The sequence below is a fragment of the Trichocoleus sp. Lan genome (assembly GCF_039961855.1).
Taxonomy (GTDB): domain Bacteria; phylum Cyanobacteriota; class Cyanobacteriia; order Cyanobacteriales; family FACHB-T130; genus FACHB-T130.
Genome location: NZ_JAMPKA010000027.1, coordinates 1 through 57,516 on the forward strand (window position 1 = coordinate 1; position 57,516 = coordinate 57,516).

Below are 57,516 nucleotides of genomic sequence, written 5' to 3' on the forward strand. Positions count from 1 at the left end.
TTTTCAGGACGTTATCGCAATCGCAGGCAGAGATTTGGTTTGCGCTTAAACCTAATTGCTGGCTTGCTGAACTACGAACTGGCACATGCCTCCTGATTCATGCAGGAGGTCTATTGAGTAAATCACCCATAACCTCAAAGGATTTTTCATTAGGGGAGCATCATGACTAGGGAGAATAGGCGATCTCCTATTCTCAAACTCTGCCAAGCATCCGTCAACCACTATCTAAATTGATAGGTTATGGCTTTTTTGGATAGGCGATCGCAGAGTGAGACAATTGAATGAGTGGAAGATGAGTGGAAAATTTCAGTTCATGCCTGCAAAACCCTCTGAGCCATATCAACCTTTTCTTCTCCGTATTCTGCATGGCTTTACTGGTCTTTTCGTAATTGCTGCGATTTTGACCGCTTTCTGGACATACGATGTCTACGATGGGCGATGGGGAAGAATTCCCTTGCCAGAGTTAAAGGAAATAGAAGGAATTCATGGCACGTTTGGGCTATATGCCTTACTTGTATTTCCTCTATTTGCTCTATATGCTTTCCATCGTGGACACAAAAGACTTATCCAGCAGGATTTTGTGGCAAAACTTGGACAGTTGGGTAAACCTGTATGGTGGTACACGCTGCATCGAGTTATTAACACCCTTGCTATCTTGGCACTGACTTTTGCCGTTTTCTCTGGCAAGATGATGGATGAAAATTGGTTGCCAAGGGGAGAGCTTAATCATGGTTGGTATTATGCTCACCTCATTTCATGGGTAGTGATGGTTGTCTGTATCGCCTTGCATCTCTTAATGAGTGCCAAGGTAGGAGGAATTCCCCTTCTCTTGTCAATATTAAGTTACCAGTTCCGCCCTAAAGATAGTCCCACTTTGTGGCGAGAAAATATTCTTCAATGGTGGTCTGGTTGGCAACCGACTTTTGCTAAAGAGTGGTTGAAACTGTCCTTTCCTCTCAAAGTTTTAGAGATTCTCGTGTTGATGAGCCTAACTGCTGCTTGGATTGTTCCACTCTTTAAGTAGCTGCATAATCTCTTACAACAATCCCCGATAATGAATAAACACCAAAATAGCTGCCCAAGAACCCAACGCGACTTTTACTGCAACTAGGATATTGAGCAGGGGGATAACCCCGCCGCTGAAAAGTGCGCCCAACTCTCCGTGCGGTAATTCGTATCCGGCTAGAGTGATAACCGACAGGACAATGAAAATCAGAACCGAAACCTTCTCCCATGTCGCAGCGTGCCAGCGCTTGTAGATTTCCTGCATCCACTCGGTTGATGAGGTAATCGCAACAAGACCGATCGCCGTTCCACCCGCCACTCCAGCCGCAAAACCACCGCCGGGACTCAGATGCCCCCGAATCGCCAGTTCGATACCCACCAACGCAGCAATGGTCGCTCCCAGACGCGCCATAACAATCGAGGGTTGATCGGTGAACTGATAGATCGCGCAGAATGGTCGTTCGTTCGCCAGCAGATAATGGGCACCCATTACCGCGATCGTAAATACCACCACTTCAAAGATTGTGTCATACAGCCGATTCCTGAGAATGACAGCCGTAACTGCATTAGGTACTCCACTCTCTTGTACAAGCGTTTGGACGATCGAGAACGATAAGTCCGGTTCCGGATTGGGCATGACGAGGAATTTGACAAACAGCGCTATCGCCGCTGCAATATAGACCCATTTCATTTGTATTCACCCCCTGAGTCTGCTGCATTTACATAGGTTAGGCTTGTTGCTGGTGACGAAAGTTCGGTTCGCATGATGTCATAGAGCCGTCGCACCCTAGTTGCCATGTGATAAGGTTGCTGTTCGTCCTCACTCGCTACAGGCTCTTGATTCTCGTAGTTTCGTCTGCCACAGGTGGCATGGACTTCTTTCTCCATCAGTGCTCGGTGCAAAGCCTGCCTATTCGTGTACGGGACAACCTCAAGACGCATATAGTGTTTGCCGAAAATTGTTCGTAAGTCATCCATCAGTTGCCCTAAATGGGACTCGTCATCTGTCTTGATCGCCCCGTCTTCGAGTACACCAAGACGCATCACCAGTGATGAACGCACTGCGATCGCATAAAGTGTAATCGCGAGCAGAGTGCCCATCAAGGCTTGGGTCAAAGCAACATCCGCCGCTCCCAAAACCGCAAATACCAATGTTGCTACCGCTCCCTGTATTCCCTGGATTACGAGGGCATGGTAGGGATTGGCCTGAAGTATCAGCATGAGTGCGGACAACGGCATCAGGGCGGTTATGACATAGATATAGCTATCATTCATCGCTTCCTCCCGTGCTGGAAGAGTATGCCAATACATAGCCCAGCACTGTATTCCAAATTGCTAAGGTGATAATGCCAAGGATGAGCAACGGCCATTCGCTAGGTACCTTCGGAAGGAGCAGTCCGACAATGATGAGCATCGAGCCGAGGGTATCTGCAACAGAAAGAGTATGCAGCTTGAATAGTACCGAGCGATCGCCGATCAGGGGGAAGGTTCCCCAAAACCAGAAGAAAATTCCTATACCTATGCAGATATAACTAAGTGCGGTGATCATACTTCATTCAAACGTTTAAGGATTTGTGCCAACAACATTAATCCGGCATTACCCACACTCAGGATGATGACTCCTACAACACCGAGCATCCAATCATCCCGTAAGACCGATACAACCAGGAGTATGATTGATGCTTTAGTGGCGACACTGGCAAATGCCAACATTTTTTGCCAGATATTCTCATCCTGCCAAGCCTCGTACATAGGTATGAGCAGAGCCAGAATCATTGCAATCAGTGCCAAGTTCAGTGCCAAGTTCATGCCTTTCTCCTCCGTCGCACCCAGTGGACTTCGTACCAGCCATTTTCGTGGTACTTCAAGACAATGCTTGTGGGCGTAAAGGTGATCAGAAATATATCCAGGAAGATGAGTCCAGGTGTCCGTCCGGCTTTGACTTGTTCCATCGTCACCTCTTCGTAATTGTGGGGACGGAGGATCATTTCAAAGGCTTCCTTATATGCCTGTGGAATTGCCACCAGAGTTTCCCACAACGCCCGCAGCCAGTCCTTTAATGCGCCTGGGGCTTTGGGACGCCCCGGTAATAAGAGTGCGATGCTGATACCGATGATGATATTTGCCACACTCAGATTAGCGGTGAGCAAAAACCAGATGGCCAGTCGCAATATCAGATTCAGATATCCAATCATGCCATTACCATCCAGAAAAGCAGGATCAACATTAGACTCATCCCTCCGATCAGATGCTCAAATTCCTCGATCACACGGGGCAGTTTGAGTACTGCTCGTTTAAAAATCAACAGATACGCCACCCAACCAAGGCCAATAGTTGCTAGTGGTTTCACGATATTCGCAAGGGTATAAGCCTCGTAATAGACAACGTTTGCCGCAAACAAACCACCGAGCAGCAGGCTCACTGCTAGCCAGAAACCGGGCTTTACTGCCTCCTCGCCGTCCGGTTTATGCGGCAAGAATATGAATTTGGCAAACGAGATTGCTGTTCCCAAAGCCGCAATGTTCATGGCGATCGCTTGCCAGGACAGTAAATTTTTCGTCGTCAACACCTTCGCCCCAAAGCCGGATAACAAGGGAAAGCCTGAAATCGAGAAGCTGGCGATAACTAGAGCAATCCAGACTGTTGTATTGATTGGCTTATGTTGCAGTTCCTTGAAGTTTCGGCTCGGTAAAGCACCTGCAATCAGGAAGAGTGCCGATTTGACCAGCCCGTGAGTCAGTGCATAAAAGCCACCTACGGCTGGGGCAGCGAGGATAAAGCCTAACTGCGAAACCGTATGAAACGCCAGCATCCGCTTGGCATCCTTTTCAAAGACGGCATAGAACACGCCGAGCAGTGCTGTCCCAACTCCGAAAATCCGGATGAGTGGATCGAGTTCATCCACCATTAGCGCACAACGCACTAGCGGATAGACTCCAGCTTTGACCACAACTCCCGACAGCAACGCCGATACTGGTGTCTCCGATTCGGAGTGGGTCAACGGTAGCCACAATCCCGATACAAAGATTCCCCCTTTAATCAAGAGTCCCAGAAAGATAAGGGCTAGCGCCTCCGGTGGTGCCCCGCGCAAACTTGCAAAACTAAACGAATGATTGGTCTGATAGGCAAGCACCGCGCCCACCAGATAAAACAGCATTGCCGTGTTGCTGATAAACAGATAGCGCAAGCCAACCCAAATCGAGCGATCGGTGCGAGTATAGGTAATCAAGAGAAACGCGGCAATCCCGCTCACCTCTAACGCCACGTATAAACTGATAAAGTCTGCACAGGCGAACGCGGCATTGAGGCTGCCATGCAAAATGATGGCTTGTGCATAAAAGAAAGTCGTCTTATCGCTGTGCCAACAGTAGAGGATGACTGCGGCTGTTACCAGCGCATTGGTCAAGATAAAGTAGCCGCTTAACTGATCGACTATTAATGTGACGCTGAAATGATCGAGTAACTCTAGTTTCAGGGGCGACTGTTCGACAAATAGCTGCAACGCATACGCAGCTGACGCAAATGCCGTGAACAGTGCGAGGGTTTTGTCAAGTTTGGGGAACAGATAGATGGTGAACCCCAAGAAAAATGGTAGTGCGATCCATGCCAGGGTAATGGTATTCATGGGGTATTGCTCTTCTCGATCTCGTTGGTTTCCAGGGTGGGATTATCCCGTGCCAACTTCATGACACCGACCAGCATTAAGCACTGAATCGAAAAGCCAATCACAATCCCTGTCAATATGACCGCCTGGGGGACGGGATCGGCGTAAGCCCCATTTGCGGCGTCTGAAATAATGGGTGTGAATAAACCATCTCGTGATGCAATCAGCACGTAATAGGCGATAACGCCTGTACTCATGACATCCATAGAGATGATCTTCATAACTAGGTTCTTTTTAAGGATGATGCCGAGAAATCCGCACAAGATTGTTGCGAAGACAAATGCTTCTAACACGGGAATTGCCTATGAGTAAATGCCTGTTAAATGGTGCTAAAAGATATATAGCACTTTTTAATAGTGCCGGAAAGTATTGACACTATTGAAAAGTGCCAGGGTAAACTATAGACTCATGCCACACTAACTTGTTGGTTTGAGCTTGCGATCGGGTAGGATAAAACACGCAGCAATAGCGGTATGACAGAATCGATTGGCAAATCAATGCTTAACCTCAGCCCTGGCTCGTCCACCGATACAGGTGGCGGCTTGCCAACGAGTCAAGGCCTGCTGCCAGAAGGTTTCTACACTTGGGAGCGGGACGCTAAAGCCGTGAATCTTGTGGATTTATCAGCACCGTTTCAATTAGTTGGGCGGCAAGGGCAATTCCAGCGAATTACGCAGGTTTTAGCGCGTGATGGCGACCTGCTAATTACTGGAGTGCCGGGAAGCGGACGGCGGACTCTGGTACGGCGCGCAGCTCAGGAAGTTGGAATTAAAATCGTGGAGGTTGACTGCATCCGGGTTACTGATGGTCAGCGCTTCGTGCAATTGCTGTGCGAGAGTATAGATCAGACGTTTCAAAGTGCAACGGCTCAAGCTTTCATCAGAGAGTGGATTGAACGCAAGGCATCTGAATTATTTGTCCTGAAAGATGAAGCAAGTGGCAGGCAGCGACTGAAACCCGTTCGCGCAGAGAATAAAGAGCAGCTTTGGCAAGCATTTGAAGCATTACTTTATCTCCTGCAACAGTTAGCGGAGTCTTCGGGGAAACGGGTGGTGCTGATTTTGGAAAGCTTCCCCCACATTCGCTCTTGGGATCGCAATGGAATGTGGGAAACGTTTTTGAGGAACGAGATTCAGCGTCAGACTCAGGTGAGTTATGTATTAATCGCCACGATCGCAGAAACTAGTCTTCATCCTGATGAACCAGGCAACAGCTTGGAAACCATGCAGTTGGCTCCCTTATCGGACGATGTTGTCGCTGCCTGGGTTCAGGCAGTTTTGCATGGCGAAGGGCTGACTTTCGATCCGCGATCGCAAGCGCTGGAACTCTTTGTCAATGCGGTGCAGGGACACTTAGGCGATGCTTCGGCACTGGTGCGACGCCTCAAGTCGGTACGAGTTTCTGACGGGCTAATTCGCGATTGGCACGTCCAGCAGGCAATCCAAGAACTACTAGCCGACCTATCGATGGTCTTCGAGTCATTACTGATGCTGCTTCCAGCTAACCAGACGCATCTGTTGGAGTCTCTGGCGTTAGATCCCACTGACAAGCCGCAAAGTCGAGATTACATTCACAAGCATTGCCTGTCTAGAGGGGGGAGTCTTCAAGGTGCGATCGCGGGATTGCAGCACAAAGGCTTGATTTATGGCTCCGAACAAGGCTATCGATTAGCTCTACCTCTGTTTGCATTGTGGCTTCGCCAACGCCTCAGTTGATACCAAATTTAGTAGACCGAAAAATGAGAGCGATCGCTTAAGGGGGTAGTCAAGATGTCAGGTGACTGAATGCTATATTCAGCCTATCAACGCCTATCTGTGAAGGTAGCATTTATAACTCAAGAACTAATCGACCTAAGAACTAGCATCTTAGAAGGACCCTATGCAGATGCTTTGGCAATTGTGCATGAGCTGGAGGGGATGAGTCATGAGTAAACAAGCGATCCTTTGTAATATCGAAGCGTGTCTGGTCACAATGCTGACTCACTTGATTCAAAACCAAGTTGACCAGTGTTTAACTAATTCCTGGGCAGCTTTAATTTCAGATTCTCTCCAGCAAATTCAAACATTAAATCTCAAAGAGAATAAAACGTCTTACTACATCGAGCAAGATGAATGGAAGCCTTTTCTAGAAGAGGCAATTGAGGCAGCACTTCGTCCGGCAAATATAGAAGCTATGGATTATTTTTATCATCCTTGCCAACTTGCAGCGTCGGTGGATAGAACAGATTTAATAATGACGGCTCAGAGATTGCTCGATTTAACGTATGAACATTCGGCAAAAACTTTACCAGCAATCATTGATGAGAATTTAGTTCAGCTACCAGGTGGGGAAGAGTGGAAAGAGGGTAGGCGATAAAATAACACTCTTTGAAGGGAAGCGATCGCTGTTTCGGGTTGGTGGATACAATAACAGCGATCGCTCACAAGCATTACTTGTCCAGAGGGGGCAGTCTCCAAGGCGCGATCGCCCGATTGCAGCACAAAGGCTTGATTTACGGCTCCGAGCAGGGCTATCTTGTTCATCATGCTTCTGGTTCGACCACAAGGATTACTGGGGCGATCGCGCCTCACAAAAGTCTAGTCCTGAAAAGTATTCGATAATACTCAGGTAAAAAGAGCTTTCTATTAGGACTGCCCTCAGAGGACTAAAGATGAGAGGTTTTACCTTGCCTGTGAAGTTGTTAATTGTGGCGATCGCCCTCTCAAGCTTCATTCTAATCAGTTGTGTCCCAGCACCCCTGAAACCCTTACGGATTGGTACCAATGTTTGGCCTGGGTATGAACCTCTATTTCTGGCTCGCGAACTGGGATACTACGGTAAAACCCCGATTCAATTAGTGGAGTATCCCAACTTCGACCCAAACAGAGCTTACCGGAACGGTGAAGTAGAAATGAGCGCCACACCGATGACTGGGTTTTTGCCATTAGCGCCGACTCATCCAGATGTCCGTGCTTGGCTAATTATGGATATCTCTAATGGTGCAGACGCCATTGTAGCTAAACCAGCGCTGGCGAATCTGCAAAGTTTAAAAGGGCGCAGGGTTGGCTTTGACAGGTCAATGCTGGCACCATTTGTCCTGAGTCGTGGCTTAGAACAAGTCGGTCTGTCACTCAAAGATGTCAAGATTGTCCCTGTGGAGCTATCGGAGCAGGAGGAGGCGTTCAAACAAGGTCGCGTTGATGCCATTGTCACCTTTGAGCCATACCGCTCCAATATACTCAACGCCGGAGCCAAGTTACTCTTTGACAGCAGCCAGATTCCTGGTGAAGTAGTCGATGTGCTAATTGGCAGTGAGTCGTTGTTGACGACGCATGCTACTCAATTGCAGGTGTTAATCCAGGGTTGGTTCCGCGCTCTCGATTATATTGAGAAAAATCCCGAAGATGCCGCTCGTCGAATGGCACGGCGACAAGGAATCACACCCGAACAATTCTTATCATCCCTCAAGGGGCTTCAGCTCGTCACCCTTGAGGAAAACCAGAAACTCTTGGGAAAAACCAATTCTGTGTTGCTCAAGGGAACCCAACGGTTATCCCAATTCTTGGTTGAAAATAACATACTGAAACAAGACGTAGACCTTAACCCTCTGCTCGATGACAGACTGGTTAGAGATGTCAAGCCCTAAAGCGTAGACCGATTGCAACACTCAACATACCTTTATGAAAAAACTACAGATGCCTACAGTTAATATCAGATTCATCTGTGTTTATCTGGGTTAATCTGTGGTTCATGCCTCCAGGCAAAACTATTTTTGCAAAAAGTCTACCTATGCATCGCTTCCCCTTTCCTCTGCGGTTTTCGATTCCAGGGATTCTGTTAGTGTTCGGCAGTGTGTTAGGTTTGGTTTCGTTTCAACGGGAAGTCTCTCAGTCCTTCTCCCGTACCGAAACGATTATCAGACAGCAGGCTGAATTTTCTGCAAGTCAAACAGCAACATTACTAGAGTACTTGTACAGAACGGCTCAAGGTAAGGGTGCCCATTTAGCGATCGCTCAGATTGCTCCCGCTCCTAATCTGCGGTTAGCTTTGCTTTGTGATGAAAATGAGCGAGTACTCTTGTCAACTCGTTTTGACTTGCAAAATCGCTTAATCAGCAACACTCTAGCAGCCTCCAGCTTATCAGCGATCAAAGAAGTCCAGCAAACTCAGTCAAAGCAGGTAATTTTCTGGGACGATAGACAAACCCTCAGGGCAATTTATCCAGTGCTTTTGGGAGCTTCGCCTGGAGAAATCCTACCGTCGAGGGTAGCTGTGTTGTTGTTGGAGTATGACCTTTCGTCGCTAAAAGCTCAGGCATACAACGATGCTTTAGAGCGATCGCTAACCTACAGTGTTGCTCTCGCCGTGCTTTGTAGCATTCTCTGGTTCTTCTTTTACAAAACCTTGAACTTGCGAGTAGGCAAACTGGTTGCAGCTAGTAACAGCTTAGCGCAAGGAAATTTAGAAGTCCGTGCTAATTTAAAAGGCTCTGATGAACTGAGTCAGATTTCAATCGCTTTCGATCGAATGGCTGAAGAAGTTCAGAAGAATACAGAAACACTGCGCCAAAATGAAGAACTAAAACAAGCTTTAGACAAGCTAAAACAAACCCAAGCACAACTGATTCACGCCGAGAAAATGTCTAGCTTAGGTCAACTGGTTGCGGGAGTTGCTCATGAAATCAACAATCCTGTTAATTTCATTCACGGCAATCTTCTTTATGTCAATGACTACACCCAAGACTTACTCAGCCTGGTTCATCTCTATCAGCAACACTATCCGAATCCCGTTCGTGAAATTGTCGAACAGACTGAAGAGATGGAGTGGGAATTTCTGGCTGATGATTTACCCAAGATGCTCGCTTCTATGAAAGTTGGCAGCGAACGCATCCGTCAGATTGTCCTTAGTTTGCGGAACTTTGCCCGTCACGACGAGTCAGAACTTAAAAAAGTTGATATTCACGAAGGTATTGATAGCACTTTATTAATTTTAAAACATCGATTGAATGGGGAGAGAGATTCTCCCAGTATTGAAATTATTAAAGCTTATGGAAACTTACCCAAGATTGAGTGTTATGCTGGGCAGTTGAATCAAGCGTTTATGAATATTATCAATAATAGTATTGATGCTTTATCAGAAGCAACAGGTAATGAAAAAAAACAGATTTTTATTCGCACTTCCATTAATGAATCAGATTGGGTAGTGGTAGCGATCGCCGATAATGGATCAGGGATGAACCAAGAAATACAACAGCGGATATTTGACCCGTTTTTTACTACGAAACCAGTAGGAAAAGGCACGGGATTAGGATTATCTATTAGCTATCAGCTTGTGGTAGAAAAACATAACGGTCAATTAAAATGTATTTCTGCTCCCGGAGAAGGAGCGCAGTTTATCATTGAAATTCCCGTGCGACAAAAAAGCAGAGAAGCTGGGAAAATGGGGGAATGAGGAAATAGTAAATGTCAGATTTTATTAATAACTATGGCTTCTTAATCGTTTCGATGATTTTAGGAGCAATTCTATGACTTTCGGTTTACTTGCCGCTGATGGGGGGTCAACTATCTCTCGCGACTCCGGGATTCTATGCTTTGGGGGGTTATATAGCAGCAATTCTATCAATTCAGGTGTTTAAGTTCAGCGGCAATTTATTCGCCGTCCCATTTTTATTGTTAGAAATGCTGGTGGCAGCTTTAGTCTCTGGAGTCCTCGCGATCGCACTGGGAATCCCAGTTCTCTGATTGCGGGGAATTTTCTTAGCAATTGCCACAATCGCCTTTGTCGAAATTCTACGAGTTTTGGCTTTAAACTTGGAGATTACAGGTGGTGCTGTGGGGATTTTTGCCATTCCTCAACCCTTTCAATCTCAAAAAGATGTTACCAGCAATCATTGATGAGAATTTAGTTCGGCTACCAGGTGGGGAAGAGTGGAAAGAGGGTAGGCGATAACAGTGGCTCTCTTGCTGCTCTGTTTGAGGTTTATGGTATGGCTGTTCTGCATTGGTGCTAATGTTGTTTGTCTTGCGTAATTTGAATTTGTGCCAGAACAGGCGTGGAATGAAGTTTGTAAGTCTTGAGATTGTAGAATCCTTTGCTGAATCAGTTCAGCCTCAGTTCTTCAATTTCTTCAGCCAACTGAACAGCGCCATTGTCGAGATAGAGGCAAAACCTATCTACTACTTTCCATGTATGCAGCATGGCTGATACACGGTTTTCTCCAGACATGTAAGGAGATTTTCCGTGACGTTGATTCCCAGCTTCATAAGATTTAGTCAAAGCATCGATCCAACTTCTATCTATACGCAGTGAATTCCTCAATCGCTCCCAACTTGGTTTATCTGTATCGCGATCTTGCGGTTCGTAAAAGTGCTGTCTAATGCTCTCAATTGCCCGAAAACAAAAGAATCCCGTATCATTCGGTTCCCTAATAGCTTCTCTCAGGTTTGCAAGAGCGCGGCGGAGTGGTTGTGAATCGCGTGCTAACAACCACACTTTCTCAAATGCCAAAGGACGTTCACTTTGAACTTCAAAGAGTTCACGTATCCCAACACCAAATACTACCGATTGGCCAGTATTGAGTTCTACAACTGTTATTATCTCAATATCGTATCCATACCCGTGAATGTAGTTGAGCGTATCTACAAAAGTCCTGATTGCGTCTCTTACATAGTTTCTTAAGGACAGTAAGTCGAAATTTCCACTTAAATTCTTAATTGTGGCTGATACTTGAGAGTTGCAAATTGAAATAATGACCCAGCATCTACAGCGTGCATTTGTAATGGTACAGGAACAGCAAGGTTAATGTCACAAAGGTCTGGTACTAATCTCCCAGTGAATACATAATCACTCATAAGTTGCTATCTTCTTTGTAAGATGGGGCTATCCATCTGAACATCCAATGTTGTCAAGTTCCTCACATTCGCCCAATGTGCGATCGCATCTCCTCTCTTAGGCAACGATAAGAGCGATCGCATTTTGTCTAACACTTTTTGAAGGGAAGTGATCGCAGTTTCGGGTTGGTGGATACAATAACAAGGCTACCGACTGGCTCTACCTCTGTTTGCGTTGTGGCTTCGCCAGCGCTTGAGTTAAAGAAGGCAGAGGGCGGAAGGCTTTTACTCCTAAGAAACACATTCCTTGGTGGCGCGTTGGGGATTAGCGGATGATATATAGCATTGAGGATGAAACTTTCACCTTATACATCCTGACAGTAGCTCATCGTAGAGAAGTGTCCGAGAGGTGAAGGAAGCGATCGCTTTCATGTTCTCAAAAGAGCGATCGCTTCCTACCACCGGCAAGAAACTAAGATTTTTTCTTAGTGCTAGTGGTTGCTGTCGTTTTTTTAGCGGTTGTCTTTCCAGTGGTGGTCTTTTTGGCAGATGTTCCACTCTTAGTGGATTTGCGACTAGATTTTGTTGTGGAACCTGCCTTCGCTGCCAATGCTTCCAGCGCTTTTTCCATCGTCAACCCTTCCACAGATTCCCCTTCTGGCACAGAAGCATTCGTCTTCCCATGCTTAATGTAAGGGCCATAAGGGCCATCGTAGATATTCACGGGTTCCCCATCAGTCGGGTGAGTCCCCAGTTCTCGTAACGGTGCCTTAGACTTGCTGCGAGTCGCGCCGCGTCCCTTTTTCGGTTCAGCTAGAAGCTCAATTGCACGTTCAATGTCAATTGTCAATACATCGTCACTGGCTTTCAAGGAGCGATATTCTTTGCCTTCCTTGCCTTGGTCGTGGACGACGTAAGGGCCAAAGCGTCCCAATCCTGCCTGGACTTTGCCGTTAGTTTCTGGGTGAATGCCCAAAGTCCGCGGCAGAGATAGCAAGCCAACTGCCATATCCAGCGTCACGTCCTCAATCGTGACACCCTTCGGAAGAGAGGCGCGTTTGGGTTTTTTGTTCTCCTCAGTGGCATCACCCAGTTGGACGTAGGGGCCGTAAGTGCCAATCAGCACGTAAATCGGTTCGCCGGTTTCCGGATGCAAGCCGACTTTATCGGGGCCTTCTGTTTTCTGCTGTAGCAGCGTCTCAATTAGCTCAGCGTGGATGTCTGAGGGGGTCAGATCCTTAGGCAACGAGGCTTTTACTGGCCCAGAGTCCTTTTCAGCTTCAATGTAGGGGCCATATTGACCAATCCGGACTTTCGCCCCACCGAGATCGTCCAATTCGATAGTACGGGCAGATGTGGCATCAATCCCCTTTTCCCTTTCCTTGACTTGGGTTGCCAGACCCATTTCTCCGAGATAGAACTTTTTCAGGTATGGCAGCCATTTGGCTTCCCCAGTGGAAATTTCATCTAGGGTTTGCTCCATCTTGGAGGTGAAGCTGGGATCGACCAAATCGGGAAAGTGTTGTTCTAGCAGACTGGTGACGGCAAAGGCGGTGAAGGTGGGAACGAGGGCGTTGCCATTCATCTGGGCATAGCCTTTCTCGATAATCGTGCCGATGATGCTGGCGTAGGTACTGGGACGCCCGATGCCTTCACTTTCCAGGGTCTTAACGAGGGAAGCTTCCGTGTATCTTGCCGGTGGCTGAGTTTCGTGACCGATGGATTCTAACTTTTTGCAGGTCGGGCGATCGCCTTTTTTGAGAGTTGGTAAGATGACTTCCATGTCTTCTAGTGCTGCATGAGGATCGTCCGATCCTTCCACGTAGGCGCGTAAGAAGCCGTGAAAGTCAATCCGTTTGCCGCTAGCCCGAAAACCGGCATCTTCGACTTGCAACTGCACGGTAATTTGAGTTTGACGAGATTCTGCCATTTGGGTGGCGACAGTGCGCTTCCAAATCAGGTCATATAGAGCGAATTCCCGACCGCTCAAGCCGGTTTCCTGGGGAGTGCGGAAGCTGCTACCGGCGGGGCGAATGGCTTCGTGAGCTTCTTGAGCGCCCTTGCTTTTCGTCGTGTACTGGCGGGGTTCCGGGCTGAGGTATTGCTTGCCGTACATTTGCTCGACACAACTGCGAGCCGCAGCGATCGCTTGTTGCGACAAATGCACTGAATCTGTCCGCATATAGGTAATATACCCCTGCTCGTACAAACTCTGGGCAGTTCGCATCGTGTCGCGGGCAGATAAATGTAGTTTCCGGTTCGCCTCCTGTTGGAGCGTCGAGGTGGTAAACGGCGGTAAAGGTTTGCGAGTAACCGGACGCTCTTCTAAGTCAGCCACCGTCCAGGTTTTATCTGCCAGTCGCGCCTCTAAACTTCTCGCTTCCGCTTCCGAGAGCAGAATCACATTCCGTCCGGCAATAATTTGTCCCGTGGCTTCATCAAAATCGCTGCCAGTGGCAATTCTCGTCCCCTTGAGAGCGACAAGTCGCGCTTCAAAGGGTGTCTTGTCTTTATTTAAACTTGCCTTGAGATCCCAGTAACTGCCTTGGCGGAAGGCTCGACGTTGACGCTCTCGATTTACCAACAGCCGCACTGCTACCGACTGCACCCGTCCCGCCGATAAGCCATAGGAAATTTTCTTCCACAACAGCGGCGACAGCGTATATCCCACCAGCCGGTCTAATATCCGCCGCGTCTCCTGAGCGCGAACCACCTGCTCATCAATATTACGGCAGTTCTTGAGAGCGTCGCGGATGGCTTCTTTGGTGATTTCGTGGAACACCATTCGCTTGATGGGAACCTTTGGCTTCAATAGCTGGAGCAGATGCCAGCTAATGCTTTCGCCTTCTCGGTCTTCGTCAGTTGCCAACACCAATTCATCTGCCTCTTTCAGGGCATTTTTCAGGGCGGTGACAATCTTCTTTTTGTCGTTGGGGACGACATACAAGGGTTCAAAGTCCGCATCCACATTTACTCCCAGCTGCGCCCATTTTTCCCCTTTGTAGGCTTCGGGAATTTCTTTGCTGGATTGGGGCAGGTCGCGTACATGACCCATCGACGCCTCGACCCGGTAGCTGGAAGGCAAGAATTTACTGATGGTGCGTGCTTTGGTGGGAGATTCGACGATAACGAGGGTTGACATGGGAGCTTGGAGAAATAGCAGCTGGGCTGAACAGTTAATTTAAATACTTTATGTCAGATGTCAAGAGCGATTGAGAGGATTTTATGCGGAAAACCGACGAGTGAAGTCTCGATTCTGGCGTACCAAGCTTGACGAGAGCCGGTTCCAAGAATGGCGGTCAATCCCATTTAGGGACGATTCGCTCTCCCAAAGATAACTCGCTTTTTTAGAGCCGCTCGCAAGAGAGCTGTTCGCGCCAGACTTAATTTAAAGCTATCTCAATGTTTAACTTATGGAGGATTGCAATGGCGACCTCCCTAAGTATTTGAGTTGTGCCAGAATGGATGCCAACATCAGGCTGAAACAGCTTAGCAGCATTTGGAGGAGAACCGATGCAACCCATTCGACAAGGCGATGTGATTTTACTCCCCGCACAGCAAGCCGAGGGACAAAAGCTATCTCACCTGACTTTAGCCAAAGGTGAAGTGACGGGACACAAGCACCGCATCAGCGACGGACAAGCAGAACTGTACGAAAAAGATGGCACGCTTTATCTGCGCGTCTTCTCAGAGACGGCAACTTTAACCCACGAGGAGCATAACGCGATTTCTATTCCCCAAGGCAGCTGGATGGTGCGAATTCAGCGGGAATACGAGCCTCAAGGATGGCGATATGTCGCAGATTAAGATTGATAAACTTACGCCACAAGAAGCGCTGATTCCAGTTTATCGCCAGAAGTGGAGAGCGATCGCTTTCCACCGAGCCAATCGACCGAGAAGAAGCCGCAGAAGTGGTAAAAGCCGCCTAAACCGAATAAATGAACCAGCTCCTGATTGATGATTTGCTATTTAACCAAATATTTCGCGACCCGCTCACAGGTTTATTGAATCGGCGTTATATGTTTGCATTCTTGCAGTGGCAGGGGTGTCGAGAAAGAAGTCAGCAATTATTAGGTCTAATTCTGCTAAATATCGATTGGTTTCAAAGGTACAACAATTTGGTTGGTTTCTCAATAGGCAATTTCTTCCTGCAAGAATTGGGGAGCTTCTTACAAAGAAATATTCCTAACTCAGCGATAGCCTGCCGCAAAGGAGGTGATGAATTTGCAGTAATTTTGCCAGAAACTTCCCTAGAAGATTGTAGGCGACTAGCCGAGCAACTTAGGGAAGGAGCTAAGCTACTATACGTAGATCCGAATTACTACATTCATCGTTGCACTGTCTCTGCGGGAGTAGCAGTTTGCTTTCCAGAGCCTGAATTAAACTGGCAGGAATTAATTAAAGTAGCCGAGCTTGAGACAGATAAGGCTAAATCCAACGGACGCGATCGCGTGGAAGGTCCCATCCAATTCTCTATGAGAACCGAATCGTTTTTAGAAGAGACTTATTCGGAATCCAAGCAAGTAATAATCAAGGATGCTAGTGGATTTTTACAAGACTTACGAGCTACAGAATTAGATTCTTGGGAGGAATATACTTTACTCCAACTTAATTTATTGAATTATCCGGTTAATTTGTTACAGAAAACCTGCCCAATTACAGAAAAGATTGATATTTTATTTTTAACTTCTCAATTTGAATCAGCGAGGGAAACTGTTAAGTCTATTGCTGCCTTGAATGGCATTGACCGAGACACCCAAAGACAAGCCTATTGGCAGTTACAGCAGTTTGCAGGATGGACTTGGCGCTACTTTGATACACAAAATATAGTCAGCGAACGCCCTATAAAAATCTCTTTCGATAGCCAAAATCGCCTCCATGCCGAAGGAGAACCGGCAATCCAATTTGCTGATGGATATAATTTTTACTCCTATCACGGCGTAACATTACCAGAAGAATACGGCAAACTGCACCCAAGTCAGTGGCAGGCGCAATGGCTTTTAGAAGAAGACAACGCTGAGCTGAGGCAAGTATTAATTCAGGGAATTGGCTACAGTCGAATCTGCCAAGAATTACAAGCAACTAAATTAGATTTTTGGCAAGAATATACCTTATTAAAAATAGATAATAAGCTCGATGTAGAGCCAATATATTTATTAAAAATGACTTGCCCCAGTACCGGACACATTCATGCCTTGCGCGTTCCGCCTAATATGAAATCGGCGCGTGAAGCGATTCGCTGGGTGAATTGGGGAATCGATCCTGAAGAATTTTCTGTACAAACCTAAAACCCTCTCCAGATGCGAGAAATCGCTTCTCTACAAAATGTGGGTTTTGCTCCTTAGGGGTTCATTTCTCCAAACGCGATCGCGCTTACAGCAAACTCCGCACAGGTAACGTAAATCCAGGCACCACATCCTCACCACTCAAAACCGCTGTAGCGGGATATTGGGTAACTGAGCCATCTGGACGATACACCCAAGCTTGCTGATTTTGACGGTCAAACAACCATCCCAAACGTACTCCGTTATCGATATACTCGCGCATCTTGGCCTGGAGCGTTTCTAAACTATCAGATTTAGAACGAATTTCGATAACAAAATCGGGAGCCAAATTTAAAAACCTATCTTCTTGCCGATCCCAATCTTCTGCCAAGCGTCCTTGAGCAACAAAAGCAGCATCCGGCGATTTAATCGCTGTATTCGCTAACTTGAACCCCGTACTGGGACCAAAAACATCTCCTAAATCGTGAGTTTCCACCCAATTCAGCAGATAAGCCACTGCTTTCGCCTCTCGATTCCCAGAAATTCCTCCAGTTGGCGGCATAATTACCAATGACCCGTCAGCGTTCCGCTCAAATTGTAAATCTGGATTTTTAGAACTGATGAGCATCAATTCTTCATCAGTTACAGTAGCCCAAGAAGACTGTACCATCGGTTTTTGCCCTTGCAGAATCTCGAAAAAATCAATGGCGTCATCGTTACAGAATCGAAGACACGCGATCGCCATACTGAGATTTTAGCGACAGCGCGATCGCGCGTTGCGCTGACAAGTCAGTTCGCCTCTTTCCTGCCTTTTTTCCTTGTTCTTAGCGTCTTTGGGGTTCATGACGCCAAAAGCGATCGCCCTCATCAATAATCCAAGCAACCCCGAACGCCATAAAATTAAATAATATTAAGAGTCTCAGTCTCTCTGCCTAAATACCCAAAACTATATATCTCATGAGTTTTGCTGAACTTGCAGCCCAGTTGAATGTTGGGACAATCTGGCCTGAGGGGATTTTAATTGTCACCCTTTTGGCAGTTCTCGTCGTTGACTTGATTATCGGACGGTCGTCCTCGCGCTTCACCCCCTATATCGCGATCGCGGGTCTACTCGCCTCTATCGTCGCCTTGTACTATCAATGGGGGAACACGAACACCATCGGCTTCTTGGGTAGCTTCAACGGCGATGCCATGAGCGTCGTCTTTCGCGGCATCGTTGCCTTGTCTACCGCCGTCACCATTTTGATGTCGATCCGCTACGTAGAGCAAAGCGGCACCTCCCTGGCAGAATTTATTGGGATTATGCTCAGCGCCACCATTGGGGGAATGATTCTGTGTGGTGCAGATGAGTTGGTGACGATTTTTGTCGCCTTAGAAACCCTCAGTATCTCGTCCTACCTGATGACGGGATACATGAAGCGCGACCCCCGTTCCAATGAAGCAGCGTTAAAATACCTGCTGATTGGCGCTTCGAGTACAGCAATTTTCCTCTACGGTGTCTCGCTGCTGTACGGACTATCGGGAGGAGAAACGAAGTTGAGCGCGATCGCTACTGGCATTTCCAGCGCGAACGCTGACTTATCCTTAGGACTGCTGATTGCATTAGTCTTTGCGATCGCCGGGATTGGCTTCAAAATTGCCGCCGTTCCCTTCCACCAATGGACACCCGACGTTTACGAAGGTTCGCCAACACCTGTTGTAGCCTTCCTCTCCGTCGGTTCAAAAGCCGCTGGATTTGCCCTCGCCATCCGCCTAATGGTGACAGCTTTCCCCCTCGTCACTCAAGAGTGGCATTTTGTCTTCACCGCCCTTGCAGTCTTGAGCATGATACTGGGTAACGTCGTTGCTCTTACCCAAACCAGCATGAAACGTCTGCTGGCTTACTCTTCCATTGCCCAAGCTGGATTCGTCATGATCGGTTTGATTACCGGCACCGAAGAAGGTTATGCCAGCATGGTGTTTTATATGCTGGTTTACCTGTTCATGAACTTGGGAGGCTTCGCCTGCGTGATTCTGTTCACCCTGCGAACGGGTACGGATCAAATTAGCGAATACGCGGGGCTGTATCAAAAAGACCCGCTTCTGACCTTGTGCTTGAGTATTTGTCTGCTGTCCTTGGGAGGGATTCCGCCCTTGGCTGGCTTCTTCGGAAAAATCTACCTGTTCTGGGCAGGTTGGCAGGCGGGTGTTTACGGCTTAGTCTTACTAGGGTTGCTCACGAGCGTCGTCTCGATTTACTACTACATCCGTGTCGTCAAGATGATGGTGGTAAAAGAACCCCAAGAAATGTCTGACGCCGTGAAGAATTATCCAGAAATTCGCTGGAATATATCGGGAATGCGTCCTTTGCAAGTGACTTTAGTGGTGTCGTTAGTGGTGACATCCTTGGCAGGGATTTTGTCTAACCCGTTGTTTACCCTGGCGAATAATTCAATTATCCGCACGCCAATGCTGCAAGCATCGGTGCATAACACAGTAGCGACGCAAGACCTTGCTCCCTTAGAATCTATGCTTCCTGCGGCTGACTCGGTTAGTCAAATTCAACCTCAGCTTGATTCCAGCGCCAAGATTTAACATCCTGGCGTCAAGGTTAAGACAAGGGATAAGCAGGACTCCTCATCGCCTAAAAAACGTAAAAAGTCCTTATCTTAGGAAAACCCGGCTTCTTGAAGAAGCCGGGTTTCTGGTATTTGGGCAAAATGTAGCGTGTATTTCGGCTTTCGAGCGATCGCATCCACCGGCGATGAGCATCCCTGGACGCTCATCAGGCGGACAGTTAGAATGAGCGCATAAATCTATCCCTAGATAGATGAGCAGATAAAACGATAGCTGACCCAAGAGGTTGTTTTATGTCGAATCTTCGCTATTCGCCCAAACTTGCTTACGTCCAGCATTCGACCGGCAAAAAGTTGAAATTAGGCGGCTATCGACCCGACACAAAGGATGCGAACGATAAGAAATACGAGGCGCATCGATTTCAAGCCGAAAAGCTGCCGCCAAGAGTCGATTTGCGTCACTACCTGACTCCGGTAGAAGATCAGGGGGACGTGGGAAGTTGCACGGGGAATGCGATGGCGGGAGCTTACGAGTACCTGGCAATGCGCCAACTCGGTACCGCTGGGGATGTGAGCCGGTTGTTTATTTATTACAATGCGCGATCGCTCGCCGGAGAAATTGAAGAAGACGCCGGAGCAACACTTCGCAATTGCATCCAGGTATTGCGAAAGATGGGCGCTTGTTCTGAGTTAACCTGGCCCTATCACCCAGAGCGGTTGTTTCACCGTCCCCACGACCAAGCTTATGAGGAAGCAACCCAATTCTTGATCGACGATGCTGAGCGAATTGACGTGGATTTGTACGCCATGAAGCATTGTCTAGCCGAGGGTTATCCGTTTGCCTTTGGGTTACAGCTTTTCGATTCGTTCATGAGGGAGGGAAATAAGGGGATTCCCATGCCCAACCCGGAGCGAGAGGAGTCTCAAGGCGGTCACGCGATGTTGTGCGTCGGCTACTCGGACAAAGATCGGGTATTTGTGGTTCGCAATTCCTGGGGCGCACACTGGGGAGACAAGGGATACTGTTACATTCCCTACGACTACATGACCAATCCCGAATATTGTGATGACTGCTGGACGATTCGCAGCGTCACCGACCTCGACTATAGCCGAGGCGTTTGGAGTGATGATGACGCCTCCTTTTTGGATGACATTATCCCGCTGATTGGCGATGCTCTCGATATTTCAGACGCCGACATCGGCAGTGACGAGGAAGAGTACGAAGAAGCCGTCGCCGAAGACGAAGAATATGTCGAAGAGGAAGATGAAGAATACGTCGAAGACGAAGAAGACATAGAAGCTGTCGCCGAAGACGAAGAATACGTCGAGGATGAAGAATACGAAGAAGCCGTCGCCGAAGATGAAGAATACGTCGAAGACGAAGAGGATATAGAAGCCGTCGCCGAAGACGAAGACGAAGAATCTGAAGGCGAGGAATACGACGAAGATGAAGAAGCTGTAGAGGAAGACGAAGAATACGTCGAAGATGAAGAGGATATAGAAGCCGTCGCCGAAGACGAAGACGAAGAATACGAAGACGAGGAATACGACGAAGACGAAGAAGCTGTAGAGGAATACGATGAAGATGTCGAGGAGCTAGACGAAGAGTACGACTCAGAAACCCTCGAAGAAGAGTAAAATCCGGAGAGCGAGTAGTGCCATAGCCCTTTGGACATACGCTTTGCGATCGCGCAAAATAATCGTCACAAAACAACTCAAGACAATTGATGGTATTACTGTTAGGTGATTTTCAGCCATTAGCCGCGATCGCGACTACTCCCACGGGTGCCCAAAAACTACAGCCGCTTTGTCAATCCACGGGTGCTACTCTTTGGGTTCCAGAGTCTCTAACCGATGTTGTAGAGACAAGGGCGATCGCGTCAGCCAAAGTTTATCGCGGTTCCCTCAAAGACCACCTAGCAACCTTGTGGAATACGCATCGGGGCTTTGTTTTCTGCTTGGCATCTGGAGCCGTGGTGCGTTTGATTGCACCCTTATTGCAAGATAAATCCAGCGATCCAGCAGTGGTCGTGGTGGATGAAAATAGCCAGTTTGTGATTAGTCTGTGTAGCGGTCATCAGGGAGGGGCGGATCGGTTGGCACAAGCGATCGCCCTTACCATTGGGGCAACACCAGTCTTGACGGGTGCCTCCGCTGGGTTAGGACTACCCGCAGTGGATATGCTGGGCGTTCCTTTTGGCTGGAATCGAGGCGAGGGAGACTGGACGGGCGTTAGTGCAGCAGTGGCGAGAGGGGAACGAGTACAAGTCATTCAGGAAGCGGGTTCTACTTTATGGCAAAGTCATCTTCCTGAGAAACATCCATTTGATTTTAGGGTTCCAGAATATCTCGCTAGCCAATCAGAGATGGTTCAATCTAACCAGGAACCCGATCGTTCAAAATCATCCCAGGCGAGGATTTGGATTAGCCCCACCCAGCAACGATTTTCCTCAGAATCAAGGCTGCCAACAGTCCAGTGGCATCCTAGAGTCTTGTGGGTGGGAATCGGCTGCGAACGAGGAACCTCGAAAGCATTGATAGAAACAGCGATTAGGCAGGTGTTTGAGAAAAATCACCTAGCCCAAGAAGCGATCGCAGGGATTGCCACCATCGACATTAAAGCCGATGAAGTTGGGTTAGTGGAATTATGCCGCGATCGCCATTTGCCTTTGCGAACGTTCCCGGCTGATATTCTGCGTTCTGTTAGTGTCCCCACGCCCTCAGCAGTTGTGGAAACAGAAGTCGGAACGCCCAGCGTTGCTGAAGCCGCAGCGATTCATGCGGCTTCTGTAGGGGCGGAAGGCATTGCGCCGCTGAAAGTGGTAAAACAAGTTTTCAAATTAGAAGGGCAACCAGGGGCGGTAACGGTCGCGATCGCTCAATCCGAACGAGAATATACGGGTCGCACAGGCTGTTTACTGCTAGTAGGTACGGGACCTGGAAAATTAGACCAAATGACCCCAGCGGCTCAAACCGCCGTATCCTGCGCTGACGCCATCATTGGTTACTCTCTCTATATCGATCTAATTTCTCCTTTGCTGCGTCCCGGACAGATTGTAGAAGCGTTACCGATTACCCAAGAACGTCAACGGGCAGAACGAGCAATAGAATTAGCGAATTGGGGATTAACTGTAGCAGTTGTTTCTTCTGGAGATTGCGGCATCTACGGCATGGCTGGGTTAGTCATGGAAGAACTCCAAGTTAAAGGCTGGGATGGCAAAACGCCAGGGGTACAGGTGTTTCCGGGAATTACCGCCCTACAAGCCGCTGCCTCGCGAGTGGGTGCGCCTTTGATGCACGACTTCTGCGCGATTAGTTTGAGCGACTTGCTGACCCCCTGGGAGGTGATTGAAAAGCGCCTGACAGCCGCCGCGCAAGCAGATTTTGTTACCGCACTTTATAATCCGCGATCGCAAACTCGCACCCAACAAATCGCGATCGCCCAAAGTATCTTTCTGCAATATCGCGATCGCCAAACGCCGGTAGCGATCGTGAAATCAGCTTATCGAGAAGACGAAGAAATTACTCTGATTACACTTGAGAAATTACTCGATACTCCGATTGATATGCTGACAACGGTACTCATTGGCAATAGCAGCACTCGCACTCACGCTGATTGGATGATTACCCCCCGCGGCTACTTGGGTTTTGACGCCGGTTTTGACGCCAAAATCCGTTAATTTATTCGGCTTCTCTGTTGAACAAAAAGTTTAGCCCACTAGCCACTAGACTCAGAACAATTGAACCTATCAAAGCCTGCCCGAAACCAGCGATACTAAAACCGGGAGTAATCGCCCCAGCAATCAAAATTGTGATGGCGTTAATCACAAACAGAAACAACCCTAGGGTCACGAGCGTCAGCGGCAATGTCAAAATTACCAAAAGGGGTTTGACAATTGCATTCACTAAGCCCAAAACAATCGCAGCAACCAGCGCAGCCAGAAAATTTGTGACTGTAAAGCCGGGGACAATGTATGCAGTAATCATTAGCGCGATCGCTGTAAGTAGCCAAGTCACCAAAAAGTATGGCATAAGCTTTCGTTAAACCTCGCTCACTGACAATTTTAAGGGTCTGGTTCGCATCCTGAAGGATTCCAGAATACACTAACCTGAAAGATAGCCAACTCTATAGCGTGTTTTGAAACGCTTTTCTATGACCTTTCGGCAACTCGCTGCGTTTTTACTAACAATCGTTCTCTTCATCTGGGCATTCCCAGCCCAAGCAGGATACTATCCGCCTCCCTTGTCCTATAGCAATGCCGAACTGAAAGCCAAGGATTTCTCCGGTCAAATTTTGCAGGTAGCTGAGTTTTCCAACGCCAACATGGAACTCGCTAACTTTGAGGGTGCGGACTTAAAAGGGGCGATTTTTAGTGCATCGGTGATGACGAATGCCAATTTACACGGGGCAGATTTAACCAATGCAATGGTCGATCAGGTAAAACTCAACGGCGCGGATTTAAGCGATGCCGTTTTGGTGGAAAGTATCCTATTGCGTACTATATTTGACGGTGTAAATATCGCTGGTGCGGACTTCACCGATGCAATTTTAGATGGGGCGCAAATAAAAGAACTCTGTATTAAAGCATCTGGTGTAAATTCTAAAACTGGTATCGCAACTCGTGAGTCTTTGGGGTGTCGATGAAGCGTGTAGGAGTAATTGGGGGCGGACAGCTAGCCTGGATGATGGCAGGTACAGCGGAGGCGTTGGGGATTGAATTGGTGGTGCAGACGCCCAATCCGAGCGATCCAGCGGTTGCGATCGCATCTTCCACCATTTTTGCCCCCATTGATGATGCTGCCGCTACAGCCGAGTTAGCGTCTCGCTGCGATGTCATTACTTTTGAAAACGAATTTATTAACCTGAACGCTTTAGATTCTCTTGTCCAGAAAGGCGTCTGCTTTCGCCCTAAGCTGGAAGTATTAGCGCCGCTGTTAGATAAATACGATCAGCGCTGCTATTTAGAAGATATCGGCTTGCCAACTCCCAGTTTTACAACGCTGGAGGGAGACGCCGAGAATCAGGAAGTCAATCTTTCAAAATCCTTCACTCACCCCTTGAACCTCCAAGACCTGGATTTTCCCGTCGTTCTAAAAGCCCGACGCGGCGGCTACGATGGTCAAGGCACCTTCATCATTAAAGATAGCCACGCCCTAGAGTCAACTTGGCAGCGACTGAAATATGCGCCAGTGTTGTTAGAAGAATTTGTGCCTTTTGAGCGAGAATTAGCGATTATTGCCGCTCGTTCAGCCGCAGGTGAGGTGGTGACTTACCCAGTCGTAGAAACACAGCAGGTAGATCAAGTGTGTCGGCGCGTCTTGGTGCCAGCGGCAATTACGCCAACGGTGGAGCAAGAGGTAAAAGCGATCGCACATACGCTTCTCGATAGCCTGCAAGCGGTTGGCGTCTTTGGCATTGAGCTATTTTTAACCGCATCTGGGAAAGTGTTGGTGAATGAAATTGCTCCCCGTACTCATAACTCCGGACACTTTACCCTTGATGCCTGCGAAACTTCTCAATTTGAGCAGCAACTTAGAGCCGTCAGCGGTCTCCCTTTAGGCAGTCCCGCTCTCAAAAGTGCGGGTGCTGTCATGGTAAATTTACTCGGTTACGAGCATTCTCAGAGCAATTATCTTGCCAAACGGCAACAGCTAGCTGAGTTATCTCACACTCACGTCCACTGGTACGGCAAAACCGAATCTCGTCCCGGTCGAAAACTCGGTCACGTCACCGTTTTGCTAGAAACAGCCGACCGTTCTGAGGCAGAAGCGATCGCTCAAATCATTGAATCTATCTGGTATTCAGAGGAATGAGGGAAGAGGACTGAGGACTGAAGACTGAGGACTGAGGACTGAGGACTGAGGACTGAGGGCTGAAGAGTTAGGAGTTAGGACTGAGGACTGAGGGCTGAGGAGTTAGGAGTTAGGAGTTAGGAGTTAGAGGTTGGGAGGTATGGGTTAGGAGTGAACACAGGAGAGGGGAACTAAATGAGATTCTTCTACTCCCCCACGGCCTAGCTCCTTTGCTATAATAATTTTTAGGTTAGGCTGCGGCGTTGGTGACTGCCAATAACGTTTTTTGATCTTGCCTTGTTCTAACGGGAACCAAAAAGCTTTGACAGCAGTAGACCGGGCAAGTACCCGGAAACTTTAAGTCAGACATTAGGTGCCCACCTGGTTTATCCAGGTCATAAACTGAGGTAAAACGGCGTTGCGGTGAACCTCATAGAATTAAAATCCCCTTGTCCAAGAGATAAGGGGATTTTTGTATCTTACTTGGCTGAAAGTTTTAAATTTTGATTGTATTTCTTAAATAATGGATGCAAAGCTGCCAACTTTGGCTCGACAAATGATAATTATTTAGCGTTAGGCGCTAGGATAATTGAATTCGTATCTAACTACAGTTAGAAAATAAAAAGTTTGTTGCAACTCTTAAATACTACTTCAAAATTTCCAGCTGAGGTATTCAAGCTGGACAACGGCTTAACAGTGATTTATCAACACATCCCAGCGACACCAGTGGTTGTGGTAGATGTTTGGGTGCGGGCGGGAGCGATCGCTGAGACAGAAGAGTGGTCGGGAATGGCTCACTTTCTGGAACACATGATTTTCAAAGGCACCGACCGACTACCGCCCGGTGTATTTGACCAAGTGATTGAAAATACCGGCGGCATGACGAACGCGGCGACCAGCCACGACTACGCCCATTTCTTTATTGTTACAGCCGCTCAGTATTTAGAAAATACCTTGCCTGCTCTGGCAGACATTCTCTTAAACGCGGCGATCCCTGAAGAAGAATTTATCCGGGAACGCGATGTAGTTTTGGAGGAAATCCGCCAGAGTTATGACGATCCCGATTTTATTGGATTCCAAGCGCTGACAGAAAGCATTTACCAACGCCATCCTTACGGGCGTCCCATCTTAGGAACAGAAGCCCATCTGATGGAGCGATCGCCCGACGAGATGCGTCGCTTCCATCGCTCCCACTACCAGCCGGAAAACATGACCGTCGTCATTGTTGGGGGAGTTGAGAAAGAACCCGCACTAGAACTGGTAAATCGCTCGTTCCAGCACTTCACTCCGCCCCTGTATTGTCCCCTGGCTGAAGCCGAAGCCGAACCTCCAATGATAGAAATTCGGCGTCAGGAAATCCACTTACCTAGGCTAGAACAAGCTCGTCTGATGATGGCATGGGTGGGGCCGGGTGTAGAGCAGTTGCGAAATGCCTACGGCTTAGACTTGATCTCGGTACTGTTGGCAGAAGGGCGGTCTTCCCGGCTGATCAGGAACTTGCGAGAACAGCAGCAATTAGTCCAGAACATTAGTAGTAGTTTCTCCCTACAACGGGATTCCAGTTTGTTTACGATTAGTGCCTGCCTCGCGCCAGAGAATCTAGATCGAGTAGAGGCAATCATTGGCGATGCGATCTCCGAGTTGCAAAACGCTCCTGTTTCCGAGGGAGAACTTTCTCGCTGTAAACGCTTGCTGTCGAATGACTATGCTTTTTCCACAGAAGCACCTAGCCAACTAGCGGGTTTGTATGGGTATTACAACACCATTGCAGCGGCTGAAGTCGCCACAACTTATCCCGAAAAAATCCAGTCTTTTGAGAACACAGAACTTCAGCAGCTAGCGCAGCAGTATCTCTCCCCGTACCGCTATGCGGTCACAATCCTCAAACCTTGTTAGCTTGAGGAGAGGAGTGATGAGTCATTCGTCATTAGCGAGTCGTAAGTTGTTCGTACCACTCACGATCGATGACTCATCACCGACGATCAATGACTAAGGACTCTACAACGAATGACTCAAAGTGTGACGCGATCGCTCGCCAACCCAACTATCCACCGCAGTGTTTTGGACAACGGCATCGTATTAATTACGGTGGAAAATCCAGCGGCTGATATTATTGCTGGTCGAATTTTTGCACGGGTTGGAGGTCGGTGGGAGCCACGAGAAAAAGCTGGACTTTCTCATTTGCTATCCACGGTACTCACCAAAGGAACCGATCGGCTTTCCTCCCTAGAAATTGCCGAGCAAGTAGAGTCAGTGGGAGCGAGTCTCGGTGCTGATGCGGCTGCGGATTATTTCTTGCTGAGTCTCAAAACAGTATCCGCAGATTTTCCGGAGATGTTGCAACTGGCAGGGGAATTATTGCGATCGCCTAGCTTTCCAGAAGCCGAGGTGGAACTGGAACGGCGTCTCGCTTTGCAGGATATTCGCTCCCAGCAGGAACAGCCGTTCACCATCGCCTTCGACCAGCTGCGGCAAGCCATGTACCAGAATCATCCCTACGGATTCTCCAGCCTGGGCACCGAAGCCACTGTCTCTGGTTTAAGCCGCGCCGACCTCCAGCACTACCATCAGACGTATTTCCGCCCCGATAACCTAGTTATCAGTATTGCCGGTCGCCTGACTCCTCAAGACGCCACTGATTTGGTTAATCAAGTGTTTGGAGATTGGCAGAGTGGAACCACCCCTCTACCTACCCTGAGTCTGCCTCAAATCACCCCTGAACCCATCTCTTGCGCTACCCCACAAGATACGCAGCAATCCATCGTGATGCTAGGCTACGTCGCGCCATCCGTGCAAGAAACCGACTACGCCTGCCTGAAACTGCTCAATACTTACTTGGGCAACGGTCTTTCTAGCCGCTTGTTTGTGGAACTGCGCGAGAAGCGGGGATTGGCTTACGATGTCTCAGCTTTTTATCCGACTCGGCTAGAAACCTCTCAGTTTGTGGTATATATGGGCACGGCACCGGAAAACACCGCGATCGCCTATGAAGGTTTGCGAACTGAAGTGGAACGCCTTTGCACGACTCAACTAACCGATCGGGAGTTGCAAGCTGCCAAAAACAAGCTGCTTGGGCAATACGCTCTCGGCAAACAAACCAATGCTCAGCTGGCTCAAGTGTTCGGCTGGTACGAAATTTTGGGGCTGGGAATTGAGTTTGATACCGAGTTTCAAGAAAAAGTTACCAGCGTCACCCCAGAGTTCATCCAAAAAGTGGCTTCTCGGTATTTCACCGAACCTTATGTATCTCTCGTTGGCCCAGCGGAAAAATTAAACATTAAAAATTAAAAAAGGAAAAAAGTAAAAAGACAAAGTAAAAATGAAAGATTTTTTCTTGAACCTTTTCGCTTTTTCCAATCGCGTTGTAAAGTCAAGAGGAAAAAGCGATGAAGAAAACATCCTTTTGCCTTTTTGGAAACTCAACAGGAAAAAGTAAAAATGAAAAAAAACATTCTTTTGCCTTTTGCCTTTTTACTTTTACCTTTTATGGCGATCCCCAGTGATGCCAAAGAAATCGCCCAAACATTTCCATCCGCAACCGTTACTCGGCAAACGTTACGACCTGGTAGCCAAGGGACTGAAGTAGCGGAACTCCAGGCAGCTCTTAAACTATTGGGTTACTATAATGGCGACGTAAATGGCGTGTACGGGGAAAATACCGCGATCGCAGTTTCCCGTTTTCAGCAAGCCGCTGGTTTAGCACCGGATGGAATCGTGGGTGCAGAAACCTGGAAGCGTTTATTTCCAGTCGCCCCACCATCGGAATCTACAGTAGCCGCGACGCCACTGGTTATCCCGTCTCCTTCAGCTTCAACAATTTCTACCACCGGGGCAGCATCTTTTCCCGTCCCAACTACGACAAACACCGCTGCCAATCCCAGACCAGCGGCAACTTCCCGTCCCAGTGTGAATGTTCCAGCCTCCAACAGTCCGGCAACGACTGCCAGAACCCCCAACCGTCCGGCAACCGCTGCCAGAACCACCGCTAACCGTTCCACAACTGCTGCTCCTAGCTCTCAGACACGGACGAACCCGCAGCAGCCCAGACAGCTCGATTTTCCAGTTCTGAGGCTGGGAACGCAAGGCCCAGCCGTTACCAGTTTGCAACAGCGCCTGCGAACCCTTGGCTTTTTCAAAGGAACGGTGAATGGTGTCTTTGGTGAAACGACTCAAACTGCGGTCAAAGCTGCTCAACAAAGATTTAAGCTAGACGCCGACGGTGTAGTGGGTCCAGCGACTTGGAACGTTTTGCTGCGTTAATTAAATAGCAATTATAAAAAAATAAAATGACATAAATCCGTTTTCTTGATGAAAACGGTTTTTTTTACGCTTTTTTGAACAACTGCGTGCTGTTTTCACGGACTTCTTCCTTTCGATTTTTCGATCTCAATCCTTGGATGGAGGAGACAATCCATTCTCAGATAGAGAGATTCAGGCAAGACTAACGGATATCGTATTGCTTATAAGGACAAGACAGCTGAGTATTAACTTCCTTAGCTTGTAGTTGCCAATCAATCTAAAAAAATCAGGGTCTTCTCGGTTTCCTGATTGACACAAAGAGTTCGATCGACATTCATGTACAACCACCCTAGAACCGATAACAATCAAAGGCCTAAATCGGTCTATCAGGGTAGAGGCAATTCTGAACGGGTTTCCTACCAGAATGAGTACCTTAAAGGTCGCAATTCTGAACGTCGTTTTCAGGAACAGAGCTATCTCGTTGATGAGAATACCAATGCCTTGACTAATTTGCTGATGAATCTTGCTTTCACATCGATTGTAAGTTTCCTCGTTGGAACTCTGTTCTTCGTTGCTCAGCGAAATGAATCTTCTCTACCCTCTGTGCCTGTTCCCAATGACAGTCCCTCTCAAAGCATCGAGAAAAAGACAACCATCTTTGAAAGAACTGTAGATAAATATTCAGGAAATTCAGGAACTCGTTCCAGCACCTCAACAACAAGCCGGACAGGGGACATTGAAAACAATGTTTCTAACTCTGCGCGAGGTAGGCTCCTAACCTTCCTAGCTAGGCTTGGTTGAGACAGCGTTGCTCAAATCTACTGACCATAAACAGTTTTAAACATCCTTTTCTGCCTTTAAACCATTCAGGAGTTGTAGTAATACTCATGTCTAACCTACAAAATCGCAACAACGATAACCGTGAAGTTCCCCAGAACCCAAATCAGCCGGTTTCTCCCCATAATCCGGTTGGCCCAACTAACACGGTTCACGGGAATGGCACTGTAGACCCAGGCAAAGTGACCTCCTATCGAGATGGTTATGTCCACGGTCGCGTTTCCGAGCGCCGCGTCAACGAGGAAGGACAAGAAATCCGCGATAATAATAATGCCGCCAGAGGCTTGTTGATAGGGATTGCCCTCACCTCTCTGCTAGGGTTGACCCTCGGTGCCCTCTACTTCCTCAACCAACGAAATCAGCAGGTAGAAGAGTACACTGCGCCTGCGCCTGTGGTGGTTCCCGTACCTTCCCCTTCACCTTCAGCTTCTGTTGCACCGAACTCAACTGCACCAGATACGTCTTCATCGGGCGCTTCTCAACAGCCTACACAAGAGAGAATTATCGAAAGAACCACAGTTGAGAAGGCTCCTACGGTGATTCAGGTTCCTCAGACACAAAACGCACCGCCTGCTCAAAGAGCGCCAAATGTAAACATTACAGTTCCTCCGAGTTCCGGGCAACAACCGACTCGAAATCAGACAAATATTAACGTAACGCCTTCTCAACCGTCGAACTCAACTCGAACGAATACTTCTGGGACTACTCAATCAAGTCCTAGTACAACTCTAACCGCGCCTTCAGTGCGTCAGAACTCAACTCGAACGAATACTTCTGGCACCACCCCAGGCACCCAAAATCCAACTGGCACCACACCGAATAGCGGTGCTACCACCAATGGAACCACCGGCACCACATCGGGGAGCAGTTCGACCACCAATGGAACCACCGGCACCACACCGAATAGCGGTGCTACCACCAACGGAACCACCGGCACTACACCGGGAAGCAGTTCGACCACCAATGGAACCACCGGCACCACACCGGGAGGCAGTTCGACCACCAACGGAACCACCGGCACCACACCGGGAAGCAGTTCGACAACTGGTGGGTCAAGCAGTACGGGTCAATAACGACTAAAACTTTGCAATCTAGCCCCCTCCTAATATTGGAGGGGGCTTTGTTATCGGTGTATCGCAAATCTTTCATTTTTGAACTAGCATTTTTAAAGATTTCGACACATAAAGGGATATGAATTTAATTTAACGAACGAGTTAGGTTGGAGAATCAAGTGCTAATTTAAATATAGGCACAACGAAGTAAGAACCTTCGACACCAAGTTTTCGGATTCGAGCCTGTGTCTCCCGCTCTTATCCAACGCAACACCGAATCTCGGTTGTATTTCTCTAATAAATGTAGCGATCGCGCTGAAGTTCATTCGCTTCTTTTTGAATTTGAACTGTTGGTCGCGGATCTAGATCATTGCCTGAATCGGCGTAGGGAATGCAAGATAGTTAGAAAAGGTTTGTTGCGAATTAAGTCCACCCTAGTAGAGTTAGTTTTTGGTTTCGTCAACTTTTCTAGAATTTTTCCTCTTTCGTTTGAGTAACCTGACCATTTATCGCTCGTTCACGAACCCGCCGGTACCTTAGGCGGGTTTTAGTTTTTTATATGGCAGCGGAACGCCTAAAGGGGCGGCGAAACAAACAGGTATTAATAGCAGAAAGCTTCGATCAATTCCCAAATTTCAGGTAGGACGTTTCCTAAACTGTGATCGTCCTCTAGTTCGATAAATTTAACCCAAGGGCGTGAGGCGGCGTAGTTGCGGCTAGCAGCAATCGGAATCACTTCATCGTGACGCCCATGCAGAAGCAGAGTAGGAATGGGGCGCTGTAGCTGTTCGTCTTGATATTGGGCAGCGTCGGTGACGAACTGGTAATGCAGAGGAAGCGATCGCTTCTCGCCATAGTGATATACCGGCAAATATTGCTCTGTCTGCCACTGTTGCAGTTGTTCTTCCCCCAGTCGGAGCAACCAGTGAGTCAGAAACTCAAAAGCGGGAGCTAGCAACACTAACCGCTGAACCTGCGGGTATTTTTCTCCCACCCAAGCCGCTGTTAAACCCCCTAAGCTGGAGCCAATGACAGTAACAGGCATTGAGTTTGGGGGAAATTCAGCGGCGACTTGCTTTATTTGCCGAGTTATCGTCAGATGGGAAAAATCGCCTTGGTTGAAATCGGGGATTGTCAAGGGGATTTTCAGGGAAGATAAGCGATCGCGCAGATAGATCGCCTTCGTTGACTGGGGACTAGAGGCAAATCCATGCAGATAAAGATAATCAAGCATCCAATTGGGCAGTAGTTTCCGGCGTATCAACCGCTAAAAATTTCGCTCCAGCGAACCTGGAAATCCTTGTCCTCTATTTTTCCCCGCCCGTTGCCCCTTTTGTTGTCGTCGCTGTTGCATCAGTTGGACAAACTTGGCGCGTTGCTCTGGAGTCATAACTTCTCGCATTTCTAACATACTTTCAAACCGCAACTTTTGTAGCTGCTGCTGCAACTCTTCAACTTGCTGATTTTTAGAGCGAATTTGGCTGGCGGAAGCTGTACTATTCATCAGTGTCGCTAGCTCTTGCCGAGCTTGACGTAGAGTTTGCTGGCGCGGCGCTATCTGGGTTCTATACTTCTGCCGAATCGCCTGCATTTGCTGCATTTGCTGTGGGGTAAGATTGAGTTGCTGAAGGAGTCCATCCTTGTTGCCTCTTTGAGGACGGCCACCCGGCGAATTTTGGGCAATTGTTTGAGAAGATTGGGGATTCGGATCGGCAAGAGCAACCGCACTCCCTATAGATAGTATGAGAACCGCTAACAGAGAAATACGATTTAGGGACATGAAAACAATCTCCGTCGTTAGTAGTAATTAGTAATTAGTAATTCGTTAAGACGCAATTAGCCATTCTTCATTGGTCATTAGGCAGTAGCAATAAGATCGTTCAGGACAACTGATTATTACCCATACCGATTCCCTAAAAAAGCTAATTTTCTGAGAGCAACCAATCAGCTTCTGCATCTTGGCTGCTCGACGACGCGGGCGTTTCACCCGCGACAACACTATCCCAGTTCGTCGCCAGAAATGCTTCCAGTTCTGCGGTGTTTTTGGATGCAGTCGATGCAGTGTTAGGCACCAGCACGCGGTATCCTGCCCAGCTAACTAACAGACTAGCAACAAGGGCAGAAGGTAAAATCCACCTCTGTCGCCGCCATTGCGGCTGTGAAGGCGCAGATGCTACTGCTTGCATAATCTGGCTCTCTAAATCGGGTGCAGATGGGGGAACATAACCCCGGTGTTGGCGCAGAAACTCTACTAGGGGTTTGTCATCATCGGGGAACTGAGTCATAGTTGGACTCCTTGCTTCTGGAGAAATTGCCTCATGGAGGTTCTAGCATGAAAGAGCCGCGATTTTACTGTGCCAACTGGAATCGACAAGATATTTGCGATCTCTTTTTGCGGAACGTCTTCTAAGTCGTGCAGAACCAGTACGGCGCGATGCTCGAAACTTAGTTGTTGCAGTCCGCGCTGCACTAAATCTTCATAATGTAAGTGCATCAGAGTGGGAGATTCTTGTTGACTTGGCAAGGCATTGGTAGCGCTTTGTTGTAAAGACGCGAAATTTCGGGTTTCTACAGCAAATTGCCGCCGCCGATCGGAAGCAACATTCCAGCTAATGCGATAAAGCCAAGTCGAAAAATGGGCAGTTTCCCGCAATTTTGGTAATCCCTTCCAAGCGCGTAAGAATACTTCTTGTACCAAATCATCTAAGCATGAGGTACCGCAGAGTTGGTAAAGAGTCGATCTGACGCGCTGCTGATGGCGCTGGTAGAGTTGCCGAAAGCTCTGCTTGTTGCCTTCTTGACACCGTTTTACCAGGTAAGCATCGGTGTCGAAATCGGGTTTTTCTTTGGCTTGATCGCCCATTAGCGCATTGATTGATACAGCTGGCACCGATTGCCTCTCTCTTACCACTGTTGGATTTCTAATGCTTTAGACTGGGCTTTTGGGGAAAAGGTTCAACGGCAAGTAGCGCATCTATTCATCCCACAATCTTTTCAACTAATGACTCCCACTTAGGGCTGGGCTACACTTGAGCAAATCAAGCTAATAAGCGGGATTTAGCGATAACTAGAAATTTTCTCAGATTTAAATTTTATGCCATTCAGTATTGTTGGTGCTGTAGTCGGATTTGTTGCTAGCGCTGCTGGTAGAATTGCTTCAACATTTTTTAAAAATGTTGTCGATGAGACATCCACCCTTCCTACTAAAGTTCAGGAAGTTAGATTAGATCAGCGATCGCGTCAGGCAGAAATTGACTACTATCGGCGCAGAGAGGCAAGAGAGCAGAAGTTACTAGAACTTCAAGACCTCCGCTTGAAAGCAGACCTCCAGATTGAATCGGCAAGTGCTGAACGAGAAGAACGCTCTCTCAAGCTCACAGAACGAGAACTGAAACTCAAAGCAGAGGAATTGGCAGACAAGCGTCAGATGAGTTCTTTATATCTAGAACTGATGCGGGAGAAGACAGCACAAGAGATTGAAGTCAAGCAAAAGGAAATCCAGGCTATTTTCGATCAGCAAAGATGGCCTGGTGTTTTAAGTCGTGATGAAGTAGAACGAATTTTTGGGGACGAGCAAAAGAAACCTCGATTACTGATGTTGGTTCCACCACCAGATATCAGCGATGATTTTTCACTATCATTCCGCGACAGCCTCAAAAAAGAGGTTCGTAATCAATTAAAAGGATTTCTGGAACGGCATTATTCCCTAGAGGGCGAACTCTGCCCTGTTGAGTTTTACGGGAAGTATTTTGAGCGTTCGATTTTTGATGCAGAAGTCAAACAGTTGGAGACTATTTTGGCTGCTGTCCCTACGGCAATTATTTACAGCGACATTACTGACCATGAAGTTTACTTTAATGTTCGGTTCTGGGGATTAAGAGATACAGTTTCTTTGTCGTTTGAGCCTTGGAACTGGGAAGAGGCAAAAAAGCAACTACTGGAAACCGGGAATGATGAAACCCAAAGCTTTCGCATCATTCGGCAGACGATTGTCACCCTTCACAAGCTGTTAGCAGCATTTTTAGCAGATTGGTACTACCTCAACATCGACCCAAATTATGAACCCCAGCTATTTAAATTAGAGTCGGAGATTCCGAGCGCCTGGTCAAAAACAATTACTGATAAGCTTAAACTGACTCAGCAACAGTATCAAAAAGCCTATAATACTGACTTAAAATTGCTGGCAGATTGGGAAACTAGCAAAACTCAGCCCTGGCGATGTGTAGATACTCTCTCTGGGCATTCAAATCATGTTTATGCTGTCGCTATTAGTGCTGATGGTCAAATTGCTAGTGGCAGTGCAGACAACACCATCACAATTTGGGATTTGACCACTGGAGATTCTATTTGTACCTTCACCGGACATTCAGGTAGTGTTTCTTCACTTGCTTTTAGCCCTGATGGGCGAACTCTCGCTAGTGGCAGTGCCGATAATACTATTAAATTGTGGTATTCACGTACAGGGGTAACATTTACTGGACATTCCGACAATCTTCATTCTGTTGCTTTTAGCCCTAATGGTAAAACTGTCGCTAGCGGCAGTAAGGACAAAACTATCAAAATATGGGATTTAATCACTGGCGAGGTAATTTTTACTCTTACGGGTCACGAAGAGGCTGTTTGTCCTATTATCTTTAGTTCCGATGGACAGAAATTAATTAGTGGCAGTAACGACAAAACTATCAAAATATGGGATGTAATCACTGGAAAAGCAATCAGAACCCTCACTGAACATTTAAATTATGTTTGGGCAGTCGCCATTAGTCCTGATGGAAAGACTTTGGCTAGTGCCAGTGCGGACAACACCATCAAAATTTGGAGTTTTCACACTGGCAACCTACTCCACACATTCTCTGAGGATACAAGCGCTGTTCGCAGTGTTGCTTTCAGTCCTGATGGCCAAATTCTTGCTAGTGGCGGTAACGACAAAACAATTAAATTGTGGCATCTGGGAACAAGAGAATTGATTCATACACTTTCGGGACATTTAGAAAGTATTGGGTCAGTTGTCTTTAGTCCTGATGGTAAAACGATTATCAGTGGTAGTAATGACAAAACTATCAAGATTTGGCAGTGTGATTGAGGCGGTACGTTAGATGAGAAAATATCGCTCATATCAACAAGGCAAATGCAGGCTTTTGTAGGGGCAATTATATAAATTGCCCCTAGGCGTAAGTTATCGCAGAGTAACGAACTCTTCGGCGGTGGAAGGATGAATGCCAACGGTGGCGTCGAAGTCTTTTTTGGTGGCTCCCATATTGACTGCGATCGCGATTCCTTGAATCACCTCGGCTGAATACTCGCCCACCATATGAGCGCCTAGCACGCGGTCGGTATTTTTGTCAATGACTAACTTGACCATGACTTTCTCATCCGCGCCGGTGAGGCTGTGGAACAGAGGACGAAACCGGGCGCGATAAATTTGCACGTTGTCATCGCCCAACTTTTTCCGCGCATCGGCTTCGCTGATTCCTACCGTAGCGGCTTCTGGCTGCGTAAATACGGCGGAGGCAACATTTTCGTGATTGAATACCCGGCGATTGTTGCCAAATTCAGTATCGGCAAAAGCGCGACCTTCGCCAATGGCGACAGGCGTTAAATTGATCCGGTTGGTGCAATCGCCTACAGCGAAAATATTCGGCTGGTTGGTGCGGCTGTACTCATCGACTTCGATGGCACAGTTGACGCTGTACCCGTGCAACCTGGGTAAATCTTCGTCTTCACAATTAACAACCTTAACGCCCGCATTCTCCAAACCAAGTTTTCCTAACAAAGGTGCGCGACCAATGGCGACTAGAACTTGATCTGCGGTGAGGGTTGTATCCGCGTCTTTGCCTTTTTCGGTGAAGGCGACCTTTAGACCCTCTGGGGTTTGCTCAATGCCTTTCCCGGTAACATTGGTGATAATGTTGATGCCGTGATGGGACATGGCATCTTGAATGCCAACGCGAATATCGTCATCAAAGCCTTTGAGAATGCGATCGCCTCGAAGCAACAAACTGACTTTCGATCCCAGTCCGTGCATAATACAGGCGAATTCTACGGCAATATAGCCAGCGCCAATAATGACGATGTGCTTCGGCTGTTCTTTGAGGAGAAATATCTCGCGGGAAGTGATGGTGTGTTCCATCCCTGGTAAATTCGGCTTGATGGCTTCCCCACCCACGGCGATTAAAATCTTGTCAGCCGTAACTTTGCGCCCATCCACTTCCACCGTATGCGGATCTATTAAAGTGGCGCGGCTCTTGATTAACTCCACCCCAGCTTTTTCCAAAAACCCAATATGCAACTGGCTGAGACGGTGGACTTCCTTATCGACAGTCGTTATCAGATGCTCCCAGTTTAAGCTCCTTTCGCCCACAGTCCAGCCATAGCCTGCGGCATCCTCAAACAAATGGGAAAATTTAGAGGCGTAAACCATCAATTTTTTGGGAATACAGCCCCGGATAACGCAGGTACCACCCACTAAATCGCCTTCTGCGATCGCTACCTTTGCTCCGTAGCTAGCCGCACGTTTGGAAGCCGCCAATCCTCCCGAACCCGCCCCAATGACAAACAAATCGTAATCAAATGCCATGACTGGAAGTCCTCTCTTTCTTCATTTAGTTTAAAAGATGTAACGATGATGCTCCTGCTTTCCCATTTTCCGCAGATCGCTTAAAGTCGGATGAGAATACCGTCAGTTTTAGCGAAGAACAATGGATCGAGAGCATCGTGGTGTCACCGTGTGGTTTACAGGTTTAAGCGGTGCGGGAAAAACCACCATTAGCCAGGAAGTGGCGCAAGAATTGCAGAAACGTGGATACAAGGTGGAAATCCTCGACGGAGACGTGGTGCGCCAAAATCTGACCAAAGGTTTGGGGTTTAGTAAAGAAGACCGGGATGAGAATATCCGGCGCATTGGTTTTGTGGCTCACCTCCTGACTCGGAACGGTGTGGTCGTACTGATTTCGGCAATTTCGCCTTATCGGGAAATTCGAGAAGAAGTGCGATCGCGTATTGGAGATTTTGTTGAGGTTTATGTGAATGCACCGTTAGCGGTTTGCGAACAGCGAGATGTGAAGGGGTTGTATAAAAAAGCGCGGTCTGGGGAAATCAAAAACTTCACTGGGATTGATGACCCCTATGAATCGCCCCTGCATCCTCAAATCGAATGCCACACAGACCAAGAAACGATAGAGGAAAGCACAGAAAAAGTTTTGAGAAAGCTGGAAGAACTGGGCTACCTCTAGTAAGGATAAACCGCAATTAAGAGGAACCCCTCCCCGCCCTCACCTGCGGCTCCGGCTCCGGCTCCGGCTCCCCTCTCCGCTTGCGGGGAGGGGCTGGGGGTGGGGTTCTTTTATTATGGATAATTACACAAATCTAATATGAAGGTTTGAGAGCTAAAGCACAAAAGTATCGTGGATGGGCACCGCCCACCCAACACTTACTTCTTCTTATCTGTGCCTCTGCCTCTGTCCCCCTCCACTTCTCTAACCGTGGGAGTCCGGGGCGACGGTGGTGGAGGAGCGTCATTTTGTAACTGTTGCCGACCGTTGCGGATGACCTTGAGCATATCGTTAAGCTGCTGCTCGATATTCGTGAGAACTTGGTCGGCGTAGTCATCGGCTCCGTTTTGAATGTCCTCGCATTCTTGGATAGCAAGCGATCGCATCTGCTCTAGCTCTTGTTGGGCTTGTAGGCGCATCCGTTCAAGTTCTGCGATCGTTTGTTCTTGGATGGCGTCGCACTCCTGCTGCACCGCCTGCCGGATCGCTTGCGCTTCCCGTTCTGCTTGCCGAATCAAGCCCATTTCATCCAATATCTGATCGGCTCGGCGTTCTGCTGTCTCAATAATCTGCTGTGCATAATCCTCCGCTTGCAGGAGAATTTCTTCCTTCTGCCGAACAATTTCTTCGGCTTCCTGAAAAGCTGGTGGCAGATTGATCCGCACCAAATCCAGCTGATCGAGTAACGGATTCTCATCGACTAAGCGCAGGCTAGTCAAGGGAATGCGCGTACTATCGAGAATCATTTCTTCGATGCGGTCGAGTTCCCGCTGAATATCTACACTTCCCGATCCACTGTCGGGTAATTCACCTTCGGGGAAGCGTCCATTACTATCGGGTTCGAGGCGGGAAGAGTCTTGGCGTAACATCGGTAGATATCTAAGGCGACGTGCTGGGGAACAAGATGATCGACAGAGCCGCCGAATCTGGCAATCTCTTTCACTAAGCTACTACTTAAGAAACTGTACTCGTTAGAGGTTGCTAGAAAAACCGTCTCAATCCGGTCGTCCAGAGTTTTATTTGTATGAGCCATCTGTAGCTCGTGTTCAAAGTCAGAAAGCACCCGCAAACCGCGCAGCAGCACGCCCGCTTCTCGGATTCTGGCATAGTTGACTGTCAAACCGTCAAAACTGTCAACTTCTACATTCGGCAGCGATCGCGTCGATAGACGAATCTGCTCGATGCGCTCCTGTACTGTAAATAGGGGCGTTTTGTTGGGGTTCCGCAACACCGCAACAATCACCCCATCAAAAAGCCGACAACCGCGCTTAATGATGTCAAGGTGCCCCAGAGTAATTGGATCGAAGCTGCCAGGATAGATTGCAATCACGGAAGAGGTGTGTGAGCTAGCTTAAGGAAATTGTACTCATACAGTACCCCTAAAACTACGAATTGTTAAAAGTCTCCGGTTTTAGCGAGAAGCACCGACCACTAAACGAGAGCGATCGCAACCAGATAGGATTCATCTGCGTCAGCAGCCTCTTCTGGCGGCATACACGAGCCAGCAATCGCCCTCTGCTGCGATCGCAGAGAGTCTCTAGATTTAGTGCAACCAGAGCCACTCCTTAACTTTCAAGGGATTCGTTAGAAAATCAGCAAAAGCTAAAATCCGATTAGTGAATCTACACATTAAGTTGAAAAACCAGGAAAAGGCTCAATTTTTTCAGCAGTTCGCCACTTTGCTGAATTCTGGCATTTCAGTACAGCAAAGCTTAAATTTGGTTGAGCGCGATCGCAATTCTCCCTTCGGGCGCTATCTGCAAACAGTCAGTGTAGCGGTGGATTCTGGGCAAGATTTGGCTTCTGCTTTGACACTAGACGCTCGATATTTTGATGGTTGGACGATTAGCCTTATTCGGTTAGCAGAATACAGCGGATCGCTAGCAGCGACGTTTGAGAGATTGGCAACGGCGGCGGAAGCCAAAGTCAAACGAGAACGCCTCTATCGTTCGGTGGGAATCGCCGCGATCGCTCTGATTTGGAGTCTCTTGGTACTCGCCGCCGCACTTTTCAAGCGAAATCCTCAAAAGCTCTCCCATCCTGGTTTCTGGTTGTGTAGTTTCGGATTGGCATTGCTTTTGGTTGGGGTAACTGTCCTAAATTCTCGCTTTCCCGGACGCGGTTTACAGCGGTTGGCGGCGCAACTTCCCGGTTTGGATAAAGTCATGCAAGCGCGATCGCTCCTTTACTTTACCGAGCTGTCATTGCCTTTAAGTTGCGGGGTGCCAATTCTCGCCGCGCTGGAATTGTTGCGCGATCGCATCCCCGATCCTCAGATGGCAACCCACGTAGCAAAAGCTGCTCGGCAAATTCGTCTCGGTAGAAGCCTCACCGAAAGCCTGCAAACCAAGTTACCGCCACTTGCAATCCAATATATTCGCACTGGCGAAGAAACCGGCAATCTAGATGCGGCGCTGCGAAAATTGGAGCAATATTACCAAAGCGACTTAGAGAAACGTTTGAGACAGTTGGAGGGAATCTTGCGTCCTTTGAGTCTATTAGCGATTGGAGGTTTAGTGCTTTTAGTGGCAATTCGAGCAATTAATTCGCTAATAAACTCTTTGCCAGGATAACTTTATGCGTGATGAAACAGAGGGATTAAAAAAATGGCTTATAATTCTGCCATTTATATTTATTGGCATAGGAGTGATAGTTTTCCGGGTTTTATGGCAAATTGATGTAGTCCCCATTGAGCACTTTAAGAATTCTTCTAAAATCCTGACTACAAAGGAGTTTATTGAGCTTAAAAGGCAGGGCGTCAACTCTGTTATTGAAGGATTAAAAGTTGTTGCGACCACCTTTGGAGGAGCCGCAATCCTCTTTAACGTTTTCTACGCAGCGAAGCGAGCTAAAGCGATGGATGATAGCGCGAACGCTGCCAATAAAAGCGCTGATGCAGCTCTAGATAATGCTAAAGCTGCTCTAAAAAATGCAGAAGCGGCACAAGATAAGCAAATCACAGAACGCTTTACTAAAGCAGTTGAACAGCTTGGTTCTGATAATATCTCTATCCGTTTAGGGGGAATTTATGCTCTAGAACGAATTGCTAACGATTCCGAAAAAGACCATTGGACAATTATGGAGGTGCTAACAGCTTTTGTGCGAGAGAAGGCTCCTTTGAAGGAGGAACAGATACAGCAGGAGCAATTACCAAAAATCCCTACGGATATTCAAGCTGCACTTACAGTTATCGGACGGCGCGACGTAGATGAAGACCCAGAAAATCAACGGCTAAATTTACAACATACCAACCTTGATGGAGCAGACCTCAGTGCAGCTAACCTACAAGGGGCAAACCTTTTTGGAGCTAACCTACAAGGGGCAAACCTTTTTGGAGCTAACTTGCAAGGGGCAGACCTCAGGCGAGCTAACTTGCAAGGGGCAGACCTTTTTGGAGGTAACTTGCAAGGGGCAGACCTCATTGGAGCTAACCTGCAAGAGGCATACCTGTCTAACGCTAACCTACAACGGGCAGCTCTCACGGGAGCTAACCTGCAAGAGGCAGCTCTCAGGGGAGCTAACCTACAAGAGACATACCTCAATAACGCTAATCTGCAAGAGGCAAACTTGAGTGAGACCAACCTGCAAGGGGCAGACTTAGATGAAGCCAACCTGCGAGGAGTATACCTCAGGTCAGCCGAAAACCTAGAATACGAGCAAATCGAAAGAGCATTTGGAGATAGCAAAACTGTATTGCCGGACAATGTGGAAAGACCTGCACATTGGACGCAAGCTGGGGGAAAGACGGATGCGATCGCCCCAATATAGAACCCATTTTAGATCTAATTCCTGAAACTAAAAGCCTTGCAGCTAGCTGGTTTTATCCCGGTTCTTGCAAAAAACAGTCGAGTTTAAGCAGGCTCTATCATTGATCGCAAAGTAACGGCTTACTTCAAAGCCTTGCACCCCAGCAAAAGATGTCAAATGGGTTCTATACAAGAGGGCAATCGAATTTAGCTGAACTACGAGCTAAGTTACAAATTTTATAGATCGATCGTCAGGATTTTTTTCTTGCTTTTTTTGTCGCTCAACACGACTGTATTGTAGGGTGATGTATCCGTTTCCGGCGGAATTGGCAGCCAAAAACTGGGGTTTTTATGATCGAGTTCGCCTAAATCAATGCTTTTCTTTATATCGCCATCTGTTGCCAGATAAGCGGTAAGTTCGCCTTTATAATCTTCAATTAAAAAGTCGCTAAATAAAACGACTTGCCCACCCTCAGGATGTATACCAAGGATGACCTGACCGCTGAAAGTTACGCCTTTTCGTTCTTCATCAACCGTTGCCATGATGATTTCCGAGGGGTCTTGACCGGACATATCTGCCATAAACTTTTTTCTCTTGCGAATTCTCAACAATTGAAAATGATTTTACAAGAGCGCTATGGGCGATCGCAAAACTCTCAGGACGTATTTCTGCATCGGTCTTGCAAATGTATAGCCAAGTTACTTCGGGTTTAACGCCTAATTGGAAGATTGAGTAGGGATGAGTAGAGGCTGAAAGCGATCGCGAAGCGTTGCTGCTATAAGAGATCGCATCGCAGAAACCTGATAGAGAGGAGACGCTCTTGAAGTTTCCGGATTCTGTTCTAGCAACCTACGAGAGCCACGGGAAGGGGTAGGCAGGAACACCAAGGTCAAATGCTTGTAGGTCATTTTCAAGGGGTCAGGAAGCGATCGCCTAAACAGCATCCCAGCACAAGAGGGTAGTACAGAGATAAGCTTTGCTATGCCTATACAAGAGGGTCTAAAGTATTTATGTACAAGAGGACAAGGCAGGGATAAGCTGACCATGCATACACAAGAGGATAATGCAGGGATAGAGAGGCTTAGAACCCATTTGACATCTTTTGCTGGGGTGCAAGGCTTTGAAGTAAGCCGTTACTTTGCGATCAATGATAGAGCCTGCTTAAACTCGACTGTTTTTTGTAAGAACCGGGATAAAACCAGCTAGCTGCAAGGCTTTTAGTTTCAGGAATAGATCTCAAATGGGTTCTATAATGCTTGTCATTTGAATCAAATACAGAACCTAATCCCCTACCCTAAAAAGCAATCAGAAAAGCCCCTTTCCTTGTAGAAGAAAGGTTGGGAAGAGGTCACAATGTACTGCACCTAATTACAAACCCCAATATTTCCAATTTCTTAGCCCACACAGGCGGACTTTATTTGTGTAGCCTCAGCCTTCTAGGTGCGGGCACTATCAAGTAGGATTTAATCAACCAAATGTTGATCCATCCCAACCCCACATTGAACCCTTCGCATCAGCAAACTCAATGTAAATCCGGTTTGTAGATACACCAAGTTTTTCATTAATTTGCTGGCAAAAATCTTGGCTCATTGCCTTTGTTTGCGACGGACTCATGCTACCGACACTTTTAATTTCGACGTAGCAGACGGGATCGAGAGTTCCGCCAAATGTCATCGCCACACTCGGCTCAAAAGCTGTCATCACATAAGATTCCGGTTTGCCTGTATGCTTCGCTAATTTAGCAGAAAGACTTTTCAGCAGACCCTCAACAGTACCCCGATCGGGAGAATCAACAGAAGTTTGAACTTTGATTAGCGGCATAATCTTTTACTCTAATTCCTTTTAAAAGGGATTAGGTAATGGGTAATCGTTATTAGTCATTCGTTATTAGTCCTTTGCTACTAACCAATTACCAATTACCAATTACCAATTACCAATTACCCACCATATTGCCAAGGGGTATTTTCGAGTAAAAGCGGTTTACCCTCCCGGTGGACGCCAGCAGCGATCGCTTCCCCGACATAAACCGTATGATCGCCGTGTTCCACAGCACCGACAACCTTACACTCCACATAACCAAGGGAATCGGAGATGATGGGACAGCCGGTTTCTTGTCCTAGATAAAATTCCACATCTTCAAATTTATTACCGACGCGGCGCTGCGGCTTGAAGAATTTTTCCGCTAAGTCTTGCTGTCCCTCATCCAGGAAACTAAGCGCAAAAACGCCACTGGCTTTGATCATGGCGTGGGATTTAGAATCCTGCTTAACGCAATTCACAACCAGCGGTGGCTTAAACGAGCCTTGCATCACCCAGCTGGATGTGAAGCCGTTAACTTCTTCGCCATCTTTGACACCGCAGATATAGAGTCCGTGAGGAATCTTACGCAGAATAGTTTTTTTGGCTTGTTCGTCTAGCAAAGTTTTACCTGACAGCTACTGATACATCGCTTAGTTTATCAATGTCTTGGGAAGAAACATCAATCTGGAGATAGTTCCATAGGGGCATGACATTGCACAGCGGTTTCAAATTAAGATTTGGTGGTTGAAACCGCAGCTATACAGACAAAACCTGCCTAGCCTTCGGCACGCTTCGCTAACGCAGGTTCAAGAATGATTTTTCCTTAGTCCGCGAAGGCGGACTTCGTTTGTATAGCCGCGATTTCCAATCGCCAGGGCTTAAGTAGACTTAAAAGCAACCGAAGCGCAGAATGAGCGATCGCTTCTTAAGCAACCCCGTACTTCTTAAACCAAGCTTGTAGGCGTTTCCAGCCGTCTTCTGCTTCCTCTTTGCGGTAGCTGGGGCGGTAGTCGGCAAAAAAACCGTGGGGGGTGTCCGGATAAAGGATAATTTCCGAAGCATTGTCTGTTGCTTTCAGCGCCTCTTGCATCTTCTCGACTGTTTCGTTCGGAATGCCGGTATCGCTGCCGCCGTAGAGTCCCAGTACGGGCGCTTTCAGCTGATCAACTAGGTCGAGAGGATATTTGGGAATGAGGGGCAAAGACTCGCCTACTAAGCGCCCGTACCAGGCAACGCCAGCGTTTAGCGTAGGATTATGTGCCGCATACAGCCAAACGATTCGCCCACCCCAACAAAAGCCTGTAATTCCCAGTTTATCGGTGTTTCCCTTACTAGACTTGGCTGCCCAAGCAACCGTTGCATCCAAATCTGACATGACTTGGGCATCGGGGACTTTAGAAACTACTTTGGTGATAATTTCTTGAATATCGCTCATCCGGGAAACATCGCCTTGACGCGCATAGAGTTCCGGCGCGATCGCTAAATAACCTAGTTTTGCAAAGCGGCGACAGATATCTTGCAAATGTTCGTGGACGCCAAAGATTTCCTGCACAACTAGCACGACGGGGAAATTCTTACCCCTGGCAGGCATCGCCCGATAAGCGGGGATGGCTCCATCTTCTACGGGTATCTTCACTTCACCCGCCACCAAGCCTTTCTTATCGGTAGTGATGACTTGGGCAGAAATGGGGCGAACTGCTACGGCAAACCCTGCCGCCAGCGTAGAGGCCATGATAAATTCGCGGCGCGTGAATTTCATCAGCAGTTTTCTCCAAAAAACTTCTTCAAGTCTAGATTGTGCATCAGTTGGGCGGGGATAACTGCCGATGTTCTCGGCAGCAGCCTTCAGCGCTAGGCTAACGCCTCGCTTCGCTAACGCGATCGCGCAATCATATCCCATACGCTTTGAATTGATGCTGACACCTATGAGGACTTACGCAATAACTCTCTAAAACTCTTATTCCTTCGCGTCCTTGGCGTCCTTGGCGGTTCGTTTTTCCATAACGAGAGCGTAAGTCCTGATCTATGTTAAACGGACTTCTCAAAGCCCTGCTTCTCCGCAGCAAAACCTTCCCCCTGGAAGAAGCCGCAGCCGATCAACTGTTACAAGCTGGATCGAGGTGAGTAAAAGCATTTTGCTCATTAGCGATCGCTAGCTGTAGGGACACATCAATCGCTTCTACTCAAATTCACAGTTTACCGGGAGGGGTGATGCCGCAATATTTTGGAAAACTGCCTACGACAGGGACATCTTGGTCAACAATTGGAACGCTAAAAACCATAGAACGCCACGATCGAGGAATCTACGGCGATTGTGAGAATTCGCGCCTTGCAATTAGCATCCTGGCACCGAACTTAGTCCGAGTGCGCTGGGCACCGAATGGGGAATTGATGCCGCGTCGTTCGTGGGCAGTGACCTTGGATGATGCAGAATGGTCAGTCGTCCCCTTCCAAGTTCGGGAGACTGACGCAGCAGTAGAAATTGAAACCGAGCAGATGCGGGTGTACATCCACCGCCAAGGGTGCCGGATCGAGTGTTTTGATAAAAGTGGACGACCCTTCGCGCATGATACTGGAATGGGAATGGCTGGACGCATGGGTGCGATCGCTGCCTGGAAGCGCATCGAAGCCGATGAACATTTCTACGGTTTTGGCGAACGCACCAAGCTACTCGACAAACTCAGCGAAGTTCAAACGAATTGGACAGTTGACGCTTTGGATTACAGTTCATTTACCGATGAAATGTACCAGGCGATTCCATTTTTTATAGCGCTGCGTCCAGAACTCGCCTACGGTATCTTCTTTAACACTACTTTTTGGAGCCAGTTCGACATTGGTGCGGAACAACCGGGCGTCTATCGGATGGAAACGCGGGGCGATGAACTGGATTATTACATCATTTACGGTCCCGAACCGGCGCAAATTCTTAGCACCTACACCCAGCTAACAGGTCGGATGCAACTTCCGCCGAAATGGTCGCTTGGTTATCACCAATGCCGTTGGAGTTACGAATCTGAGGAGGTGGTGCGAGAACTTGCCCAGGAATTCCGCAACCGTCGCATCCCTTGCGATGTGATTCATCTCGATATTGACTACATGAAGGGCTACCGGGTGTTTACCTGGAGTCCCAAACGGTTCCCCGATCCTGCCCAATTGGTCAATGACTTGGCGCAGGATGGCTTCAAGACGGTAACAATTATCGATCCAGGCGTCAAGTACGAGCCGGAAGCCGATTACCACGTCTTCGACCAAGGGATAGAAAATGACTATTTTATCCGTAAGGCAGAGGGTGAGCTATTCCACGGCTACGTTTGGCCTGATAAAGCGGTATTTCCCGATTTTCTGCGTCCGGAAGTGCGCCAGTGGTGGGGCGACTTGCACAAAAGCCTAACTGAAGTCGGCGTTGCGGGTATCTGGAACGATATGAACGAACCGGCGATAGACGATCGCCCCTTTGGCGATCCGGGAAATAAAATATCCTTCCCCCTAGATGCGCCCCAAGGTTCGCCAGAAGAACGCACCACCCATGCCGAAACGCACAACCTGTATGGGCAATCAATGGCTCAATCGGCTTGCGAAGGGCTGAAGCGGCTGCGTTCTACAGAGCGATCGTTTGTGCTGACACGCTCCGGTTTTGCCGGAATTCAGCGTTGGTCGTCGGTGTGGATGGGCGATAATCAATCGCTGTGGGAGTATCTGGAGATGTCCCTGCCGATGCTCTGCAATATGGGGCTATCCGGTGTGGCGTTTGTCGGTTCCGATATTGGCGGTTTTGCTGGCAACGCTACGGCGGAATTATTTGCCCGGTGGATGCAAGTGGGAATGCTTTACCCGTTGATGCGCGGTCACTCGGCAATGAGTACGGCAAGACACGAACCTTGGGTTTTTGGCGATCGCGTTGAAGCCATCTGCCGCGAATATATTAATCTCCGCTACCAGCTATTGCCCTATATCTACACACTTTTTTGGGAAGCTGCAACTACTGGCGCACCGATTTTACGTCCTTTACTCTATCATTTCCCCAACGACCCGAAAACCTATAAACTCTACGACCAAGTATTGCTCGGTTCTTCCCTAATGGCAGCACCTATCTATCGCCCAGGGGTGGAATACCGCGCAGTGTATCTTCCCGAAGGCACTTGGTACGACTGGTGGACAGGAGAACGTTACGAAGGCGCGACGCATATCTTAGCTCATGCACCGTTAGAGCGAATGCCGCTATATGTGCGTGCGGGAGCGATTATCCCCATGCAGCCTGTGATGCAATACACGGATGAGCGTCTCATTGACGAACTCACTCTCCGCATCTGGCCTGGAGAGGGCGAGTTTAGGCTCTATGAAGATGATGGGCATACGTTTGAATATCAAACGGGTACTTTTGCCACTACAACTTACCGCGTTGATTCCCAAGGGCAACAAACGGTGGTTGAAATTCCAGCGCGAGAGGGCAATTGGACGCCACCCAGCCGCGAAACTATCGTGCAGCTAGTGGGTGTTGGCGAACAGCGTTTTGTTGACGATAGTACGGCGCGTCAACTGACTTTTTAAATTGGCTTGATAGAACCTCACCCCCAGACCCTCGACCTTCACGGAGAGGGGAGCCGGAGTGAGGAGGTGCTTCTAATGGGAGGCGCGATCAACCAGATTTAATTTCAATCCTTAACGGTCAGCGATTTGCTCTTGAGGGTGAATCGCTTTTTTTGGCATCCTTTACTTTCCATCAGAGCGATCGCTGATGCCCCTATCTGCAATCTTCTCGCTCAACCCTATTTTGTAAAAAAGAAATATCTCTATAGACAGATGCCAGAATTTTATTAAACCTTAAATCCACATAAAGTTTAACCAGAGAATTTTATTTTAGCTGTAAATTTAATTCTGATAGATGTTGAGAACTTCTATAAATTATTACTAAAGAACTGCCCAACTTTACAAAATCAACACGTCAGAAATGTCTAAACGATGTTAAATGCCTGTGCAAACCTCCCGCATTTGCATAAGTTCACAATGGGGATCAAAGCTAGATAGACTCATATTCCTAAAGAATGATTCATATAAATCATTCAATTGATTATGGATAATTATCAAAAAGGTTGCCATAATAGTCTAGAAAGGTAAATTGATTTTTCACTCATTGCATGTAGCTAAATTGTTACTTTAGCTACACTTTTACCGGATGGTATCGGGGTCAAATCTAGCAATTCTCTTGTTTTAAAAAACTTACTGACATGAAAACTTTAACAATGCAGCTCGTCCAAGCAATTCGCTGTCCTAACTGTGGCAGTCCGGGTGAACGGCATTACATTTCTAGCAGCCAGCTAACGCGGACACAATGCCGTACTTGTGACTACTTGATGGTGACTTGTTCTCGAACCGGGAGAGTAATCGAAGCATACGCACCCGGTCTTGATGCAAGTCGTCTGTAGAAGCAATCCTCAAAGAATTGCTTTTACTGAATTATTTAGAAGCTCGAAGTTGTCCGCAAGCAGCATTGGCTTCTAAACCACGAGAGTAGCGAACGCTAACAGCAATATGCTGTTTTTTCAGAGCTGCTACAAAAGCTTGAATCCGAGTAGAATCCGGACGCTGATAGTCAGCATCGTGGATAGGATTGTAGGGAATTAAATTGACGTGAGTTTGGAATCCCCGCAGGCGGGATGCAAGTTCATTCGCGTGTTGGGGAAGATCGTTCACACCCGCAAGCAGGACGTATTCAAATGTCAATCTGCGACCTGTTAATTGAACATATTCCCGACATTCTGCTAACAAATCTTCCAGGGGATATCGCTGAGCCGTAGGGATAAGTTTTTCCCGAAGTGCCTGATTGGGTGCGTGGAGGCTAACTGCGAGGGTGATTTGCAAGTGATGTTTCGCTAAATCGAGGATGCGATCGCGTACTCCCACGGTGGAGAGTGTCATCGAACGCTGTCCGATTCCCACATCTTTATTTAGTATCTCCAGCGCTCCCAGAACATTTACCGTATTCAGTAAAGGTTCGCCCATCCCCATAAATACAATATGGCTGACTCGTCGCTTGAAGTCTTCCTGAACCGTTAACACCTGATCGACGATTTCATGACGTGCGAGATTGCGGGTAAAACCGCCCTTCCCCGTAGCGCAGAAGTCGCAAGCCATCGGACAACCCACTTGTGAAGACACGCACACCGTGAGGCGCTTTTCTGTGGGAATGCCGACTGTTTCGATAATTTGACCATCTGCCAACCGCAGCAGATACTTCACCGTGTCATCTGGAGCGACAGAACGATGATGTATCGTAGAGCGTCCAATGGGGACATCTGCTACTTGGTCGCGCCACTGCTTAGAAAATACAGTAATTTCAGAAAGCGATCGCGCTCCTTTTTCATAAATCCACTGATGCAGTTGCTGTCCCCGATAAGCCGGTTGTCCTTGAGCAAGCACCCATTGGGTTAATTCAGCTAAATTTGCCCCTAAAAGAGGAGGAATCGTTCTGGCTGGGTTTTTATTCGTTACCCCCTGTTTAGCAACGGGAGCAGTTTCATCAAACTGATTTTGATGCTGACTGTCTGTAGAAGACTGAACCTGAGAGCGGGACGTAGCAGACATAAATAATCAAAAGTTTTCGCTAGGATCTCTATCCTAGAACCTCTCGATCGACGCTGGGGTTCACTTTATAAGTTTGCCCGATCGGAATCTCAATTTGAAACTCTGCACCTTCCCCAGGTCGAGATAGACACTTCATCTTTCCGCCATGCTTTTCTACAACAATTTGATAGCTAATCGATAAACCCAGTCCAGTGCCTTGACCGACTGGTTTTGTTGTAAAGAACGGGTCAAACAGTTGCCCTAGGACACTTGCACTCATCCCCGGCCCATTATCTTTAATCCCGATTCTCACCCAATTCTTGTCTAAAAGTTGGGTAGAAATTGTTAAAGTGCTGGGTTTCTTTTTAATTTCTTCTGAGCTTCGCGCTTTATCTTGCTCCTGCAAAGCATCAATCGAATTATTCAAGATATTCATAAATACCTGATTCATTTGTCCGGCATAACATTCCACCAGCGGCAAGTTGCCATATTGCTTGATAACCTGAATCGGCGGAAACTCTGGTTTATGCTTGAGGCGATTGTGCAAAATCACGAGGGTACTATCGATTCCCTCATGAATGTTGACAGGTTTCATCTCGGCTTCATCTAACCGAGAAAAGTTACGCAAAGTCAGAACAATCTCCCGAATGCGGTTTGCCCCTACTTTCATCGAAGACAAAGTTTTCGGCAAATCCTCAATTAGAAAATCAAGATCAATCTCTTCAACCAAGCCTTGAATGTTTGGATCAGTGTAGGAATAACCCTGCTGGTAAAAGTTAACTAAACCGAGAAGATCCTGAGTGTAGTTACCCACATGGGTCAGATTTCCGTAGATGAAGTTGACAGGGTTATTAATCTCATGGGCAACACCCGCAACGAGTTGACCGAGGCTAGACATTTTCTCAGTTTGAATCAATTGAGCTTGGGTTTGCCGGAGGTCTCGCAGGGTTTGTTCTAGAGCGATCGCTTGCTTTCTAGCAGTCTCTTCCGATTGCTGCAATGTTTCTTCTGAGAGCTTGCGCTCCGTGATGTCGCGTAGGATGACAATATATTCTTGAAGTTGGCGATTTGAGCGGTGGGAAAGCGTCACCTCAATCGTGCGTAAGCTTGTTTCATCCTGCCGGAATGTCTGTTCGCTGCGACTTTGCCAAATCTCAGGCGACCCAGCTAACCCAGAGAGGAAATCGTTGAGGCGACGCCCAATCAGCTGATGAGCGTCCATCTCGAAAAGGGCAACAGCGGCTGGGTTGGCTTGACGAATCGCGCCGCTCTCATCCAAAACGAGAATGGTATCCGGAACCGTGTCTAGGGCAGTGATAAAAAGATTTTCCGCGTGTTCCCGTGCTTCAGCGATCGCAGCCACTTGAGGCAAGCTAGTCCAGCAGGCAACTGCGATCGCTACAAAAGCGAGCGTCATCAGCAAAATGACTAAAAGATTGTTACTGGCATTCCCAGAAATCTGCCCAATCCCGTTCCGAAGCACCCAGGCGATCGCCGTCGCACTACAAACCAATAGAATCAGGACGATCACCTGAAAGGCAACAAAATCTTTGGCCTGAAAGCTTTTCACCCGGTAACGCTCAATCCACCAGGCTGGGTGGAAAGGCTCAAATGCGATCCGACGAATCGCTGCATCACAAGCCAAAACAGCGATCGGAGACAGCAGCCCAACTAGCACATCTTGCCAGCTCCAACTTAAACCCCCCACTACCAGAACAACCGCCTCAAGGGCGAAGAAGCCCAGCGACCACCAAGGCCAGCGCACTTCGGGTTTGCCTCGCTGCAACCACAAGCCCAGCTGGATTGACATAATGGCGACAAGATAGCCAGTACCCGTTACTACCACAATTCGAGAAATATCTCCCCAAAGCAAATAGATCAAGCTGATGCCAAGGGAAAATATTAGGGCAGGTTGCAGAACGCCTTGCCGGGAGACGACCGCGAAGACGGGTGAAAGGTGTCCGTCTAGGGCAAGTTGGTACAAAATGCGGGGAGAATTAGAAACCGCAGTCGCGCAAGCGAGAAGGCAGCTAGAGACGATCAGGAGGGTCACGATTAAGGAAGCTGACTCGCCCCAGAAGGGCTTTGCTGCTGTGAAAAAGTTCAAGAACGTGTCTTCGCCCAAGTCTGGTACAGTTGCCAAGCGCATGAGTACCCAAGAACCGCCCAGAATGACCGGCGGCATTAGCCAAGCTGCCAAGCTGAGAAATCGCAGCGTTTCTCCAGGGCGTCGGCTGTCGGCGACAAATGCGGAGGCTGTCTCGCAGGCGTAGGCAATGTAGATTGCGAAAAAAGACCACTTTGCCCAATCCACAAAGTTTAAGGTTGACCAGGTGCTAGGAAAAAATCCGGGACTCGCGGGCGAGAAGGCTAACCATCCTAGACCTTGAAGACAAAACACCAATAAGAATCCGACTGCTGGAAGAATGAAAAACGTGTGCAAGATTGCTAAAGCTCGCGTGCCGCTGAACGCGACAATATAAGCAATCAGCGTGAATCCAACTTTCAGAGCCGTTTCCGGACAATCAATCCCTAAAGGTTCTAGATTAGTCTTGATGAGATTCGTGAGGATAATTGGGTTGATTGGCAGATATCCTGCCCAGCCGATGAAGTACGCGATCGCCGCATAACGAGCTAGACCGGGATAGTTTTTGAGTAACTTAGTCGTGTAATTTGGAGTTCCTCCCGATATTTCAGGCCAGTGTTCCCCTAAGCGTTTCACTTGCAGGTTCAGCAGCATCCCCACAATCGCTGCGGGCAACCACACAAAGATGGCAGATGAGCCTAATGCTGCATGAATTAGCGGGGCTGTGCCAATCCAGGCTAGATGACCTGTGAACCCAAAACCCCAAGTTTCTAAGGCACTCAGGCTGCGCGGCAGGTGCATAGATGAACGCTGATTTAGGCGCAGATTACGATTTTTAACGATAGGATTTTGAGTAATTCGGTCTTCAGTCATCTCTGTTCGATCTCAGCGTGATGGTTCCGCGAATGCTGCCATCACGGTCGTATATAAGTACAGTTGCAATATCAATATCTATCTATCGGATCGGTACTCGCTACCGCTATTTGTCTTAATCTTGCTGCTTGCGATCGTGAAACTTGTTTGCTGGCACAATTTGACAATTTTTGCAAGGGTCAGCAGTAATTTGATTGATTGAATGTTGATTGCCCTTTGAAAGGGGTGTCAGCGTGTCCAGATTTCCAGGGAACTGAGACCAGGGGACTGAGAATTGGCTAGAGGCGTGTGAGCGATCGCGATCTAGCTGCTGCTATGCAAGACTTGAATCAAGCATTCGATAAACTATGAAGTGCTAGCAGCGAGTCTTGTCCGGGCTACGCTGGAACTCAATCAAAGCCGATGCTTCTTGATATTTCCTCTCTGCCTTTGGCATTTGAATTTACCTCTCCAGGCCCAATCCTCATTGAGCTGGGACCGTTTACCATTCGCTGGTACGGTCTATTAATTGCCTCAGCCGTATTAATTGGCGTCACCCTTTCTCGATATCTGGCGTCCCGCCGTCACATCAACCCAGATATACCGGGCGATTTCGCACTCTGGCTAGTTGTAGCGGCGATTCCCAGTGCCCGACTCTACTATGTTTTGTTTGAGTGGGAACAATACGCCCAAAGACCGGGTGACATCATTGCCATCTGGAAAGGAGGCATTGCCATTCATGGGGCGATCATCGGTGGCACTTTGGCAGCTTTGATTTTTGCCCGAATCCAAAAAATCTCTTTTTGGCAACTTGCCGATTTAGTCGCGCCCTCTGTCATTTTGGGTCAAGCCATCGGGCGTTGGGGCAATTTCTTCAATTCTGAAGCCTTCGGGGCACCTACCGATTTGCCTTGGAAACTGTTGATTCCGGTCGAGAACCGTCCGCCCGATTACCAAAATTTTGCCTACTTCCATCCCACCTTTCTCTATGAATCTCTTTGGAATTTAATGGTGTTTGGGTTGCTGATGACCTTGTTTTTTCGGGATTTGAAGAGACCACGTCTCAAGGCAGGTACGCTGTTTTTGGTTTACATGGTGGCTTATAGCGCCGGTCGCGTTTGGATTGAGGGGTTACGCACCGATAGCTTGATGCTGGGGCCGTTGCGAATGGCACAAGCGATCAGTTTGCTGGGAATGGCGTTGGGATTGGCGGGTCTGGCTTGGGTTTATTTGTTGCGTCGTTCTCTGCCAGATGTCGTGTCAGCCTCTAGTCATGAGAATGCTTCCAGCGAGAATGCCCAACGATGAATCATCCCATTTCACGGGGGTGAGATTACACCTCAGATGCCTCAACCGTCTTTCCGATCGGGCTTTGAGAGTTGAAGTGTCGCGTTAATCAAGTGAATTGGTAGAAAAAGCCAGGTTTCAGGAGAAATTATTCCCAAAAAAATCCCAAAAAAAATGCTCTAGAGTCAAACTCTAGAGCAAAACCAGGGTGCATCTACCATTCCTTAATTACCGGGGAAGTGGAACGAATCCGGAAAGTGTCCGTAATCAATTTAATTTTTTTGACTCGGTAGGCGCAGATAGGTACCGCTGTACGGGAATCAGAAGCAATCTGCAATTTTGTCAAAATTGCAGAACGATCAACAGATGACTGATAAGTTACACACTCTAGAAGAGGTTTGTCTGAATTGGCGACTAAATTTATTGGCGAATCATTGTCTCCCCTGGCACCAGCCGTTTACATTGTCGGTGCAGGGCCGGGAGATCCAGATTTATTGACGGTTAAGGCGCAGAAACTACTCGCGGTTGCGGATGTAATCTTATTTGCCGATTCTCTGGTGCCGGTGCAAATTTTGCAGGGGGTGCGTGCGGATGCGGAAATTATTCGCACCGGGAATAAAACCCTCGAAGAAATTCTGCCAGTGATGATTGAACGAGTGCGATCGCATAAATCTGTGATCCGCCTCCACTCTGGCGACCCCAGCCTCTACGGTGCTGTCTTTGAGCAAATGCAAGCCTTGGCAGAGGCTGACATTCCTTTTGAAATTGTCCCCGGCATCAGTGCTTTCCAGGCAGCCGCCGCCAAGCTCAAAGTTGAGCTAACGGTGCCAGGACTGGTGCAGACGATTATCCTCACCCGGATTAGCGGACGCGCTTCAGCGGTGCCGGAACGAGAAGAATTAGCCTCCCTAGCAGCGCATCAGGCAAGTTTATGCCTTTATCTAGCGGCGCGTCACGTCGAAGACGCGCAAGCGAAACTGATGCAGCACTACCCCGCCGATACACCTGTGGCGATTTGCTTTCGAGTCGGTTGGCCTGATGAGAAAATCTTCCTGGTTCCTTTGGATCAAATGGCAACTGTGACGCAGCAGGAAAATTTGATTCGGACGACGCTTTATGTGATTAGTCCCGCCTTGGGGACGGTGGAAAATACGCCAGAGTCTTTGGCGACAGCGAAACGTCGTTCGCGTCTGTACGATCCTGAACATACTCATCTGTTTCGCCAGAAATCCACGAACCTCTCCCCCAACTCCTCCTTATAAGGGTAAGTTTTGAATATTTAACGCTCCCAAATCGTCAAAAACCTACACCTGTAGGGAAGAAGTTTCCCGGTGCAAAATGTAAGGTGAGAAAAGTCTGATTGGTAACAGCACCCAATGCAGATGAAGCGTTAATAACCAGATAATAATCGAGGCAATTTTGTAAACTATGCTTTCGCAAATCGTGCGCCCAATGGTTCGCACTCAAATCCGGTTACTCGCTAGCTGTCAGGCAACTCGTTCCACACTGATTGGGACGATTGCCCAGTGGCTGGGCTTTCTCGGTGTACGTGCCCAAGTTACGCACCTCAACGCTGGTTCAGACCAAAAAATTAGCATTTCTCTGACGGTAGACCAACCCGAAGGGTGCGACAAACAAGACTGGCAGCAAATTGTCAGCAACCTTAATCAAGAAACTGTCGATACCGACCCAAAAGAGCATTCCCAGCCTCAGCTAACGCCTCAGCAACAAAGTAAGCTACAGCGGTTGCTGGCTTATTTGATTCAGGCGGCGGAACCGGAAGTCAGGATTAGCTGGGAGGTTTGGTCTCGTCAGCTTCAGGCACTCGGTTTAGAAGAACCCATGCTGCTCGGTGTCAGATCGGCATTGAAAGTGCCCCAGTCGCTTGAGCAATTGATGGAAGGACTCGATCCAGACATCGCAGCGATCGCACTTCCCAAAGCGGTCAGCATTGCCTTGCTCGATCGCCGGGTCAATGCCTCGGAAGACAAGGCTTTGACAGCACTTTTGCAGCTAATGAAGCCACGCAACGAGGGTTAGTTTTATTCACCCTCCATCACCAAGGCGATTTTACCTGTAATCGATCCGGCTTCCAACAGTTGGTGGGCGGCGGCGGCGGCTTCTAGAGGGAAAGTTTTAGCCAGGTGAATTTTCAGCGAACCTTCATCAATCCAGGTTGCACACTGTTCTAAAATTTCTGCGTGATGCTGTTGAGCTTCCAGAAGTCCTTGCAATGCAGGGGTTAGCATCAATTCAAAGCTAATCCGGAGATTGCGCGATCGCGCAATCTTCCAATTAGAGTAAGCGGGGTCTGGCTCCAGAATCGTCACCAGATCGCTATAAACTCGCACGGCGGGGAACGTTTTATAGAAGGTTTCTCCGCCCACCGTATCAAAGGCTAAGTCTACGCCCTCTCCTCCAGTCCAATCTAGAACCGCCTGTACAAAGTCAGTTTGCTGATAAAAAATTACCTCATCGGCACCTAATTCGCGGACAAAATCAGCCTTGTCCTGAGAACTAACGGTGGTACAAACTTCCGCACCTTTCAGCTTCGCCAGTTGAATGGCGACGTGACCGACACCGCCAGCACCCGCGTGAATCAGCACCCGTTCCTTGGGTTCTAGCCGCCCCCGTTCAAATAAGGCTTCCCAAGCGGTAATCAGAACTAGAGGGGCAGCGGCGGCTTCTGCAAAG

At 48.0% G+C, this 57,516-nt stretch carries 55 protein-coding genes, 1 other RNA gene and 3 pseudogenes (1 of these 59 only partly in view); 32 read left to right on the top strand and 27 right to left on the bottom strand.

The window, feature by feature from the left end:
* Positions 1-96, top strand: a pseudogene (locus NDA03_RS21340) (IS5/IS1182 family transposase); the annotation flags it as partial.
* Positions 97-313: 217 nt separating this feature from the next.
* On the top strand, positions 314-1,024 hold the full coding sequence (locus tag NDA03_RS21345) for a cytochrome b/b6 domain-containing protein (protein WP_190435126.1): 711 nt from the start codon (positions 314-316) through the stop codon (positions 1,022-1,024).
* 12 nt (positions 1,025-1,036) lie between these two features.
* Here the strand turns inward: NDA03_RS21345 and NDA03_RS21350 are convergent, their stop codons facing one another.
* From NDA03_RS21350 to NDA03_RS21380, 7 genes are read right to left on the bottom strand one after another with little or no spacing between them, the layout of a single operon-like run.
* On the bottom strand, positions 1,037-1,696 hold the full coding sequence (locus NDA03_RS21350; protein WP_348239064.1) for a Na(+)/H(+) antiporter subunit B: 660 nt from the start codon (positions 1,694-1,696) through the stop codon (positions 1,037-1,039).
* Positions 1,693-2,280, bottom strand: coding sequence for a DUF4040 domain-containing protein (locus NDA03_RS21355; RefSeq protein ID WP_348239065.1), 588 nt, complete (start codon positions 2,278-2,280; stop codon positions 1,693-1,695). The genes NDA03_RS21350 and NDA03_RS21355 overlap by 4 nt, the downstream gene beginning before the upstream one ends.
* The gene (locus NDA03_RS21360) at positions 2,273-2,554 is read right to left on the bottom strand and encodes a monovalent cation/H(+) antiporter subunit G (RefSeq protein WP_348239066.1); all 282 of its coding nucleotides are present in this window, start codon (positions 2,552-2,554) and stop codon (positions 2,273-2,275) included. The genes NDA03_RS21355 and NDA03_RS21360 overlap by 8 nt, the downstream gene beginning before the upstream one ends.
* Positions 2,551-2,802, bottom strand: coding sequence for a hypothetical protein (locus NDA03_RS21365; protein WP_348239100.1), 252 nt, complete (start codon positions 2,800-2,802; stop codon positions 2,551-2,553). Before NDA03_RS21365 ends, NDA03_RS21360 begins: the two co-directional genes overlap by 4 nt.
* A gap of 8 nt (positions 2,803-2,810) precedes the next feature.
* Entirely contained in the window at positions 2,811-3,200 is a 390-nt protein-coding gene (locus NDA03_RS21370; RefSeq protein WP_348239067.1) for a cation:proton antiporter, read from the bottom strand.
* A complete protein-coding gene (locus NDA03_RS21375) occupies positions 3,197-4,630 on the bottom strand; it encodes a cation:proton antiporter (protein ID WP_348239068.1) in 1,434 nt (477 codons plus the stop codon). Before NDA03_RS21375 ends, NDA03_RS21370 begins: the two co-directional genes overlap by 4 nt.
* A complete protein-coding gene (locus NDA03_RS21380) occupies positions 4,627-4,962 on the bottom strand; it encodes an NADH-quinone oxidoreductase subunit K (protein ID WP_190435144.1) in 336 nt (111 codons plus the stop codon). The genes NDA03_RS21375 and NDA03_RS21380 overlap by 4 nt, the downstream gene beginning before the upstream one ends.
* A 312-nt stretch (positions 4,963-5,274) precedes the next feature.
* Here NDA03_RS21380 and NDA03_RS21385 point away from each other — a divergent pair, with 312 nt between their 5' ends.
* From NDA03_RS21385 to NDA03_RS21410, 6 genes and pseudogenes are all read left to right on the top strand, one after another.
* A complete protein-coding gene (locus NDA03_RS21385) occupies positions 5,275-6,384 on the top strand; it encodes an AAA family ATPase (protein ID WP_348239101.1) in 1,110 nt (369 codons plus the stop codon).
* A gap of 114 nt (positions 6,385-6,498) precedes the next feature.
* Positions 6,499-7,024: pseudogene (locus tag NDA03_RS21390) on the top strand (hypothetical protein).
* Positions 7,025-7,065: 41 nt separating this feature from the next.
* A complete protein-coding gene (locus NDA03_RS21395; protein WP_348234448.1) occupies positions 7,066-7,269 on the top strand; it encodes a hypothetical protein in 204 nt (67 codons plus the stop codon).
* A gap of 50 nt (positions 7,270-7,319) precedes the next feature.
* Positions 7,320-8,294: an ABC transporter substrate-binding protein gene (locus NDA03_RS21400; protein WP_348239069.1), complete on the top strand. Its 975-nt coding sequence runs from the start codon at positions 7,320-7,322 to the stop codon at positions 8,292-8,294.
* 143 nt (positions 8,295-8,437) lie between these two features.
* Positions 8,438-10,099, top strand: a complete 1,662-nt coding sequence (locus NDA03_RS21405) for an ATP-binding protein (protein ID WP_242036965.1) — start codon at positions 8,438-8,440, stop codon at positions 10,097-10,099.
* A gap of 11 nt (positions 10,100-10,110) precedes the next feature.
* A pseudogene (locus NDA03_RS21410) lies at positions 10,111-10,518 on the top strand (branched-chain amino acid ABC transporter permease); the annotation flags it as partial.
* A 229-nt stretch (positions 10,519-10,747) separates the two neighbouring features.
* On the opposite strand, the gene NDA03_RS21415 reads toward NDA03_RS21410, so the two are convergent.
* Together NDA03_RS21415 and topA are read right to left on the bottom strand one after the other, a co-directional pair.
* Positions 10,748-11,155, bottom strand: a complete 408-nt coding sequence (locus NDA03_RS21415) for a hypothetical protein (RefSeq protein ID WP_190529273.1) — start codon at positions 11,153-11,155, stop codon at positions 10,748-10,750.
* A gap of 795 nt (positions 11,156-11,950) precedes the next feature.
* Positions 11,951-14,620 (bottom strand): type I DNA topoisomerase, encoded by a 2,670-nt coding sequence (gene topA, locus NDA03_RS21420; RefSeq protein WP_348239070.1) that lies wholly within the window; start codon positions 14,618-14,620, stop codon positions 11,951-11,953.
* A gap of 371 nt (positions 14,621-14,991) precedes the next feature.
* On the opposite strand from topA, the gene NDA03_RS21425 reads away from it, so the two are divergent.
* Genes NDA03_RS21425 through NDA03_RS21435 form a run of 3 tightly spaced genes read left to right on the top strand, consistent with a single transcriptional unit; the run spans position 14,992 to position 16,766 of the window.
* On the top strand, positions 14,992-15,285 hold the full coding sequence (locus tag NDA03_RS21425) for a hypothetical protein (RefSeq protein ID WP_190412950.1): 294 nt from the start codon (positions 14,992-14,994) through the stop codon (positions 15,283-15,285).
* Positions 15,272-15,436 (top strand): hypothetical protein, encoded by a 165-nt coding sequence (locus NDA03_RS21430; RefSeq protein ID WP_190412952.1) that lies wholly within the window; start codon positions 15,272-15,274, stop codon positions 15,434-15,436. The genes NDA03_RS21425 and NDA03_RS21430 overlap by 14 nt, the downstream gene beginning before the upstream one ends.
* Positions 15,417-16,766, top strand: a complete 1,350-nt coding sequence (locus NDA03_RS21435; protein WP_190412949.1) for a GGDEF domain-containing protein — start codon at positions 15,417-15,419, stop codon at positions 16,764-16,766. Before NDA03_RS21430 ends, NDA03_RS21435 begins: the two co-directional genes overlap by 20 nt.
* Before the next feature lie 85 nt (positions 16,767-16,851).
* Here NDA03_RS21435 and NDA03_RS21440 read toward each other — a convergent pair whose 3' ends face one another.
* Complete coding sequence (locus tag NDA03_RS21440; RefSeq protein ID WP_190412948.1) at positions 16,852-17,412, bottom strand: Uma2 family endonuclease; 561 nt, start codon at positions 17,410-17,412, stop codon at positions 16,852-16,854.
* 12 nt (positions 17,413-17,424) lie between these two features.
* On the opposite strand from NDA03_RS21440, the gene NDA03_RS21445 reads away from it, so the two are divergent.
* The 4 genes from NDA03_RS21445 (at position 17,425) to cobJ (ending at position 22,977) form a co-directional block, all read left to right on the top strand.
* Positions 17,425-17,616: a hypothetical protein gene (locus NDA03_RS21445; RefSeq protein WP_190435167.1), complete on the top strand. Its 192-nt coding sequence runs from the start codon at positions 17,425-17,427 to the stop codon at positions 17,614-17,616.
* Positions 17,617-17,699: 83 nt separating this feature from the next.
* Positions 17,700-19,316, top strand: a complete 1,617-nt coding sequence (locus NDA03_RS21450) for an NAD(P)H-quinone oxidoreductase subunit N (protein WP_190412947.1) — start codon at positions 17,700-17,702, stop codon at positions 19,314-19,316.
* 275 nt (positions 19,317-19,591) lie between these two features.
* Positions 19,592-20,935: a C1 family peptidase gene (locus NDA03_RS21455; protein ID WP_348239071.1), complete on the top strand. Its 1,344-nt coding sequence runs from the start codon at positions 19,592-19,594 to the stop codon at positions 20,933-20,935.
* 89 nt (positions 20,936-21,024) lie between these two features.
* Positions 21,025-22,977, top strand: coding sequence for a precorrin-3B C(17)-methyltransferase (gene cobJ, locus NDA03_RS21460; RefSeq protein WP_348239072.1), 1,953 nt, complete (start codon positions 21,025-21,027; stop codon positions 22,975-22,977).
* A gap of 1 nt (position 22,978) precedes the next feature.
* Here cobJ and NDA03_RS21465 read toward each other — a convergent pair whose 3' ends face one another.
* A complete protein-coding gene (locus NDA03_RS21465; protein ID WP_190412944.1) occupies positions 22,979-23,329 on the bottom strand; it encodes a phage holin family protein in 351 nt (116 codons plus the stop codon).
* A 121-nt stretch (positions 23,330-23,450) separates the two neighbouring features.
* Between NDA03_RS21465 and NDA03_RS21470 the strand changes: the two genes are divergently transcribed.
* The 8 genes from NDA03_RS21470 (at position 23,451) to NDA03_RS21505 (ending at position 31,239) form a co-directional block, all read left to right on the top strand.
* Positions 23,451-23,942, top strand: coding sequence for a pentapeptide repeat-containing protein (locus NDA03_RS21470; RefSeq protein WP_190412943.1), 492 nt, complete (start codon positions 23,451-23,453; stop codon positions 23,940-23,942).
* Positions 23,939-25,111, top strand: a complete 1,173-nt coding sequence (locus NDA03_RS21475; RefSeq protein ID WP_348239073.1) for a 5-(carboxyamino)imidazole ribonucleotide synthase — start codon at positions 23,939-23,941, stop codon at positions 25,109-25,111. Before NDA03_RS21470 ends, NDA03_RS21475 begins: the two co-directional genes overlap by 4 nt.
* A 228-nt stretch (positions 25,112-25,339) precedes the next feature.
* Positions 25,340-25,521, top strand: a non-coding RNA gene (ssrS, locus tag NDA03_RS21480) — 6S RNA.
* A gap of 196 nt (positions 25,522-25,717) precedes the next feature.
* Positions 25,718-26,986, top strand: a complete 1,269-nt coding sequence (locus NDA03_RS21485) for a pitrilysin family protein (RefSeq protein ID WP_348239074.1) — start codon at positions 25,718-25,720, stop codon at positions 26,984-26,986.
* Positions 26,987-27,097: 111 nt separating this feature from the next.
* On the top strand, positions 27,098-28,378 hold the full coding sequence (locus tag NDA03_RS21490; protein WP_348239075.1) for a pitrilysin family protein: 1,281 nt from the start codon (positions 27,098-27,100) through the stop codon (positions 28,376-28,378).
* A 150-nt stretch (positions 28,379-28,528) separates the two neighbouring features.
* On the top strand, positions 28,529-29,350 hold the full coding sequence (locus NDA03_RS21495) for a peptidoglycan-binding protein (protein ID WP_190527738.1): 822 nt from the start codon (positions 28,529-28,531) through the stop codon (positions 29,348-29,350).
* Positions 29,351-29,665: 315 nt separating this feature from the next.
* Positions 29,666-30,130 carry a hypothetical protein gene (locus tag NDA03_RS21500; RefSeq protein WP_348239076.1) on the top strand — a complete coding sequence of 155 codons (465 nt, stop codon included), beginning with the start codon at positions 29,666-29,668 and terminating at the stop codon, positions 30,128-30,130.
* 86 nt (positions 30,131-30,216) lie between these two features.
* Positions 30,217-31,239 (top strand): hypothetical protein, encoded by a 1,023-nt coding sequence (locus tag NDA03_RS21505; protein WP_190527735.1) that lies wholly within the window; start codon positions 30,217-30,219, stop codon positions 31,237-31,239.
* Positions 31,240-31,819: 580 nt separating this feature from the next.
* Here NDA03_RS21505 and NDA03_RS21510 read toward each other — a convergent pair.
* From NDA03_RS21510 to NDA03_RS21525, 4 genes are all read right to left on the bottom strand, one after another.
* Complete coding sequence (locus tag NDA03_RS21510) at positions 31,820-32,452, bottom strand: YqiA/YcfP family alpha/beta fold hydrolase (RefSeq protein WP_348239077.1); 633 nt, start codon at positions 32,450-32,452, stop codon at positions 31,820-31,822.
* A 33-nt stretch (positions 32,453-32,485) separates the two neighbouring features.
* A complete protein-coding gene (locus NDA03_RS21515) occupies positions 32,486-32,998 on the bottom strand; it encodes a Spy/CpxP family protein refolding chaperone (RefSeq protein ID WP_190678551.1) in 513 nt (170 codons plus the stop codon).
* Positions 32,999-33,140: 142 nt separating this feature from the next.
* The gene (locus NDA03_RS21520) at positions 33,141-33,503 is read right to left on the bottom strand and encodes a hypothetical protein (RefSeq protein ID WP_190678554.1); all 363 of its coding nucleotides are present in this window, start codon (positions 33,501-33,503) and stop codon (positions 33,141-33,143) included.
* Positions 33,500-34,081, bottom strand: a complete 582-nt coding sequence (locus tag NDA03_RS21525; protein ID WP_348239102.1) for a sigma-70 family RNA polymerase sigma factor — start codon at positions 34,079-34,081, stop codon at positions 33,500-33,502. The genes NDA03_RS21520 and NDA03_RS21525 overlap by 4 nt, the downstream gene beginning before the upstream one ends.
* Before the next feature lie 231 nt (positions 34,082-34,312).
* On the opposite strand from NDA03_RS21525, the gene NDA03_RS21530 reads away from it, so the two are divergent.
* A complete protein-coding gene (locus tag NDA03_RS21530) occupies positions 34,313-36,301 on the top strand; it encodes a WD40 repeat domain-containing protein (RefSeq protein ID WP_348239078.1) in 1,989 nt (662 codons plus the stop codon).
* 93 nt (positions 36,302-36,394) lie between these two features.
* On the opposite strand, the gene gor is transcribed toward NDA03_RS21530, so the two are convergent.
* Entirely contained in the window at positions 36,395-37,795 is a 1,401-nt protein-coding gene (gor, locus tag NDA03_RS21535) for a glutathione-disulfide reductase (protein WP_348239079.1), read from the bottom strand.
* A 121-nt stretch (positions 37,796-37,916) separates the two neighbouring features.
* Between gor and cysC the strand changes: the two genes are divergently transcribed.
* On the top strand, positions 37,917-38,450 hold the full coding sequence (gene cysC / locus NDA03_RS21540) for an adenylyl-sulfate kinase (protein ID WP_190414576.1): 534 nt from the start codon (positions 37,917-37,919) through the stop codon (positions 38,448-38,450).
* Positions 38,451-38,647: 197 nt separating this feature from the next.
* On the opposite strand, the gene NDA03_RS21545 is transcribed toward cysC, so the two are convergent.
* The 3 genes from NDA03_RS21545 to NDA03_RS21555 are packed head-to-tail and all read right to left on the bottom strand — an operon-like array spanning position 38,648 to position 40,051.
* Positions 38,648-39,358 (bottom strand): DivIVA domain-containing protein, encoded by a 711-nt coding sequence (locus tag NDA03_RS21545; RefSeq protein ID WP_348239080.1) that lies wholly within the window; start codon positions 39,356-39,358, stop codon positions 38,648-38,650.
* On the bottom strand, positions 39,268-39,819 hold the full coding sequence (gene coaD, locus NDA03_RS21550) for a pantetheine-phosphate adenylyltransferase (protein WP_190414577.1): 552 nt from the start codon (positions 39,817-39,819) through the stop codon (positions 39,268-39,270). Before coaD ends, NDA03_RS21545 begins: the two co-directional genes overlap by 91 nt.
* A 55-nt stretch (positions 39,820-39,874) precedes the next feature.
* Positions 39,875-40,051: a hypothetical protein gene (locus tag NDA03_RS21555; protein WP_348239081.1), complete on the bottom strand. Its 177-nt coding sequence runs from the start codon at positions 40,049-40,051 to the stop codon at positions 39,875-39,877.
* A 54-nt stretch (positions 40,052-40,105) separates the two neighbouring features.
* Between NDA03_RS21555 and NDA03_RS21560 the strand changes: the two genes are divergently transcribed.
* On the top strand, positions 40,106-41,062 hold the full coding sequence (locus NDA03_RS21560) for a type II secretion system F family protein (RefSeq protein ID WP_348239082.1): 957 nt from the start codon (positions 40,106-40,108) through the stop codon (positions 41,060-41,062).
* A gap of 4 nt (positions 41,063-41,066) precedes the next feature.
* Positions 41,067-42,257: a pentapeptide repeat-containing protein gene (locus tag NDA03_RS21565; protein ID WP_348239083.1), complete on the top strand. Its 1,191-nt coding sequence runs from the start codon at positions 41,067-41,069 to the stop codon at positions 42,255-42,257.
* Positions 42,258-42,472: 215 nt separating this feature from the next.
* Here NDA03_RS21565 and NDA03_RS21570 read toward each other — a convergent pair whose 3' ends face one another.
* The 5 genes from NDA03_RS21570 to NDA03_RS21590 all read right to left on the bottom strand — a co-directional run bounded on the left by NDA03_RS21570 (position 42,473) and on the right by NDA03_RS21590 (position 45,798).
* A complete protein-coding gene (locus NDA03_RS21570; RefSeq protein ID WP_190821434.1) occupies positions 42,473-42,817 on the bottom strand; it encodes a hypothetical protein in 345 nt (114 codons plus the stop codon).
* A gap of 135 nt (positions 42,818-42,952) precedes the next feature.
* Positions 42,953-43,144, bottom strand: coding sequence for a hypothetical protein (locus tag NDA03_RS21575; RefSeq protein WP_348239084.1), 192 nt, complete (start codon positions 43,142-43,144; stop codon positions 42,953-42,955).
* Positions 43,145-43,703: 559 nt separating this feature from the next.
* Positions 43,704-44,057 (bottom strand): phenylpyruvate tautomerase MIF-related protein, encoded by a 354-nt coding sequence (locus NDA03_RS21580; RefSeq protein WP_348239085.1) that lies wholly within the window; start codon positions 44,055-44,057, stop codon positions 43,704-43,706.
* A 116-nt stretch (positions 44,058-44,173) separates the two neighbouring features.
* Positions 44,174-44,656 carry a flavin reductase family protein gene (locus NDA03_RS21585; RefSeq protein ID WP_190435219.1) on the bottom strand — a complete coding sequence of 161 codons (483 nt, stop codon included), beginning with the start codon at positions 44,654-44,656 and terminating at the stop codon, positions 44,174-44,176.
* A 305-nt stretch (positions 44,657-44,961) separates the two neighbouring features.
* Entirely contained in the window at positions 44,962-45,798 is an 837-nt protein-coding gene (locus tag NDA03_RS21590; protein ID WP_348239103.1) for a dienelactone hydrolase family protein, read from the bottom strand.
* Between the two features lie 449 nt (positions 45,799-46,247).
* On the opposite strand from NDA03_RS21590, the gene NDA03_RS21595 reads away from it, so the two are divergent.
* A complete protein-coding gene (locus tag NDA03_RS21595; RefSeq protein WP_348239086.1) occupies positions 46,248-48,584 on the top strand; it encodes a glycoside hydrolase family 31 protein in 2,337 nt (778 codons plus the stop codon).
* A gap of 692 nt (positions 48,585-49,276) precedes the next feature.
* Positions 49,277-49,459 carry a replication restart DNA helicase PriA gene (locus tag NDA03_RS21600; protein ID WP_190414604.1) on the top strand — a complete coding sequence of 61 codons (183 nt, stop codon included), beginning with the start codon at positions 49,277-49,279 and terminating at the stop codon, positions 49,457-49,459.
* A 31-nt stretch (positions 49,460-49,490) separates the two neighbouring features.
* On the opposite strand, the gene rlmN is transcribed toward NDA03_RS21600, so the two are convergent.
* Positions 49,491-50,618, bottom strand: coding sequence for a 23S rRNA (adenine(2503)-C(2))-methyltransferase RlmN (gene rlmN / locus NDA03_RS21605; RefSeq protein WP_348239087.1), 1,128 nt, complete (start codon positions 50,616-50,618; stop codon positions 49,491-49,493).
* 28 nt (positions 50,619-50,646) lie between these two features.
* Positions 50,647-53,556: an ATP-binding protein gene (locus tag NDA03_RS21610; protein ID WP_348239088.1), complete on the bottom strand. Its 2,910-nt coding sequence runs from the start codon at positions 53,554-53,556 to the stop codon at positions 50,647-50,649.
* A gap of 402 nt (positions 53,557-53,958) precedes the next feature.
* Between NDA03_RS21610 and lgt the strand changes: the two genes are divergently transcribed.
* The 3 genes from lgt (at position 53,959) to NDA03_RS21625 (ending at position 56,862) form a co-directional block, all read left to right on the top strand.
* Complete coding sequence (gene lgt, locus NDA03_RS21615; protein WP_190666815.1) at positions 53,959-54,843, top strand: prolipoprotein diacylglyceryl transferase; 885 nt, start codon at positions 53,959-53,961, stop codon at positions 54,841-54,843.
* A gap of 386 nt (positions 54,844-55,229) precedes the next feature.
* On the top strand, positions 55,230-56,084 hold the full coding sequence (gene cobM, locus NDA03_RS21620; RefSeq protein WP_242030366.1) for a precorrin-4 C(11)-methyltransferase: 855 nt from the start codon (positions 55,230-55,232) through the stop codon (positions 56,082-56,084).
* 166 nt (positions 56,085-56,250) lie between these two features.
* On the top strand, positions 56,251-56,862 hold the full coding sequence (locus NDA03_RS21625) for a hypothetical protein (protein ID WP_348239089.1): 612 nt from the start codon (positions 56,251-56,253) through the stop codon (positions 56,860-56,862).
* Between the two features lie 2 nt (positions 56,863-56,864).
* On the opposite strand, the gene NDA03_RS21630 is transcribed toward NDA03_RS21625, so the two are convergent.
* A protein-coding gene (locus tag NDA03_RS21630) for a zinc-dependent alcohol dehydrogenase family protein (RefSeq protein WP_348239090.1) crosses the window boundary here: on the bottom strand, positions 56,865-57,516 show its 3' portion. 356 nt of this gene lie beyond the right edge of the window; only the last 652 of its 1,008 coding nucleotides appear in the window; its start codon lies beyond the right edge, outside the window; its stop codon occupies positions 56,865-56,867.

Bases quoted from the DNA above. Each gene is read 5' to 3' on its own strand.
- NDA03_RS21400 (WP_348239069.1), top strand. From the start codon at position 7,320: ATGAGAGGTTTTACCTTGCCTGTGAAGTTGTTAATTGTGGCGATCGCC.
- NDA03_RS21495 (WP_190527738.1), top strand. From the start codon at position 28,529: ATGAAAAAAAACATTCTTTTGCCTTTTGCCTTTTTACTTTTACCTTTT.
- NDA03_RS21530 (WP_348239078.1), top strand. From the start codon at position 34,313: ATGCCATTCAGTATTGTTGGTGCTGTAGTCGGATTTGTTGCTAGCGCT.
- lgt (WP_190666815.1), top strand. From the start codon at position 53,959: ATGCTTCTTGATATTTCCTCTCTGCCTTTGGCATTTGAATTTACCTCT.
- NDA03_RS21425 (WP_190412950.1), top strand. From the start codon at position 14,992: ATGCAACCCATTCGACAAGGCGATGTGATTTTACTCCCCGCACAGCAA.
- NDA03_RS21490 (WP_348239075.1), top strand. From the start codon at position 27,098: ATGACTCAAAGTGTGACGCGATCGCTCGCCAACCCAACTATCCACCGC.
- NDA03_RS21345 (WP_190435126.1), top strand. From the start codon at position 314: ATGCCTGCAAAACCCTCTGAGCCATATCAACCTTTTCTTCTCCGTATT.
- NDA03_RS21545 (WP_348239080.1), bottom strand. From the start codon at position 39,358: ATGTTACGCCAAGACTCTTCCCGCCTCGAACCCGATAGTAATGGACGC.
- NDA03_RS21455 (WP_348239071.1), top strand. From the start codon at position 19,592: ATGTCGAATCTTCGCTATTCGCCCAAACTTGCTTACGTCCAGCATTCG.
- NDA03_RS21520 (WP_190678554.1), bottom strand. From the start codon at position 33,503: ATGACTCAGTTCCCCGATGATGACAAACCCCTAGTAGAGTTTCTGCGC.
- NDA03_RS21470 (WP_190412943.1), top strand. From the start codon at position 23,451: ATGACCTTTCGGCAACTCGCTGCGTTTTTACTAACAATCGTTCTCTTC.
- gor (WP_348239079.1), bottom strand. From the start codon at position 37,795: ATGGCATTTGATTACGATTTGTTTGTCATTGGGGCGGGTTCGGGAGGA.
- NDA03_RS21375 (WP_348239068.1), bottom strand. From the start codon at position 4,630: ATGAATACCATTACCCTGGCATGGATCGCACTACCATTTTTCTTGGGG.
- NDA03_RS21465 (WP_190412944.1), bottom strand. From the start codon at position 23,329: ATGCCATACTTTTTGGTGACTTGGCTACTTACAGCGATCGCGCTAATG.
- NDA03_RS21355 (WP_348239065.1), bottom strand. From the start codon at position 2,280: ATGAATGATAGCTATATCTATGTCATAACCGCCCTGATGCCGTTGTCC.
- cobJ (WP_348239072.1), top strand. From the start codon at position 21,025: ATGGTATTACTGTTAGGTGATTTTCAGCCATTAGCCGCGATCGCGACT.
- NDA03_RS21405 (WP_242036965.1), top strand. From the start codon at position 8,438: ATGCATCGCTTCCCCTTTCCTCTGCGGTTTTCGATTCCAGGGATTCTG.
- NDA03_RS21565 (WP_348239083.1), top strand. From the start codon at position 41,067: ATGCGTGATGAAACAGAGGGATTAAAAAAATGGCTTATAATTCTGCCA.
- NDA03_RS21525 (WP_348239102.1), bottom strand. From the start codon at position 34,081: ATGGGCGATCAAGCCAAAGAAAAACCCGATTTCGACACCGATGCTTAC.
- cysC (WP_190414576.1), top strand. From the start codon at position 37,917: ATGGATCGAGAGCATCGTGGTGTCACCGTGTGGTTTACAGGTTTAAGC.
- NDA03_RS21450 (WP_190412947.1), top strand. From the start codon at position 17,700: ATGAGTTTTGCTGAACTTGCAGCCCAGTTGAATGTTGGGACAATCTGG.
- NDA03_RS21595 (WP_348239086.1), top strand. From the start codon at position 46,248: ATGCCGCAATATTTTGGAAAACTGCCTACGACAGGGACATCTTGGTCA.
- NDA03_RS21505 (WP_190527735.1), top strand. From the start codon at position 30,217: ATGTCTAACCTACAAAATCGCAACAACGATAACCGTGAAGTTCCCCAG.
- NDA03_RS21610 (WP_348239088.1), bottom strand. From the start codon at position 53,556: ATGACTGAAGACCGAATTACTCAAAATCCTATCGTTAAAAATCGTAAT.
- NDA03_RS21440 (WP_190412948.1), bottom strand. From the start codon at position 17,412: ATGGTACAGTCTTCTTGGGCTACTGTAACTGATGAAGAATTGATGCTC.
- NDA03_RS21350 (WP_348239064.1), bottom strand. From the start codon at position 1,696: ATGAAATGGGTCTATATTGCAGCGGCGATAGCGCTGTTTGTCAAATTC.
- NDA03_RS21515 (WP_190678551.1), bottom strand. From the start codon at position 32,998: ATGTCCCTAAATCGTATTTCTCTGTTAGCGGTTCTCATACTATCTATA.
- NDA03_RS21370 (WP_348239067.1), bottom strand. From the start codon at position 3,200: ATGATTGGATATCTGAATCTGATATTGCGACTGGCCATCTGGTTTTTG.
- NDA03_RS21570 (WP_190821434.1), bottom strand. From the start codon at position 42,817: ATGGCAGATATGTCCGGTCAAGACCCCTCGGAAATCATCATGGCAACG.
- NDA03_RS21575 (WP_348239084.1), bottom strand. From the start codon at position 43,144: ATGACCTACAAGCATTTGACCTTGGTGTTCCTGCCTACCCCTTCCCGT.
- NDA03_RS21435 (WP_190412949.1), top strand. From the start codon at position 15,417: ATGAACCAGCTCCTGATTGATGATTTGCTATTTAACCAAATATTTCGC.
- rlmN (WP_348239087.1), bottom strand. From the start codon at position 50,618: ATGTCTGCTACGTCCCGCTCTCAGGTTCAGTCTTCTACAGACAGTCAG.
- NDA03_RS21600 (WP_190414604.1), top strand. From the start codon at position 49,277: ATGCAGCTCGTCCAAGCAATTCGCTGTCCTAACTGTGGCAGTCCGGGT.
- NDA03_RS21510 (WP_348239077.1), bottom strand. From the start codon at position 32,452: ATGCTTGATTATCTTTATCTGCATGGATTTGCCTCTAGTCCCCAGTCA.
- NDA03_RS21625 (WP_348239089.1), top strand. From the start codon at position 56,251: ATGCTTTCGCAAATCGTGCGCCCAATGGTTCGCACTCAAATCCGGTTA.
- NDA03_RS21500 (WP_348239076.1), top strand. From the start codon at position 29,666: ATGTACAACCACCCTAGAACCGATAACAATCAAAGGCCTAAATCGGTC.
- NDA03_RS21360 (WP_348239066.1), bottom strand. From the start codon at position 2,554: ATGATCACCGCACTTAGTTATATCTGCATAGGTATAGGAATTTTCTTC.
- topA (WP_348239070.1), bottom strand. From the start codon at position 14,620: ATGTCAACCCTCGTTATCGTCGAATCTCCCACCAAAGCACGCACCATC.
- NDA03_RS21430 (WP_190412952.1), top strand. From the start codon at position 15,272: ATGTCGCAGATTAAGATTGATAAACTTACGCCACAAGAAGCGCTGATT.
- NDA03_RS21580 (WP_348239085.1), bottom strand. From the start codon at position 44,057: ATGCCGCTAATCAAAGTTCAAACTTCTGTTGATTCTCCCGATCGGGGT.
- NDA03_RS21475 (WP_348239073.1), top strand. From the start codon at position 23,939: ATGAAGCGTGTAGGAGTAATTGGGGGCGGACAGCTAGCCTGGATGATG.